Annotated in this window: 42 protein-coding genes (1 of these 42 running past the window's edge); 11 read left to right on the top strand and 31 right to left on the bottom strand. The window is 69.5% G+C overall.

Annotated features, from left to right (window positions below; genetic code table 11):
- A protein-coding gene (metH, locus tag CW348_RS13285) for a methionine synthase (RefSeq protein ID WP_104612826.1) crosses the window boundary here: on the bottom strand, positions 1–3,170 show its 5' portion. 307 nt of this gene lie to the left of the window's left edge; only the first 3,170 of its 3,477 coding nucleotides appear in the window; its start codon is at positions 3,168–3,170; the stop codon falls past the left edge of the window.
- Between the two features lie 344 nt (positions 3,171–3,514).
- On the opposite strand from metH, the gene CW348_RS13280 reads away from it, so the two are divergent.
- Positions 3,515–4,360 carry a PAC2 family protein gene (locus CW348_RS13280; RefSeq protein WP_011292250.1) on the top strand — a complete coding sequence of 282 codons (846 nt, stop codon included), beginning with the start codon at positions 3,515–3,517 and terminating at the stop codon, positions 4,358–4,360.
- Positions 4,361–4,427: 67 nt separating this feature from the next.
- Here the strand turns inward: CW348_RS13280 and CW348_RS13275 are convergent, their stop codons facing one another.
- The 6 genes from CW348_RS13275 to CW348_RS13250 form a co-directional block, all read right to left on the bottom strand.
- Positions 4,428–4,847, bottom strand: a complete 420-nt coding sequence (locus CW348_RS13275; RefSeq protein WP_011292251.1) for an ABATE domain-containing protein — start codon at positions 4,845–4,847, stop codon at positions 4,428–4,430.
- Between the two features lie 1,688 nt (positions 4,848–6,535).
- Positions 6,536–7,642 (bottom strand): hypothetical protein, encoded by a 1,107-nt coding sequence (locus CW348_RS13270; RefSeq protein ID WP_016188847.1) that lies wholly within the window; start codon positions 7,640–7,642, stop codon positions 6,536–6,538.
- Between the two features lie 6 nt (positions 7,643–7,648).
- The gene (locus tag CW348_RS13265) at positions 7,649–9,409 is read right to left on the bottom strand and encodes an HSP90 family protein (protein WP_258076874.1); all 1,761 of its coding nucleotides are present in this window, start codon (positions 9,407–9,409) and stop codon (positions 7,649–7,651) included.
- A 189-nt stretch (positions 9,410–9,598) separates the two neighbouring features.
- Positions 9,599–10,837, bottom strand: coding sequence for a cysteine--1-D-myo-inosityl 2-amino-2-deoxy-alpha-D-glucopyranoside ligase (gene mshC / locus CW348_RS13260; protein WP_011292256.1), 1,239 nt, complete (start codon positions 10,835–10,837; stop codon positions 9,599–9,601).
- Positions 10,838–10,900: 63 nt separating this feature from the next.
- A complete protein-coding gene (locus CW348_RS13255) occupies positions 10,901–11,095 on the bottom strand; it encodes a hypothetical protein (RefSeq protein ID WP_016188850.1) in 195 nt (64 codons plus the stop codon).
- 102 nt (positions 11,096–11,197) lie between these two features.
- The gene (locus tag CW348_RS13250; RefSeq protein ID WP_061783705.1) at positions 11,198–12,019 is read right to left on the bottom strand and encodes an NRDE family protein; all 822 of its coding nucleotides are present in this window, start codon (positions 12,017–12,019) and stop codon (positions 11,198–11,200) included.
- Positions 12,020–12,154: 135 nt separating this feature from the next.
- Between CW348_RS13250 and CW348_RS13245 the strand changes: the two genes are divergently transcribed.
- A complete protein-coding gene (locus CW348_RS13245) occupies positions 12,155–14,578 on the top strand; it encodes an HAD-IC family P-type ATPase (protein ID WP_104612825.1) in 2,424 nt (807 codons plus the stop codon).
- Between the two features lie 14 nt (positions 14,579–14,592).
- Here CW348_RS13245 and CW348_RS13240 read toward each other — a convergent pair whose 3' ends face one another.
- The 4 genes from CW348_RS13240 to CW348_RS13225 form a co-directional block, all read right to left on the bottom strand.
- Positions 14,593–15,342, bottom strand: a complete 750-nt coding sequence (locus CW348_RS13240; RefSeq protein WP_061783709.1) for an SCO1664 family protein — start codon at positions 15,340–15,342, stop codon at positions 14,593–14,595.
- Between the two features lie 27 nt (positions 15,343–15,369).
- Positions 15,370–15,936, bottom strand: coding sequence for a DUF3090 domain-containing protein (locus tag CW348_RS13235; RefSeq protein WP_011292260.1), 567 nt, complete (start codon positions 15,934–15,936; stop codon positions 15,370–15,372).
- A gap of 62 nt (positions 15,937–15,998) precedes the next feature.
- Complete coding sequence (locus CW348_RS13230; RefSeq protein ID WP_011292261.1) at positions 15,999–16,700, bottom strand: histidine phosphatase family protein; 702 nt, start codon at positions 16,698–16,700, stop codon at positions 15,999–16,001.
- 10 nt (positions 16,701–16,710) lie between these two features.
- The gene (locus CW348_RS13225; RefSeq protein ID WP_011292262.1) at positions 16,711–17,589 is read right to left on the bottom strand and encodes an undecaprenyl-diphosphate phosphatase; all 879 of its coding nucleotides are present in this window, start codon (positions 17,587–17,589) and stop codon (positions 16,711–16,713) included.
- Between the two features lie 161 nt (positions 17,590–17,750).
- Between CW348_RS13225 and CW348_RS13220 the strand changes: the two genes are divergently transcribed.
- Positions 17,751–18,707, top strand: a complete 957-nt coding sequence (locus CW348_RS13220; protein WP_011292263.1) for an aldo/keto reductase — start codon at positions 17,751–17,753, stop codon at positions 18,705–18,707.
- A gap of 111 nt (positions 18,708–18,818) precedes the next feature.
- The gene (locus tag CW348_RS13215) at positions 18,819–20,564 is read left to right on the top strand and encodes an AAA family ATPase (protein ID WP_104612824.1); all 1,746 of its coding nucleotides are present in this window, start codon (positions 18,819–18,821) and stop codon (positions 20,562–20,564) included.
- 74 nt (positions 20,565–20,638) lie between these two features.
- On the opposite strand, the gene CW348_RS13210 is transcribed toward CW348_RS13215, so the two are convergent.
- From CW348_RS13210 to CW348_RS13185, 6 genes are all read right to left on the bottom strand, one after another.
- Positions 20,639–21,391: an SDR family NAD(P)-dependent oxidoreductase gene (locus CW348_RS13210; protein WP_011292265.1), complete on the bottom strand. Its 753-nt coding sequence runs from the start codon at positions 21,389–21,391 to the stop codon at positions 20,639–20,641.
- A gap of 74 nt (positions 21,392–21,465) precedes the next feature.
- Positions 21,466–22,230 (bottom strand): enoyl-ACP reductase FabI, encoded by a 765-nt coding sequence (fabI, locus tag CW348_RS13205; protein ID WP_011292266.1) that lies wholly within the window; start codon positions 22,228–22,230, stop codon positions 21,466–21,468.
- Between the two features lie 41 nt (positions 22,231–22,271).
- Positions 22,272–22,976 carry a 3-oxoacyl-[acyl-carrier-protein] reductase gene (gene fabG / locus CW348_RS13200; protein ID WP_011292267.1) on the bottom strand — a complete coding sequence of 235 codons (705 nt, stop codon included), beginning with the start codon at positions 22,974–22,976 and terminating at the stop codon, positions 22,272–22,274.
- A 172-nt stretch (positions 22,977–23,148) separates the two neighbouring features.
- Entirely contained in the window at positions 23,149–24,168 is a 1,020-nt protein-coding gene (locus CW348_RS13195) for a phosphotransferase family protein (protein WP_011292268.1), read from the bottom strand.
- 609 nt (positions 24,169–24,777) lie between these two features.
- A complete protein-coding gene (locus tag CW348_RS13190) occupies positions 24,778–25,425 on the bottom strand; it encodes a response regulator transcription factor (protein WP_011292269.1) in 648 nt (215 codons plus the stop codon).
- Complete coding sequence (locus tag CW348_RS13185; RefSeq protein WP_011292270.1) at positions 25,422–26,672, bottom strand: sensor histidine kinase; 1,251 nt, start codon at positions 26,670–26,672, stop codon at positions 25,422–25,424. Before CW348_RS13185 ends, CW348_RS13190 begins: the two co-directional genes overlap by 4 nt.
- A gap of 231 nt (positions 26,673–26,903) precedes the next feature.
- On the opposite strand from CW348_RS13185, the gene CW348_RS13180 reads away from it, so the two are divergent.
- The 3 genes from CW348_RS13180 to CW348_RS13170 all read left to right on the top strand — a co-directional run bounded on the left by CW348_RS13180 (position 26,904) and on the right by CW348_RS13170 (position 30,741).
- Positions 26,904–27,662 (top strand): ABC transporter ATP-binding protein, encoded by a 759-nt coding sequence (locus CW348_RS13180; RefSeq protein ID WP_011292271.1) that lies wholly within the window; start codon positions 26,904–26,906, stop codon positions 27,660–27,662.
- A 3-nt stretch (positions 27,663–27,665) separates the two neighbouring features.
- Positions 27,666–30,191, top strand: coding sequence for an ABC transporter permease (locus tag CW348_RS13175; RefSeq protein ID WP_011292272.1), 2,526 nt, complete (start codon positions 27,666–27,668; stop codon positions 30,189–30,191).
- Positions 30,192–30,339: 148 nt separating this feature from the next.
- Positions 30,340–30,741: a hypothetical protein gene (locus tag CW348_RS13170; protein ID WP_011292273.1), complete on the top strand. Its 402-nt coding sequence runs from the start codon at positions 30,340–30,342 to the stop codon at positions 30,739–30,741.
- Between the two features lie 21 nt (positions 30,742–30,762).
- On the opposite strand, the gene CW348_RS13165 is transcribed toward CW348_RS13170, so the two are convergent.
- From CW348_RS13165 to CW348_RS13145, 5 genes are all read right to left on the bottom strand, one after another.
- Positions 30,763–31,539, bottom strand: a complete 777-nt coding sequence (locus CW348_RS13165) for a polyprenol monophosphomannose synthase (RefSeq protein ID WP_287463899.1) — start codon at positions 31,537–31,539, stop codon at positions 30,763–30,765.
- An 81-nt stretch (positions 31,540–31,620) separates the two neighbouring features.
- Entirely contained in the window at positions 31,621–32,415 is a 795-nt protein-coding gene (locus tag CW348_RS13160) for a DeoR/GlpR family DNA-binding transcription regulator (RefSeq protein ID WP_011292275.1), read from the bottom strand.
- A 62-nt stretch (positions 32,416–32,477) separates the two neighbouring features.
- Positions 32,478–32,657, bottom strand: coding sequence for a hypothetical protein (locus CW348_RS13155; RefSeq protein WP_011292276.1), 180 nt, complete (start codon positions 32,655–32,657; stop codon positions 32,478–32,480).
- A 125-nt stretch (positions 32,658–32,782) separates the two neighbouring features.
- Positions 32,783–34,036 (bottom strand): MFS transporter, encoded by a 1,254-nt coding sequence (locus tag CW348_RS13150; RefSeq protein ID WP_011292277.1) that lies wholly within the window; start codon positions 34,034–34,036, stop codon positions 32,783–32,785.
- 136 nt (positions 34,037–34,172) lie between these two features.
- Positions 34,173–34,931 (bottom strand): DeoR/GlpR family DNA-binding transcription regulator, encoded by a 759-nt coding sequence (locus tag CW348_RS13145; RefSeq protein WP_038043852.1) that lies wholly within the window; start codon positions 34,929–34,931, stop codon positions 34,173–34,175.
- 131 nt (positions 34,932–35,062) lie between these two features.
- Between CW348_RS13145 and CW348_RS13140 the strand changes: the two genes are divergently transcribed.
- From CW348_RS13140 to CW348_RS13125, 4 genes are all read left to right on the top strand, one after another.
- Positions 35,063–35,839 carry a 4'-phosphopantetheinyl transferase superfamily protein gene (locus tag CW348_RS13140; RefSeq protein WP_227480887.1) on the top strand — a complete coding sequence of 259 codons (777 nt, stop codon included), beginning with the start codon at positions 35,063–35,065 and terminating at the stop codon, positions 35,837–35,839.
- Positions 35,840–35,982: 143 nt separating this feature from the next.
- Positions 35,983–38,043, top strand: coding sequence for a prolyl oligopeptidase family serine peptidase (locus CW348_RS13135; RefSeq protein WP_016188861.1), 2,061 nt, complete (start codon positions 35,983–35,985; stop codon positions 38,041–38,043).
- Between the two features lie 197 nt (positions 38,044–38,240).
- Positions 38,241–39,428, top strand: a complete 1,188-nt coding sequence (locus CW348_RS13130; RefSeq protein ID WP_011292281.1) for a JmjC domain-containing protein — start codon at positions 38,241–38,243, stop codon at positions 39,426–39,428.
- 131 nt (positions 39,429–39,559) lie between these two features.
- Positions 39,560–40,426: a (2Fe-2S)-binding protein gene (locus CW348_RS13125; RefSeq protein ID WP_104612823.1), complete on the top strand. Its 867-nt coding sequence runs from the start codon at positions 39,560–39,562 to the stop codon at positions 40,424–40,426.
- 337 nt (positions 40,427–40,763) lie between these two features.
- Here CW348_RS13125 and CW348_RS13120 read toward each other — a convergent pair whose 3' ends face one another.
- The 9 genes from CW348_RS13120 to CW348_RS13080 form a co-directional block, all read right to left on the bottom strand.
- Positions 40,764–41,057, bottom strand: coding sequence for a hypothetical protein (locus CW348_RS13120; protein WP_011292283.1), 294 nt, complete (start codon positions 41,055–41,057; stop codon positions 40,764–40,766).
- A 144-nt stretch (positions 41,058–41,201) separates the two neighbouring features.
- Positions 41,202–42,023, bottom strand: coding sequence for a siderophore-interacting protein (locus CW348_RS13115; RefSeq protein WP_011292284.1), 822 nt, complete (start codon positions 42,021–42,023; stop codon positions 41,202–41,204).
- Between the two features lie 9 nt (positions 42,024–42,032).
- Positions 42,033–43,364 carry an enterobactin transporter EntS gene (gene entS / locus CW348_RS13110; protein ID WP_038043854.1) on the bottom strand — a complete coding sequence of 444 codons (1,332 nt, stop codon included), beginning with the start codon at positions 43,362–43,364 and terminating at the stop codon, positions 42,033–42,035.
- A gap of 91 nt (positions 43,365–43,455) precedes the next feature.
- Positions 43,456–43,869: an aspartate 1-decarboxylase gene (gene panD, locus CW348_RS13105; protein ID WP_011292286.1), complete on the bottom strand. Its 414-nt coding sequence runs from the start codon at positions 43,867–43,869 to the stop codon at positions 43,456–43,458.
- A gap of 170 nt (positions 43,870–44,039) precedes the next feature.
- The gene (locus CW348_RS13100; RefSeq protein ID WP_011292287.1) at positions 44,040–44,264 is read right to left on the bottom strand and encodes an MbtH family protein; all 225 of its coding nucleotides are present in this window, start codon (positions 44,262–44,264) and stop codon (positions 44,040–44,042) included.
- Positions 44,265–44,325: 61 nt separating this feature from the next.
- A complete protein-coding gene (locus CW348_RS13095) occupies positions 44,326–45,300 on the bottom strand; it encodes an ABC transporter substrate-binding protein (RefSeq protein WP_016188863.1) in 975 nt (324 codons plus the stop codon).
- A gap of 114 nt (positions 45,301–45,414) precedes the next feature.
- Entirely contained in the window at positions 45,415–49,449 is a 4,035-nt protein-coding gene (locus tag CW348_RS13090) for an amino acid adenylation domain-containing protein (RefSeq protein WP_104612822.1), read from the bottom strand.
- Between the two features lie 24 nt (positions 49,450–49,473).
- On the bottom strand, positions 49,474–52,698 hold the full coding sequence (locus tag CW348_RS13085) for a non-ribosomal peptide synthetase (protein ID WP_011292290.1): 3,225 nt from the start codon (positions 52,696–52,698) through the stop codon (positions 49,474–49,476).
- Positions 52,695–57,620, bottom strand: coding sequence for a non-ribosomal peptide synthetase (locus tag CW348_RS13080; protein ID WP_287463888.1), 4,926 nt, complete (start codon positions 57,618–57,620; stop codon positions 52,695–52,697). Before CW348_RS13080 ends, CW348_RS13085 begins: the two co-directional genes overlap by 4 nt.
- Between the last annotated feature and the right edge of the window lie 51 nt (positions 57,621–57,671).

The raw sequence follows: 57,671 nt of genomic DNA, 5'->3' as shown, positions 1-57,671 counted from the left end.
AGCCCGTGGAGCTCCAAGTAGTCCCGGTACGCGTTCTTCTCGAACAGCTCCGCGGTCGCCTTGCTGATCGTCGAACCGACGGTGACGACCTGGAACGCCACCGTGTCCAGTTCCCCGGACTCCTTGGGGCGGAAGAAGTCAGCCAGGCACAGGTGCCGGTCGCGGCGCTGCCGCGGGAACGTGAACCGGGTCAGCTCGTTTTCGTCCTCACCGAGGACGACCAGGTCGTTGCCTTCGCTGTAGCAGCGGTAGTAGCCGTAGACGACCGCCGGCTCCAGCCACCCCTCGGTCTGGATCCGGTCCAGCCACATGCGCAGCCGCGGCCGCCCCTCCGTCTCCACCAGCTCCTCGTAGGTGGGGCCGTCGCCGCGGGAGCCGCGCAGCCCCCACTGGCCCATGAACGTGGCGCGCTCATCCAGGAAAGCCGCGTAGTCGGCGAGCGGAATCCCCTTGCAGATGCGGTCCCCCCAGAACGGCGGGGTCGGCACCGGGTTGTCGGTGGCCACGTCGCTGCGCGTCGGCATCTTCTCCGGCTCGGTGACGGTAAGCTGTGCGCCCCGCTTCACCCGGCGGGTGCGCAGCGGCGGCAGCGTAGCCCCCTTCACCCCGCGTTTGACCGCCATGATGGCGTCCATGAGCTTCAAGCCTTCAAAAGCGTCGCGGGCATAGCGCACCTCGCCTTTGAAAATCTCGGCGAGGTCCTGTTCCACATAGGAGCGGGTCAACGCGGCACCGCCCAGCAGGACCGGGTAGCGGTCAGCGACCCCGCGGGCGTTCATCTCCTCCAGGTTCTCCCGCATCACCACCGTGGACTTCACCAGCAGGCCGGACATGCCGATCACGTCGGCGCGGTGCCGCTCGGCCGCCTCCAGAATCGCGGAGATGGGCTGCTTGATCCCCAGGTTGATGACCTCGTAGCCGTTGTTGGACAGGATGATGTCCACAAGGTTCTTGCCGATGTCGTGGACGTCGCCCTTGACCGTGGCCAGCACGATCCGCCCCTTGCCGAGGTCGCCGTCCACCTTCTCCATGTGCGGCTCCAGATAGGCCACGGCGGCCTTCATCACCTCGGCCGACTTCAGCACGAACGGGAGCTGCATCTGCCCGGAGCCGAACAGGTCGCCGACGGTCTTCATCCCCGCCAGCAGCGTGGTGTTGATGATGTCCAGCGCGGACCGCTGGGTGAGCGCTTCGTCCAGGTCCGCTTCCATGCCGGCGGCTTCCCCGTCGACGATACGGCGCTCCAGGCGCTCCCACAGCGGCAGCGCGGCCAGCTCTTCCTCGCGCGAGGCGCGCATCGCCTGCGCGTCCACTCCTTCGAAAAGCTGCAGGAAGCGTTGCAGCGGGTCGTAGTCATCGGTGCGGCGGTCGTAGATCATGTCCAACGCCACCTGCCGCTGCTCCTCGGGGATGCGGTTGATCGGCAGGATCTTGGAGGCGTGCACGATCGCGGAGTCCAAGCCGGCCTGGACGCACTCGTGGAGGAACACCGAGTTGAGCACAATGCGGGCAGCCGGGTTGAGCCCGAAGGAGACGTTGGACACGCCCAGCGTGGTCTGCACGTCCGGGTGGCGCCGCTTCAGTTCACGGATCGCCTCGATGGTTTCCAGAGCGTCGCGCCGCGACTCCTCCTGTCCGGTGGCGATCGTGAAGGTCAGGCAGTCCACGATGATGTCGTGCTTGCGGATGCCGTACTCGGTGGTGAGCTGCCGGATGAGCCGCTCGGCGACCTCCACTTTCCGTTCCGCGGTCCGCGCCTGCCCCTGCTCGTCGATGGTCAGCGCCATGAGGGCCGCCCCGTGCTCCACCGCCAGCGCGGCGACCTTGGCGAACCGGGAGTCAGGGCCGTCGCCGTCCTCGTAGTTGACCGAGTTGAGCACGGCGCGCCCGCCCAGCATCTCCAGTCCAGCTTCCAGTACCGCTACTTCGGTGGAGTCCAGTACGAGCGGCAGCGTGGAGGCGGTGGCCAGCCGGGAAGCCAGCTCCCGCATATCGCGCACCCCGTCGCGTCCCACATAGTCGACGCACAGGTCGAGCATGTGCGCGCCGTCGCGGATCTGCTGGCGGGCGATCTCCACACAGTCGTCGTAGCGTTCCGCGAGCATGGCTTCGCGGAACGCCTTGGAGCCGTTGGCGTTGGTGCGTTCCCCGATCGCCAGGTAGCTGGTGTCCTGGCGGAACGGGACGCTCTGGTAGATAGAGGCGGCGGCGGGTTCGACGTGCGGTTTGCGGTCCGGCACGCCGCGTCCCTGCACCCGCTCCACCACTTGGGCGAGGTGCTCAGGGGTGGTGCCGCAGCAGCCGCCCACCAGGGCCAGGCCAAACTCGCGGATGAACGTGTCGTGTGCTTCGGTGAGCTCATGCGGCTGCAGCGGGTAGACGGCCCCGTCCGCCCCCAGCTCAGGCAGGCCCGCGTTCGGCATGCAGGAGAGGGGGATGCGGGAGTGGTGGGAGAGGTAGCGCAGGTGCTCGCTCATCTCTGCTGGACCGGTAGCGCAGTTGAGGCCGATCATGTCGACCCCTAGCGGTTCCAGCGAGGTCAGTGCCGCACCGATCTCGGAGCCCACCAGCATGGTCCCCGTGGTTTCAATCGTCACCTGGACGATGATCGGCGTGTCGGTACCCGCGGCCTTGCGGGCCCGCCGTGCCCCCACGATCGCGGCTTTCGCCTGCAGCAAGTCCTGGCAGGTTTCGATCACGATCGCGTCGACACCGCCGTCAATGAGCCCGCGTGCGCACTGTTCGTAGTGGTCGCGCAGCACAGCGTACGGGGCGTGGCCAAGGGTGGGCAGCTTCGTCCCGGGCCCCACAGAGCCGAGGACGTAGCGGACGTGATCGGCAGTGGTGTACGCGTCGGCGGCTTCGCGGGCCAGGCGGGCACCGGCTTCAGCCAGTTCGTAGGTGCGTTCCGCGATGCCGTATTCGCCGAGGTTTCCGAAGTTCGCGCCGAACGTGTTGGTTTCGACACAGTCGACGCCGGCCTGCAGGTAGGCCTCGTGGATCTCCCGGACCACGTCGGGCCGGGTGATGTTGAGGACCTCGTTACACCCCTCGTGTCCCTCGAAGTCGTCCATGCTCAGGTCGTATGTCTGAAGCATCGTTCCCATCGCCCCGTCGGCGACGAGGACGCGGGAACCGAGGACTTCACGGAAGGAGAGTCGAGCGCTCATAGACCGACCTTTGGCTTCGCTGTTGACGGACGTACGGCCCGCTGAGCGGGCCGCGAGGACGGTTGGGCAGCCCCGTGGGACGCTACTGCCTACGCCACCCCCCGGGTGCTTTGACGATAGCGCACCGTGGTTGTGCCTTTTCGTCGGACAATTACGGACCGCGGAACTCAGGGTGTGGCACGCTCCACAACGTCGACAAACCTGGAATCCTGGGCAGCGATTCGGCGTTTTGTTCGGTTTCGCCTCTACGGCGCAGTCCTGTTTGAACATATGGTGGACACAACAGCGGTGCGGATCGATAGTGATCCGGTACCCATGACCCCGATGATTGAAGGAGGCGGCCTGTGCCTGAGCTCGACAGCGTCTCGGAGCTGGTCGAGCCCGTGATGGTGGCCGCGTTCGAGGGCTGGAATGACGCCGGTGAGGCGGCCAGCGCCGTGATCGACCACCTGACCGATGTCTGGGGGGCTACCGAGCTGGTCTCCCTGGACTCTGAGGAGTACTACGACTTCCAGGTCACCCGGCCTCAGGTCACCGCAGTCAACGGTGCCCACCAGGGAATCCACTGGCCCGGGGTGAAAGTGCTGCTGACCCGTTCTCCCGAAGGGCGAGACGTGGTCCTGGTGCGAGGTGACGAGCCCAGCATGCGTTGGCGTGGGTTTGCCAGCGACCTGTTGTCGATCGCCCGGGAGTTGGGTGTGCGACGCGTGGTCCTCTTGGGCGCGCTGCTCGCCGACGTACCGCACACGCGACCCGTACCGGTCACGGGCATGTTCTCCCACCCCGAACTAGCCACCTCAGCGAGTCTGGAGCCGGCCACCTACGAGGGACCAACCGGAATTGTCGGCGTGCTGCACGACATTTTCAGCGCTGCCGGTCTGGAAACGATCTCCCTGTGGGCGGCGGTCCCCCACTATGTGTCCCAGCCGCCCAGCCCTAAGGCGACGCTGGCGTTGGTCCGCCGGGTGGAGGACACCTTGGATTTGACGGTCCGGCTGGGGGAACTGCCGGAGAACGCCCGGGCCTGGGAGCGCGGGGTGGACGAGCTCGCCGCCCAGGACACCGATATCGCGGACTATGTGCGCAGCCTCGAGGAGGCCAAAGACGCGGCGGAACTCCCCGAAGCCTCCGGGGAGGCTATTGCCCGTGAATTCGAACGTTACTTGCGGCGACGGCGCGGCGGATCCTAGCCGCTGCGGTACAGCTGCCGGTGGCCCGTCCCGGCCGGGGCGGGCCACCGGCGTGTCTGTGTGCGGTTCAGTCCACGCTGATCCGTCGCCATTCTCCGGTGGCGAGGACCGCGGCCCAGGCACCGGCGATCCGGGCCAGGCCCCGGCGGACCTCGTCGACCACGGCGGGGGCCAGCGGAGACAGCGCTGCCTCGCCGGGGTTGATCCGTACCGTGACCCGCAAGCCGTCCAATACCCGCTGGGCGCGGGCGATCGCTTCGGCGTCGGCGCTCTCCCCTGCCGCTGCCCGCAGTTGGGCGCGCAGCCCGTCGCGCAGGGCGAGCGCTTCGTCGAAGTCGGCAAGGGTGATCGGAATGGCGCTCTCCGGGATCAGCCGGTGGTCACGCAGGAACCGGGCGAGATCTGCCCGGCCGGCCAAAGAGTCACCGGTGGTGACGAAGTCGCGGATGAGCGTGGCCGCGGCGCTCAGAGTCTCGGGGGTTGCCATTGCTCCATCACATCACGGATTGACACCAAGCGTTGACGTTTCCGCTGACTTCACCCTTTTGTGGACGGACCGTTTTCCCGCCCCCGCACCCTACCGCGCGTCTTCTGCTTCGTCGGCGGCTTCCCGCATTCTCGCCAGGAATTTCAGGTATTCGGCTGCCCTCTGTTCGTCGACTTCGCGAAACAGGGCGTACGCCTTTTCGGCTTCGGCCACCGCTGCGGTGAGCAAGCCCTCAGCCGCCATGATGCGGGCCTTACTGTGGTGCAGTAAGCCACGCTGGTTTTTCAGGTGCTCGGCAGGGATGCGCAGTTCGGGGTGGGCCTCCGCCCGTTTCAGCCACTGCTCGGCCTGCTGGTGGGCGGTGTGCGCGTCCGCAACCCGGTGGGCGAGGAGCAGCGCGACCGCCCGGCAGTAGTGCTGCTCGTAGACCTGGTACGGCTCGTCGAGTTCCTCCCACAGCACGGCGGTGGCGGCGTGGCGTTCGGCTGCCTCCGCGTGGCGGCCCATCCGGCTCAGCACGCGGGCAGCTTCCACGTGGAGGACCGCGGTCTGCGCCGGGTCGTCCTCCATAGCGATGATCTCGTCCCAGCGGGCCAGGGCGTCCTCCAGTTCCCCGAGTTCACCAAGGGAGCGGGCGAGGATTTCCCGCACTGCTTTGCGGTCGACGGAAACGAGATGCTGTTCTGCTGCCAGGATCTCCTCAGCGGCTTCCGCAGCCTCGAAGTAGCGTTCGATGGCGTGGTAGGCGCGGGCCAGCAGCACCTTGGCGTGCGCGGCCATCGGAGCGATCCCGAGCGCGGTGGCCTGGGCGACTGCTTCCGCCAAGACAACCGCGGCCTGCTCGTACTCCTGGTCTTCGCACAGCCACTGGCCGCGGGTGAGCAGCACACTGGTCTCCGCTCCGGGAGGAAGGTCGGGGATCAGGTGGGCTTCGGCTTCCTCTAGCGCCTGCCAGGCAGCGTCCCACGCGTCCTGGCCGCTCGCGCGCAGCAACTGGGCGTGGCGGCATGCGGCCTCGACGACCAGGCGCGGGCTTCCGCTGTCCCGGGCTTCTCTCCTGGCCTGGGCGAGCAGGGCCTCCTGTTCGGGGAACGGGGCGTGTGTTGCGGCACTGATGGTGGCGAGGAGCAGCAGCACCTGGGCCCGCGCGGTCGCGTCAGCGTCGGGGTAGCCGCTCTCTTCCAGCAGCTTTCGGGCGTGGGCAAGCTCACCGCGGAACATCAGGTGCGCGGCGAGCCGGATGCGGGCGCCCACCCGCTGGGTGGGGGTGCCGTGCTCGTCCAGGTAGGCGACCGCCTGCTGCAGGAGGGCCAGCCCTTCAGTCCTGTTCCCGTCCTCGGCCAGGGACTGGCCGAGCAGGCTGAGGACCCGGTGCCGGTCGGCGTCGAGCTGTGCGGCAGCGTAGTGGTCGGCAGCGGCCCGGTAGTGCTCGACGGCTGCTGCGTGGTCCCCGTCCATGTCGTGGAACCATCCTTCGGCTTCCGCGCGTCGGCCCCGGGCCCAGGACGGCAGTTCGACGCCGACGGTGAGCTCGTCGAAACGGCGCCAGGCAGCCCGGGCCTGTTCCTTGCGCCAGGTGCGGCGCCACTGCTCAGCCTGGTCGAGGAGGTCCTGCCAGGTGTCGGCGAGCGGTTCAGGCAGCGGCTCCGGTGAGGCTGCGGCGGGGCGGGGGCGTGGTGCGTACTCGGTCAGCGGGAGTTCCGCCACGACCGGTTCGGCGGCAAGGCGGTCGCGGATCCTCGTGCTCTGCGCGGTGGTGCCGTTGCGCGCGTCGAACCGGGCGGCGAGCGCCAAGGCGTGGTCCCGCATCTGGTCGCGCAGTTCGGTGACGCGGAGCTCCGCGGCGGGGCGGTCCTGGTGCGCGGGACGGCGCACGGTGAGGTCGCCGTGCCCGCATGCGGCGAGCCGGTCCAGCAGTAGCGCGGCAGAGGCCGCGAACTCCATGGCGTCCATCGGGCTGGGGGTGCGTCCAACGCGCCCAGGTGCCGTTCCAGGAGTTCCAGGCCCCGCGCGTGGTTCCCGGTTACGGCGCAGAAGAACAGGTGGGTGCCGAGGGAGAAGAGGTAGCGCGTCTCATAGCGTCGGTGCACCCGGTAGGTGCGGCGATGGGCGTCGACTGCCGCCTCGTAGCGGCCGGTGCGCAGGTAGGGCTCGATGAGGGCGCTCAGGATGCCTTGCGGCTGTTCGACACAGGTGAGTTCCCCGGAGAGTACCGGTTCAGCGATGGCGATCGCCTCCGCGTGGGCTCCCCGCCACGCCAGATGGAAGGCCATAGCCGTGGGGACGCAGCCCGCACAGTCGGAGCTTTCGTCCTGGGGGGCGGTGCGCCACCGTTCGAACTCGGCGTCCGCGGTCGCCACGTCGCCGATGTGGCGGGCCACCTGGCAGCGCAGGCCGTGGACGGGGTGCAGGCTGTAGCCGCTTTCCCGGTAGCGGCGCTCCATATCGTCGAGCAGCGCATAGGTGCGGTCGAGCGGGATCTCCGGAAAATCGGTCAGTGCGGCGATGATCCACTTGAACTGCCACAGCAGCCGGTGGTGCGCTTCGGGGCCGTAGCGGGCGGGGTCCGCGTCGAAGGCGGTGAGGCAGCGGGTGAAGGTTGTCATCGCCCGCGCCGGCTCGCCCCCGTACTTGTACGCCTCGGTGAGGGACATCCGCAGGTGGAACACGTCTTCTTCGGTGGCGCCGCCGCGGATGGCCAGATCCAGGGCTTTCTCCAGGCCGGTGGTGCGGGCCCTGCCGTAGGGCAGGGCTAGTGACTGCTGGGTGAGGGTGCGCCAGTTCAGCTCGGTCACTGCTCTCTACTCCTCGGATTCTGTGGGGGCAGCCCAGTCCAGCAATCCGAGGAACGACCGGTTGAGGACTGCGCTGTCGGCCGGGCGCAGCGGGTGGCGGCCCTGCAACAGGGCTTGGCCGTAGAGGGCCTGGACTGCCACGGTGATCAGGTCGGGGTCGGTGAGGGTGGTGATCCGCCGGGTCAGGGGGTTGGCATGGTTGAGCACGAGACGGTTCTGGTCGGCGGCGAGGGCGGGTTCGAGGGCGCCGAGCACGTCGGCCCAGAGCGGGTCGGCCTCGGCCCGGGATTCGGCGAGTTCTCTGCGGTGTTCCGCGGCCCGGCTGGTCAGGTACAGCGCGGGCAGGGAAGCGGGGGCGTAGCTGCGGAGCAGTACCGTGCAGCCGAGGGAGTCGAGGGCGCGTTCCGCGACGTGGAGGAAGTCGCGGAGCCGCAATTCGGTTTCTGACGGCAGCCTGCCGAAGCGGGTGGTGAGCTCGCCGGGGTCCAGTGGGCGGAGCAGAGCGGCGCCCTGCCGGTCGCTGAGGCGGGAGATGATCTCGGTGTCGTAGACGTAGCCCGCGTTGACGAGACCCACGCCTTGGGCGGCGGCGACCGCGGACAGGCTGCGGAACTCGTCGATGTCGGACGTGTAACGGACTTCGGAGTGGCGTCGGGTGAACTCTGCCAGGGGCATCGTTCCGGAACTGGTTTCGAAGTCCAGCCAGCGGTACACCAGGTCCAGCATGGTGTCGTCGTGCGCGGCCAGCGCTTTCACATCGACGTGGTGGAGCTGCAGGAAGCGGCGGAGCTCTTCCGGTCTGCTGTGGGCGAGGGTGAGCAGCCAGTCGCGGATCTGCTCCCCTAGTGTGTCGCAGACCTGTCCGAGCAGGTCGTCGTCGTAGAGGGCTTCGCGGTTGGCGGTGGGACGCAGTTCTTCGGCGTCGACGACGCAGCGCACAAAAAACGCCCACTCGGGCAGCAGGTCGGTGACGTTGTCGGCGAGCAGCATGCGTTTGAGGTAGACCCGGTGGGCGGCGCGCACCGTGGGGTTGGCCGCGTGCGGGAGCACGAACGCTACTCCCCGCAACCCGGCCGCGGCCGCTTCCAGGTCGATCACGTCCAGCGGCGCAAAACCGAACACTGTCTGGCAGTAGTCGGCGAGCGCGGCGCGGCGGCGCACCGGGGTCGGGTAGGTCCGGCGCCACGGCGGTTCCCCTTCCGTGACAAGGGTGTCCCCGACTCGGAGTTCCACGGGGAGGAATGCGCCGTAGTGGCGGGCGAGGTTCGCGACAGTGGAGGCGGCGAACCATTCCTCAGCGTCGCGGCGGGGCCGCAGGATGACGGTGGTGCCGACTTCGTTGCGTTCTTCTGCGGCTTCCTCGACCAGGTAGCGTCCGTCGGAGTAGCCGACCCAGCGGATCGTGGGGCCGCCGTGCATGGAGCGGGTCAGCACTTCGATCTCGTCGGCGACGAGGAATCCGGAGAGCAGCCCGATTCCGAACTGGCCGAGGAATTCGTGGCGGGCGTAGCCGAGCTCGTCGCGTTTGCTGGACCGGCCGATAGTGGCGAGGAGTTCGTGGATCTGCGGTTCGGTCAGGCCCACCCCGGTGTCGTGGACCCGCAGGCTGCCTTCACCGGTGTGTTCGGGGGTCTCGATGTGGATCCGGGCGGGGGCGTCCGGCTCTTCGGCGCGCCGCGCGGTCACGGCGTCGACACCGTTCTGCAGCAGTTCGCGCAGGTAGACGCGGGGACTGGAGTATAGGTGTCGACTGAGGAGATCGACCACCCCCGCAGGTCTACTTGGAACGCGCGTTCGGTCACGGTCCGCCCTTTCCAGCCGCTGGGGCGTTGTTCTCTCGTACAAAGACGAGCGAACTATAACGGTGCGCAACGACGTTTCGCGCTGTGCTTTCGGTTTCCTGCGGCTGGTGCGGGCGCCAACGGTGGGCCGGGACACTGTCCCGGCCCACCGGACTCAGCGGTCGAGGGCCACTCCGAGCAGGGTGTCGACGGTGGTGCGCATGAGCGCGGGCGCGTCCGGATCGTCTCCGCTGCCGCTCAGGGCTGCGTCCGCCCACTCGTCGACCGCGGCCAGCGCGGTGGCCGTGTCCAAGTCGTCGGCGAGGGCGCTGCGCACCCGGGCCAGGAGCGGCCGGGCGTCGGGGGCGTTCTCCACTGCGGCGGCGGCCCGCCAGCGCTCCAGCCGCTGCTCAGCGGTGCGCAAGTCGGCGTCGGTCCACTCCCAGGCCGTGCGGTAGTGGTGGGCCAGCAGGGCCAGGCGGATCGCCATCGGGTCAGTGCCCGCCTTGCGGAGCTGGGAGACGAACACCAGGTTGCCCCGCGACTTGGACATCTTCTCGCCGTCCAGGCCGACCATGGCCACGTGGAGGTAGTGGCGGGCCTGGGGGCGGCTGCCCGTGGCACAGCAGGCTTCGGCGGCTCCCATCTCGTGGTGCGGGAAGATCAGGTCGTCGCCGCCGCCGTTGAGGTCGAAGCCCATGCCGAGTTCGTGCACGGAGATCGCGCTGCACTCCACGTGCCAGCCGGGACGTCCGCGGCCCAGCGGAGTGTCCCAGGCGGGTTCGCCGGGGCGTTCCGCCCGCCACAGCAGCCAGTCCAGCGGGTCTTTCTTGCCCGCGCGACCCGGGTCGCCGCCGCGTTCGGCGAAGAGCTCCAGCATGGCGGTGCGGTCCAGCTGGGAGAGGCTACCGAAGCCGGGGGCGTCGGCAGCGGAGAAGTAGATGTCGCCGTCGACTTCATAGGTGACCCCTTGCGCGCGGAGGCGGGCCACGAAGTCGGCGATGAGGTCCATCGACTCGACGACTCCGAGGAAGGCGCGGGGCGGCAGGATACGCAGCGCCGCCATGTCCTCACGGAAGACTTGGATCTCCCGCGCGGCGAGCTCTTGCCAATCCTGTCCAGTGGCTGCGGCCCGCTCCAGCAGCGGGTCGTCGATGTCGGTGATGTTCTGCACGTAGTCGACCGTGTGTCCGGCATCCCGCCACACCCGGTTGACCAGGTCGAAGGTGAGGTAGGTGAAGGCGTGGCCTAGATGGGCGGCGTCGTAGGGGGTGATCCCGCAGACGTACATCCGCGCGGTGGCCCCCGGGGTGATGGTGCGGCGGGAGCCGGTGACGGTGTCGTGGACACTGAGCGGCCCGCCGTGGTCCGGCAGGGCGACGACTGTGGGCGCAGGCCAGGAACGCATGACCATGAGGTTATCTGCCGCCCCTAGCGGCCCGGTAGGCGGGACGGCTGCTTTCCCCGGTCTGCTTCCTCACGGCCTGGGCGGTCCGACAGCATCCTCCCGACGTGCGGACTGGGTGATGAACCGCATGCTCAGCGCGACCCCGATCAGGCACAGTCCTGCCAGTACCGGGTTGCCGTGTGCCCAGTGCCACAGCACCGCCCCTAGCGCCACCACGTACAGCAGCCAGTAGGCGGCGTTCTCCCATACCCACGGTTTGTCCACGGTGCACCTCACCTTCTCGGCCGCGGACGGCTCCGGCTGCCGTATTTCCGGTCAGGTCACTGTTACGGACGTATGCGACCGGAGTGAGGTTTACCGGTCGGCTTAGCGGATGAGCGACCAAGCTGCGGGATCGCCGGGGGTGTCGGTGAAGGCGTAGCGCAGCACGGTGGGGGTGAGGGCCAGCAGGGTGACCGAATTGGTGGCCCACACGCGGCCGTCCGGCAGTTCGAGCCGGGCGACCAGGGAGGTTCTGTCGTCCCCTCCCCCGCTTGCGGAGTGGGCGGTATCCGCAGCGGCTTCGTCTAGCAGGCGCACCCAGTCCCCCCAGATCTCGCGGATGTCCGACGAGGTGCGCAGCACGTCCTCGGACGGGGCAGGCCGGGTTGCAGCGAACCGTGGACCGTGCTGGGCGGCGCGCGGCGCGGTGGCGTCCAGCCCGGTGTTGACGACGACGGTCACGCCGGGCGCGAGTTTCTCCTCGGTCAGGTCGGAGCCGTCCCAGCTCACCAGGGCGGCTTGCTCGGGGTCGGCGATGACGAGGTGGAACGGGTCGAAGGCCCGCAGCTCGTCCCGGCCCAGGCCCAGGGTGCCCGTGGCGGCGGCCCGCAGCGGAAGCTCGCCCCGGCTGCGGCGGGTCACTCCCGGAGGCACGGTGGAGTCGAACACGGGCCGCCGTCCCGTAGCGGTGAGTTTCTCCACCCGCCCGTTGAGTATTGCGGCCACGCGCGGCGTTGCCGACTCAGGGGGTGCAACCGCCAGCCAGGTGCCGCCGGCCTGGGCGTCGCGACCACCGATGAGGTGCGGCCACTGCGGCCAGTGCTGTCCTGGCCGGTCAAACGGGCGGTCCACCATTTCGTCGCGGAGGGCGGCCAGCACAATCGGGACGGGAGCGGTGGGATCGAATCCCACAATGGCGGTACACATTGGGACTGCTCCTCAGTGTCACCGGGCAACGGGAGCGAACGCGCACCGTCAGCGTCTCCCGTAGGCTCTGGCTGCGCGCCGCGGCTCCGATTGTCGCAGCACGCTTTCTTCCAGTATGGGACGGGATGGTGGTCGATGGTCCAGCAGGACGGGCAGGCGGCGCTGCCGGAGGCTTCTGACGTCGGATTGACCTCTGCGCAGGCCGCGCAGCGGCTGGCTGCCGGACTAGGCAACGATGTTCCGGTGCGGGCCAGCCGCACCGTCGGGCAGATCATCCGGGCCAACGTCTTCACGCGGATCAACGCGATGGTGGCGGTGCTGTTCGGAGTGATCGCGGTCATCGGGCCGGTCCAAGACGGGCTGTTTGCCCTCGTCATCGTGATCAACACCCTGGTCGGCATCGTCCAGGAGCTGCGCGCGAAAAAGACCCTGGACTCGTTGGCGATCATCAATGCGGCCCGGCCGCGGGTGGTCCGCGACGGGGTAGCGGTGGAGGTGCGCCCCCAGGAGGTGGTGCTCGACGATGTGATCGAGCTGGGGTCCGGGGACCAGGCCGTGGTGGACGGGGTTGTGGTGTCCGCCTCCGGTCTGGAAGTGGACGAGTCGCTGCTGACCGGGGAAGCGGACCCGGTCCTCAAACAGCCCGGCGACCCGATCCTGTCAGGCAGTTTCGTTGTGGCGGGCAGCGGCCGGTTCCGGGCCACTCGGGTGGGCCGTGACGCATACGCGGCCCGGATCACGGAGGAGGCGTCCCGGTTCTCCCTGGTCCGTTCGGAGCTCCGCTCCGGGGTGGACCGGATCCTGCGGTTCATCACCTGGCTGCTGTTCCCTATCGGCGGTCTGCTGCTGTACAGCCAGTTGTTCTTGGATGCGCACGTCACCGCGGAAGTCTCGGCGGGCGGCACTATTTCCGGGCCGTTCGCGGATGCGTTGCGCGGCACGGTGGCCGCGCTGGTGTCGATGGTCCCGGAAGGGCTGGTGCTGCTGATCAGCATCGCTTTCGCGGTGGGGGTGATCCGGCTGGGACGGCGGCGCTGCCTGGTGCAGGAGCTGCCCGCGATCGAAGGGCTGGCCCGGGTGGACGTCGTCTGCACCGACAAGACCGGCACGCTCACCGAGGCGGGGATGCGGCTGGCGGAAGTACGGCCGTTGGACGCTGCCGCGGACGCGGACGCGTTGACCGAGGTGCTCGCCGCGCTTGCCGCGGCCGACCCGCACCCCAATCCGAGCATGGCCGCGATCCGCGACTCCTGCGGCACGCCCCCGGACTGGCCGGTGGCCGCGGTACGGCCGTTCTCCTCGGCACGCCGGTGGAGCGGGGCGAGTTTCACGACGCCGCAAGGGAAGCAGCATTGGGTGCTGGGTGCGCCTGAAGTGCTGGCGGACGCCGACTCGCCAGCGGTGGCGGCCGCTGCCCGGACGGCGGCGCAGGGCCTGCGAGTGCTGCTGCTGGGACGGGCCGCCGCAGCCGTAGACGGCCCTCACCAGGTGACCCCGATGGCCCTGGTCGTGCTCGAGCAGCGGGTGCGGCCCGACTCGGCGCCGACCCTCGACTACTTCGCCCGCCAGGATGTGGCGGTCAAAGTGGTCTCCGGGGACAACGCGGCCTCCGTGGCCGCGGTCGCCCACACTCTGGGGTTGCCCGGCGCAGACCAGCCGGTGGACGCCCGCGACCTCGCCCCGCAGGACGCAGATTTCGCGGAGAAGGTGGAGAAAGCGACCGTGTTCGGCCGGGTGTCCCCGGAGCAGAAGCGGTCCATGGTGGCGGCGCTCCAGCAGCATGGCCACACCGTGGCCATGACCGGGGACGGGGTCAACGACGTGCTCGCGCTCAAAGAAGCCGACATCGGGGTAGCCATGGGGTCGGGGAGTCCCGCGGCTCGGTCGGTCGCGCAGATCGTGCTGCTGGACGACCGGTTTGCGACCCTGCCGCACGTGGTCGCGGAAGGGCGGCGGGTGATCGGGAACATTGAACGGGTCGCCAACCTGTTCCTCACCAAAACCGTGTATTCGATGACGATGGCGACCGTGGTGAGCCTGCTGGCGGTCGCCTACCCGTTCTTCCCCCGCCACGCCACGCTCATCAACGCCGTCACGTTCGGAATCCCCTCGTTCTTCCTCGCGCTGGCGCCCACCACGGAGCGGGCCCGGCCGGGGTTTGTGGCGCGAACGCTGCGGCTGGCCGTGCCCGCAGGGCTCGTCAGTGGACTCGCCGCGATGACCACCTACTTCCTGGTGTTGGACGGGGCGGACACTCCCACGCTGGCCGACCGTACGGCGGTACTGATCACGCTGTGTGCCACCACGCTGTGGGTGCTGCTGCTCGTGGCCCGCCCTTATGTGTGGTGGAAGGCGGTGCTGGTCGCTGCCATGGTGGGGCTGCTGCTGGCAGCGCTGCTCACCCCCGTGGGGCAGGCGTTCTTCGCGTTGGATATGAGCGACCCCGCTGCGGTGGGCACCGCGTTGGCGGTGGCGGGGGTAGCGGCCGCGATCATCACCGTGATCCGCGTCGTGGACGCCCGGTGGCTCTCCCGGGAACGGGACACCCGGGATTCCTGAGCGTGCGGTCGGGATCAGATCGGCGGCCAGGGCAGCGCAGGCCAGTCCTCGGGAGGGTAGGGGTGGATGCGGTGCTCGCAGAGCACTTCGACGCGGCGCAGTGTCGCATACCGTTCCTGCGGGGTCAGGTGGCGGGCGAGGACACGGGCCACGTCGCTGCCCGGGTCCTGGAGCATCGCCCGAAGCGCGTCAAGCCGTACCACGGCCGGTTCGGGCAGCGGCTGCCCCGCCCACTGCCACAGCACGGTGCGCAGCTTGTACTCCGCGGAGAACGACACTCCGTGATCACAGCCGTAGAGGTGGCCGTCCGGGGTGGGCAGCAGGTGGCCGATCTTCCGGTCAGAGTTGTTGATGACCGCGTCGAAGACCGCCATCAGCCGCAGTTGGGGGTTGGTGCTGTCCCGGGCGAGCGCGACCAGGTCCACGCTGGTGTCCGCAGCGATCCACAACTGCACCATGCCGGGGCCGTGCGGGGCGTCCTCCCGGTAGACGGTGGGCGGGACGAGGTTCCAGCCCAATGCTTGGGACACCGCGTGCGCGGAGACCTCGCGTCCAGCGAGTGTGCCGTCCGGGAAGTCCCACAGCGGCCGCTCCCCCGCCACCGGTTTGTACACGCACGCCGCTGTCCGGCTACCGTCGGTCACCTCGCAGTACAGGGTGGTGTTGGAGGCTCCGGTAAGCCTGCCCAGCACGGTGAGACGCCCGTAGCGCAGCAGAGTGAGGTCCTCGTCGTCGGTGGGGCGGCCGTGCGGTGCCGCGGTCATGGAACTCCGTTTCGAGGGGACAACCAGCTACATGATGTGCACGGGACGGTAGCCATTCTGGCGCGGGCAGATGTGCCCGCCGGGGTCGAGGGGGTTGCCGCACAAGGGGCAGTTGGGGCGGCCCGCTGCGACCACGCGCCGCGCACGCTCCGCAAAAGCCCGGGCTTCCGCGGGGGTGAGGTGGACGCGCAGAACATCGTAGGGCACGTCGTCGGCGAACGCTTGTACTCGGGGGGATTCCCCGCTTTCGTCGGGTCCACGGAGCTGCTGGGCTTCCACGATGACCCGGCGGGTCTGCGCGTCCCAGGCGAGGGCCAGGGTGCCGACCCGGAACTCTTCCTCGATGGGGCGTTGCAGCGGGTCGTTGTCGCTTTCCGCAACCTCGTGCAGGTCGGGTGCGTCCCCGAACCGCCGGCGCACCTCCTCCAGGAGTTCCCCAACGCGTTCCGCCAGCGCAGCCACCTGTGCTTTTTCCAAGACGACGCTGGTGATACGACCGCCTTCCACCGCTTGGAGAAAGAAGGTGCGTTCCCCGGGCGGACCGACGGTGCCGACGACGAACCGGTCCGGGGAGTCGTACTGGTACAGGGGCATCGACGGGGACTCCGTGGCTGGGTCTGGGTTTGTGCTTGGTGGGCTTGACTCTTCCTTTTCTATCAGGCTTCTCCTGCCCCGCCACCGACGACGGCGTCCCCCGTGGCGTCCTCGGGGGGCCGCAGCCCTGCCGTGCCGCCTCCCACGTCGTTGATCCGGAGCACGAACGGGCGCAGCCTGGTGTAGCGGACCGCGCTCAGCGAGCACGGGTCGATCTGGATGCGCTGGAACTGGTCGAGGTGCAGGCCGAGCGCGTCAGCCAGAATCGCTTTGATCACATCCCCGTGGCTGCACACCAGGTAGACGGGCGTGTCGTGCTGGGCGAGCAGCCGCGTGTTGTAGTCGTGCACGGCCGAGACCGCGCGGTGCGCGGTCTCGGCGAGGCTTTCTCCTCCGGGGAAGCGCGCGGCACTGGGGTAGGCCTGGACGACCGGCCACAGGTCGTCCTTGGCAAGCTCGGTGAGGGGGCGTCCGGTCCACTCTCCGTAGCGACACTCTCCGAACCGCTCGTCCACGGTGACGGGCACGCCGACCGTGTCGGCGACCGCTTGTGCGGTTTCCACGCAGCGTTCCAGCGGGCTGCTGACAATGGCGTCCACGCGGAGGGACGCCAGCCGCTGCGCGAGCGCCGCTGCCTGGGCCCGGCCCCGCTCGTCCAAGTGGATGCCGGGCGTCCATCCTGCCAGTGTCTTCCCGGTGGCCGCGGTCAGACCGTGCCGCACCAGCAGGAGGGTCACGGCCGCGGTCCTGGATGAGTTCGCCATGCCCCGTACCCTAGTGAGTCGCTTCGGCTGCGGTCACCGAAGCCGCGCTGCCTTCGAACTCCGCTCCGGATTCGGGGGTCAGCACGCCGAAGCTGACCAGGGCGAGGATGAGGATGCCCAAGGCGATCCGGTAGTAGACGAACGGCATGAAGCTGTTGGTGGAGATGAACCGCATGAACCAGGCGATCACCGCGTAGCCGACAGCGAACGCCACCAGGGTGCCGACGATCGTGGCGCCCACGCCCGCGTACTCGTTGCCGCCGATGTCCTTGAGCTTGTAGAGCCCGGACGCGAACACGGCGGGCATGGCGAGCAGGAAGGCGTAGCGGGCGGCGGCTTCCCGTTTGAAACCCATGAGCATGCCACCGGTGACAGTGGCACCGGACCGGGAGACGCCGGGGATCAGCGCGAGCATCTGGAACAGCCCGTAGATGAGGCCGCGCTGGGCGTTGAGGTCGGTCAGTTCCCGGTGCTTGCGGGAGTAGCGGTCCACCATCCCCAGCAGGACGCCGAAGACGATCAGGGTGAGCGCGGTCAGCCGCAGGTCCCGGAAGGGCGCGCTGATCTGCTCTTCGAACAGCAGGCCCGCCACCCCGATGGGGATGCTGCCGATGATGACGTACCAGCCCATGCGCGCATCGATGTGTCGGCGCAGCTCCTTGTTGCCCAGGGAACGGAACCACGTCGCCAGGATGTTCCCCACGTCTTTGCGGAAGTAGATCAGCACGGCGAGCTCGGTGCCGATCTGGCTGACCGCGGTGAACGCCGCGCCGGGGTCTGGCCAGCCGGAGAAGGCCGCGACGATACGCAGGTGGCCGCTGGAGGAGATCGGCAGGAACTCGGTTAATCCTTGGACCAGCCCAAGGATGATGGCCTCGATGATGGACACGGCGGATTCGGCTCCTGGTCACAGAAGGGCGACATGATGGGGGGCGTGATGAGGACCGCACCGCGCAGTGCGGAAAGACCCGGGAAGCTTAGCGCGCACCGGGCGTCCACGTGTGGAAGAGCGGTATCGCTCGACTGTCGTGAGACGGTACTCTCCGCGCCATGGAACAGCGACATCTGGGCAGATCGGGCCTGTGGGTCTCCACCATCGCCCTAGGCACGATGACCTGGGGCGAGGATACCGAGGAGGGTGAGGCGGCCGACCTGCTCGCGACGTTTGTGGACGCGGGCGGCACACTCATCGACACCGCCGACATCTACCAAGGCGGGCAGGGAGAACGCATCCTCGGACGGTTGCTGCCCACCGTGGTTCGTCGGGACGACGTGATCATAGCGACCAAAGCGGGGCACTGTCTGGATCGTCGGCGTCCCAGCAACACTTCGCGGCGGCATCTGCTGGCCGCTTTGGAAGCGTCCCTGCGGCGGTTGCAGACCGATTACGTGGACTTATGGCAGCTCCATGTGTACGACCCCACCACGCCGCTGGAGGAAACTCTCGCAGCGGTGGACTCCGCGGTGGCGTCCGGGAAGGCGCGCTATGTGGGGGTGGGGCAGGTGACAGGCTGGCAGTTGGCGCGCTACGCCACCTGGCAGCAGGCGACGCTGGCGTCAGGCAGTTCCCCGATCGTGGCGGTGGGCACCGAGTATTCGCTGCTGAACCGGGAATGCGAGCGGGAGCTGCTGCCGGCCGCCAGAGCCTGCGGAGTGGGAATTCTCGCATGGTCGCCGCTGGGGCGCGGTGTGTTGACCGGCAAGTACCGTACCGGGGTGCCCCGCGATTCGCGGGGCGCGAGCGCGCACATGGCGTCGTTTGTGGAACCCTACTTGGATGAGCAGGGCCGCCGTATCGTGGAGTCGGTGTACACGGCCGCGCAAGGACTGGGCGTGCCCCCGTTGGGGGTGGCGTTGCGTTGGGTGCTCAGCCAGCCGGGGGTGGCTGCGGCGTGCGTGGGGCCGCGCACGGTCGCCCAGTTGTCGGAGATCCTGGCCGCGGAGAACGTGGTGCTGCCCCGGGAGATCAGCGAGGCGCTCGCTGACGCGTCGGCTGCCGCGGTGTGACCGCGGGCCGCGGCTTTGGTTGCGGCGCCGTGAAGCGGAGCGCGCGCCCCACTAAGCTCACGGGGGTGGCTTTCCGCCCGTGTCCGGTCTGAGCCTGTGAGGTTCCCTACCGTGGTCGATCCCTCCCCTGCTGTCCTGGACGATGCTGTTGCGCGGACGCGTGAGGCGCTCACCCGCATGGGGGCGCCTGACCGGCTGGCGGCCCCGCTGGTGGCCGTGCTCGGCCCGGACGCTGCCGCGCGGCTCACCGCTGACCCGTGGCAGTTGCTGGAACTCTCGTCGGTCACCCCTCGCCAAGCGGATTTCTGTGCGCGCACGCTGCTCGGCGCCGCGGCCCGTCCCGACGATCCGCGGCGGGTGCGTGCCCTCGTGGTCCGCCTGGTGCGGCGCGCTGCCCGGGAAGGGCATACCGCGGTCGAGTACGCCCGGGTCGCGCGGGCGCTGCGCAGCCTGGGGGTGACGGCGCCGGACGCGGCAGGGCAGGCGGCCGCTGAGGACGACCGGGTGCGACTCATCGAGGACATGCCGGAGGAGGGGGACGACAGCGAGTTCGACGGTGACCTGCCGGAGCCTCCCGCCCCCGACCGGTTCCTCGCGTTGGCGTCCCTGGGGGAAGCCGAACAGCGGCTGGCCCGGGAGCTGGTCCGGTTGACCGCGAGCGAGCCGATCATGGACTCGGCGACCGCGGCGGAGACCGTGCAAGCGGCGGCGGAGAAGGCAGGCCACGACCCCGCACCCGAGCTGGTGGCCGCCCTAGTCACGGTGGCGTTGCGCGGCGTCACTGTGGTGATGGCCGGGCCTGCGGCGCAGGAGGCGCGGCTGGCGACGATCCGCTATGCCGCGGCGATCGCCGTGGAGAGCCAGACAGGGATGGCACTGCTTACCCCCCAGGCGAGCGGGGCGGCCGCTCTCAACCGGGTGCTGGCCGAGGAAGGGATACGGGCACGCACGGTGGCCGCGGCCTTGGACGATCACGCTCTTGCCGAGTGCGGCCTGGTCGTGGTCGACCGGGCCACGGCACTGGACACGGAGACGTTCGCGGCCCTGGCTGCGGCCTGCCCCGGGCACGCGCACTTGGTGCTTCTGGCTGATCCCGCACAGCTGCCTTCGGCGGGGCCCGGGCAGGTGGTAGCCGATCTGATCGCTTCGCGGACTGTGGCGGTGGCTGCCCTGCCGGACGATGCCCGGCCGACGGCGCAGGCGGCGCTGACCGCTGAGGTCGGCGCGGGTCGGCTGCCGGAGCGGGTGGATGCTCCCGGGCACGAGGTGGTGGTCGTGCCGACCGGGTCGGCGGAGGAGGCCGTGCACCGCACCCTGCAGCTGGTGACGGATTCCATTCCCCGTACGTTCGGTGTAGACCTCGCCCAGGTGCAGGTGGTCACGGCGGCTCCCGACGGTCCGGCCGGTGCTGCCGAGCTCAACGCGGTGTGCAAGGCCCGGTTCAACCCTGGTCCGGGTCTGGTGGGGGGCCTGGATGTGGGCGACCGGGTGCTGTTGGCGGGCCGCGGCCACGGATATGCGCCCGGGGACACGGGTGTGCTGCGCGGGCAGAGCGGGGCCAGCAGCATCGTCGAGCTGGCTGACGGCTCCACGGTCACGGTGACCCAGGCGGCCCATCTGCGCCCGGGGTGGGTGGTGCCGCTGGCGGCCGCACTGGGTGGCACGTGGCCTGCCGTGGTCGTGGTGTTCACCCCGGATGCGGCGCTGTCGCGTCCAGCGGTGCGCACCGCGCTGGCTTTGGGGGAACGGCACGTGTCGATCGTCAACGCGGCCGGGGACGCGCTTGCGAAGGCGGTGCGCGGTGTTCCTGACGTCTCCCGGGCAACCCGGCTGGTGCGGCTCCTCCGCGAGGGGTGAGGCTGTGGGGACTTCCGGGCGCTTGAGGACGCTTCGGGCGTCTGGAGTTGAACCGGTGCAGGCCGCTGGCCGGTTTAGAGGCGGTCCAGGAAACCGCCGTCGACCACCAGGTTGGCGCCGGTGATGAAGCTCGCGGCCGGGCTGGCGAGGAACGCGACCGCCCGGGCGACTTCCTCGGGGCGGCCGAGCCGACCGAACGGGATGCGGGCCCGCACACTCGCGTAGTAGTCGGGGTCGGTGTCCCGCCGCCGGGCCCAGCTGCCGCCTTCGAACTCGATGGGGCCGGGAGAGACGATGTTGACCCGCACGCCCCGGGGTGCCAGCGCCCGGGCCAAGGCGGTGGCGTGGTGGTTGAGGGCTGCTTTGACCGCGCCGTAGGGCTTGGGACCGGACGGTGCGGTGACGTGCAGCGCAGAAGTGCTGGAGATGAGGATGACTGCGCCGCCGCGTTGGGAGGAGGCGAGGTGTTCTTGTGCTTGGTCGGTGAGGACCGTGAACGGCAGGATGTCGGTGCGCAGGGCTCCTTCCCATCCCACGGCGCCGCCGCCGGAGACGTTGGAGACGACCACGTCGAGGCCGCCGAGTTCGGCTGCTGCCTCGTCGACGAACGCGCGCAGCGCCGGGGCGTCGGCGACGTCCACTTCCCGGGCCATGACGATCGCGCCGGTCTCGCGCAACTGTCGTGCCGCGACTTCCAGCGGTGCCCGGGTGCGGGCGCAGATCGCCAGGTTGGCGCCTTCTTCAGCGAAGACTTGAGCGATCGCCCGGCCGATCCCCCGGCTTGCTCCGGTGACCAGCACCGCGGCACCACGCAGTCCCAGCTCCATGCCCGTCTCCTCTCGTCCGTGCCCGTACGTCGGCTCCCGGGACGCGACTACCCGGGAGCCGACCGTTCACCGGATCATGCGCCGGTGGAGTGGAATCCTCCGTCGACGTGCACGATCTCCCCGGTTGTGGCGGGGAACCAGTCCGACAGCAGGGCCACGACCGCGCGGGCCGCGGGTTCCGGGTCGGTGATGTCCCAGCCCAGCGGGGCGCGCTTCGGCCATTCCGCGGCCAGCTCCTCGAAGCCGGGGATGCTGCGGGCTGCCATGGTGTTCAGCGGCCCGGCCGAGACCAGGTTGACCCGGATCTTCTGCTCACCGAGGTAGCGGGCAAGGTAGCGGGCGGTGGAGGCCAGTCCGGCCTTGGCCACGCCCATCCAGTCGTAGATGGGGTAGGAGACGCTGTTGTCGAAGTCCAGCGCCACCACCGAGCCGCCGTTCTTCATCAGCGGCAGCAGCGCGGTCGTGAGGGATTTGAGGGAGAACGTGGACGTGTGGAGCGCGGTAGCGACGTGCTCCCAGCGGGTGTTGAGGAAGTTGCCGCCGAGCGCCTCCTGCGGGGTGTAGCCGATGGAGTGGACGATGCCGTCGAGCCCGTCGACGTGCTCGGCGACCCGGTCGGCGAGGGTGTCGAGGTGCTCGTCGTTGGTGACGTCCAGTTCGAGAACCGGCGGGGGTTCGGGCAGCCGCTTAGCGATCCGCTCCACGAGAGTGAGCCGACCGTATCCCGTGAGGACCACGGTGGCCCCCTGCTCCTGGCACAGCCGTGCCACGTGGAAGGCGATGGAGGAGTCGGTCAGGACGCCTGTGACCAGGATGCGTTTGCCTTCGAGAATTCCCATGCGTTGTCTCGTTCCTTGACGGGTGGCTGGTGTGGACAGAGTCAGTGGCCCATGCCGAGGCCGCCGTCGACGGGGATGACCGCACCCGTGATGTAGCCGGCGTCCTCGCTGGCGAGGAACCGCACGGCTTTCGCCACGTCGGCGGTGGTGCCGTACCGGCCCAGCGGCACGTTCTTCTTGATCTCCTCCTGGCGTTTCTCGGGCAGCGCCGCGGTCATGTCGGTCTCGATGTAGCCGGGGGCGACCACGTTGACGGTGATGTTGCGGGACCCGAGTTCCCGGGCGAGCGAGCGGGCGAAGCCCACGAGCCCGGCCTTGGATGCGGCGTAGTTCGCCTGTCCCGGCGACCCGGCCAGGCCGACCACGGAGGAGATGAGGATGATGCGGCCACTGCGTTTACGCATCATGCCGCGCACTGCGCGCTTGGCCACCCGGAACGCGCCGGTCAGGTTGGTGTCGAGCACCGCGTTGAAGTCTTCTTCGCTCATGAGGGCCAGCAACTGGTCCTTGTTGATGCCCGCGTTGGCGACCAGGACCTCGACCGGGCCGTGGGCCTCCTCCACCTGCTTGAAAGCGGCGTCCACCTGGGCGCTGTCGGTGATGTCGCATTGGACCCCGAACAGTCCTTCCGGGGGCTGCCCGGTGCGGTAGGTCACCGCGACGTCGTCGCCCGCTTCCTTGAGCTCCCTGGCGATGGCCAGACCGATTCCGCGGCTGCCACCGGTGACCAGAACCGAGCGAGACATGACGGCACCTCCGAAACCCTGCCAGGCAGAAACAACAGACGTGTGTGGAACGCACAGCAGAGTATCCACCTACCGCCGGGTAGCCCCAACCCGGTGCGCGGCGGACCGGGTTGGGCGGGGTGCAGCCGAGGAGTTGTGCCGCGGCTGCCCGGGGCCTGCTGCGCGGCGGGCCTCAGGCGGAGAGACGGGCGAGGCCGCCTTCGACGAGGACTGGCACGACCTGGCCGATGTATTCGAAGTTGCTGCCGACGGTCTTGCCTTGGACGTAGCGGTAGTGGATGCCTTCCAGGATGACGGCGAGTTTGAAGAACGCTAGGCCGGTGTACCAGTCGAGCCGGGAGATGTCGCGGCCGGAGCGTTCCGCGTAGCGGGCGATGAGCTCGTCGGTGGTGGGGAAGCCGGGGGCCCGGTGCACGTCGCTGGGCCCGGGGGTGGCGAGGATCTCGTCGCTGAAGTAGACGAGCATGAGCCCGAGGTCGGTGAGCGGGTCGCCGAGGGTGGACATCTCCCAGTCCAGGACGGCGGTGATCCGGTCGTCGGTGTCGACGAGCACGTTGTCCAGCCGGTAGTCGCCGTGCACGATGGCGGCTGCCCCCGACTCCGGCACGGTGTCGGCGAGGCGGGCACGCAGCTCGTCGATGCCGGGCAGGTCGCGGCTGCGGGAGGCGTCGAGTTGTTTGCCCCAGCGGCGGACCTGGCGTTCGAGGAAACCGTGCGGGCGGCCGAAGTCGGCGAGTCCGACGGCCGCGGGGTCCACCGAGTGCAGGGCGGCGAGGGTGTCGATCAGCCGCAGCGCGATGTCGCGGGTGCGGTGCGGACCTCTGCTGGCGAGCTGGTCTGCCCGGCGGAGCGGGGTGCCCGGCACGAACTCCATGATGTAGAAGCGGGCGCCGATGACGGAGGTGTCTTCGCAGAGCGCGACTACAGCGGGGACGGGAACGTCGGTGTCGGCGAGCGCAGAGATGACCCGGTATTCGCGGGCCATGTCGTGCGCGGTGGGCAGGACGTGGCCGAGCGGGGGGCGGCGCACAACCCACCGTGTGGTGCCGTCGGTGACGGAGTAGGTGAGGTTGGAGCGTCCCCCTTCGATGAGTTCCCCGGTCAACGGACCGGTGACCAGACCGGGCCGCACCTCGTCGAGGTAGGCGTGCAGCCGCTGCAAGTCCAGCCCAGGCGGGTTCTCCACACTCATCGCCACTCCTCTACCAATTGACCGACTGGCCGGTATCTCACTGGGCAACAGGAATATACCCTGAGCGCTCTTACCGGAGAGACCACGGGACTCCAGGAACATACCGTCCAGTCAGTCTGGTATTTTCGGGGTGGTGCGCGGAGCTGTTCCCACCAGGCTTCCTCCCCGCCGCCATCCAGCCGAGTCCCCCTTGCTGCGCCGCCCTCTCCGCGCCCCTGGACGCATTGTTTCCGCGGCTCACCCACCCCGTGCGGCTAGCACGGAAAAGCCAACCGCCGCCCTCGGTCACCCCGAGCACGAATCCACGCGAAAATCCCGCAACAATCGCGCTGAAATACTCCGCCGCTATCGGAAAGAAAAAGATTTCCGGCACGCGACACCGGGCCGGGATCTCCCATTCCGCGTAGCGGGAACCTCCAGGGAGCAATCCGCGTCTTCCCCGGAAAAGACCGGGACCCTCTCTTTGGCGCAGCGGGCCTTGAAAGAATCCGCCCGGTTTTCTTACGAGACGGGCCTTCCCGTTTCTTCGCAGTGTTTTAGCCGCTGCAGTGGACAGGGCTCATAAAGGCGGGACTCACGTCCCGCACGCACCGCTACCGGCCGCTGCCCTCACACCAGCCCGGCGTCGTGGGCGAGAATCGCGATCTGCACCCGGTTGTTCTTCTCCAGCTTGGTCAGAATACGGCTGACATGGGCTTTGACCGTGGCCTCGCGCATGCCGAGCTCTGCCGCGATCTCCGCGTTGGACAACCCGCGGGCCACACCGACCAGCACTGCGCGCTCCCGTTCGCTCAACACTTCCAACCGCCGGGCCGCCTCCGCGGCACTGTTCCCGCTAGGAGCCGCGAACCGCTCCAGCATGCGCTTGGTGACACTGGGCGCGAGCATCGCGTTACCCTCGTACACGGTGCGCACCGCAGTGATCAGGTCCCGCGGCGGAGTGTCCTTGAGCAGGAACCCCACGGCTTTGGCCCGCAACCCGCGGTGCACGTACTCGTCCAAGTCGAACGTGGTGAGCAGCACCACTTTGGGCGCGTTGGGGAGTTCCGCGAGATGCGCGGCAGCGGTCAGCCCGTCCATGCCCGGCATGCGGATGTCCAGCAGCACCACATCGGGCTGCAACTTCCGCGCCAAGGCCACGGCCTCGGCACCGTCCGCGGCCTCCCCCACGACCTCCAGGTCAGGCGCGGACTCCAGGATCATCCGCAGTCCGGAACGTACCAGTTGCTCGTCGTCGACCACGAGAACCGAGATCACGAGATCTCCTCTGCAGGACGGGGAGTTTCGGTGGGAGCCGCGGGGATGATAGCGCGCACCCACCACCCGCCGTCTGCAAGTGGACCCGCCACAAAAGTTCCCCCGACGAGAGCCAGCCGCTCCCGCAGGCCGATCAGGCCGTACCCGCTGTCAGGCACGGGATTGGCGACCTTCACCGTGGCAGGGCCGTTGACAACGGTAACGGTCAGCGCGGTCCTCCCGTAGTCGATCCGGACGTCGATCTCCGCCCCCGGGGCGTGCTTGACCGCATTGGTGAGCGCTTCCTGCACCACCCGGTATGCGGTGCGTTCCACTTGGGCGTTCAACGGGCGCGGAGTTCCCGTCGTGGTGAGGTCGACGTTGGCCCCGGCAGCGCACGCGGCGTCGATCAGGCTGCCCACATCGTCCAAAACCGGCTGGGGGGCGGTAGGCGCCGCCTCCCCGTTCCGCAGCACGCCGAGGATCTCCCGGAGTTCGCTGAGCGCTTCCCGGCCGGTCGTGCGGATCAGTTCCGCGATCTCAGCGGTACGCTCATCCGGCGCGGAGACTTCCAGACCGCCCGCGTGCAGCACCATGAGGCTCACCCGGTGGGCGACGACGTCGTGCATCTCCCGGGCGATCCGGGTGCGTTCCGCAGCGATCGCGGTCTCCGCGCGCAGATGCTGCTCCCGTTCCAACCGTTCGGCGCGCTCCCGCAAGTTCTCCACGAGCTGCCGGCGCGTCCCCACCCACATACCGAAAAAGAGAGGGAGCAGGATGAACGTGACTCCCAGCGGGATGATGAGGAACGGCTCCCACATGGTGTAGACGAACGCCAGCGCCGCGCTGTGGGCGGCCGCCCACAGCGCGAGCGGGCGCCACCGGTTGGTGAACCACGCCGCATAGCTGTACAGCGCGACAGGCGCTGCCCAGACGTTCCCGAACAGCACGATCAGCAGCAGGCTCGACGCCAGCAGCAGTTCGGGGCGGCGGCGGCGGACCAGGATGGCTGCTGCGACCAGGCAGGGGATGACCAGGATGAGCTGGGCACCCACGAGCATCGCGGCGACCGGGGAGACCTCATAGAGCTGGCTCGGCAGGTAACCCAGACCCCACTCCCCGCGTTCGCTAGCGACGACGGAGATAGCCATCCCCCCGACGATCAGAGGGAAGAAAAATATCGCGTAGCCGACATCGGCCAGCGTGAAGCGGTGCTGCTTGCCCCACTGCCACGCCGCGTACACCCGTTCGCCCCACCGCCGTGTCATACCTGAGAGTCTAAAAGCCTGGTTAACAGGGCTTCTTCCCCCTGAAGACGGGATTCCCGGATCGACGAAAGTTGGTGGTGCCGTTCTTCGAAAGTCGGTTTCCCGCCGTTTCTCCCCTTTCTTTCGGGGACGCAGGAATCGCCTGCGCGGCGGAGATTCTCGGGGAGTGCGCGGATTTAGCGTCGAGGTATCTGACGTTGTTCTGTTCCATCTCGACGAGGGAGAACCACCGTGCCTACACCCCCCGCACCTTCGGGGACCGCGGAGCCCCACGCTGTTGTCGTCCAAGGACTGACCAAGGTCTATCCGACCGGGGGAGAACCGGTCCGTGCCTTGGACGGGGTGGACGTGTCCTTCGCACGAGGCGCGTTCACCGCGATCATGGGGCCCTCCGGTTCCGGGAAATCCACGCTCATGCACTGCATGGCCGGGCTGGACACGCCCACGTCCGGTTCGGTGCGCCTCGGGGCAACGGAACTGACCGCTTTGAGCGACAAGCAGCTGACGCTGCTGCGGCGCGACCGGATCGGTTTCGTCTTCCAGTCGTTCAACCTGCTGCCGATGCTCACTGCGCGGCAGAACATCCTGCTCCCCTCCCAGATCTCCAAGCGCAAAGTCGACCCGGAGCGGTTCCGCCACATCGTGGAGGTCACCGGCCTCGCCGACCGGTTGGAGCACCTGCCCGCCAAACTGTCGGGCGGCCAGCAGCAGCGGGTGGCGGTGGCCCGGGCCCTCGTGGGCTCCCCTGAAGTGCTCTACGCCGACGAGCCCACCGGCAACCTCGACTCCCGTTCCGGCGCGGAAGTGCTGTCCTTCCTCCGCGACTCGGTCCGCGAACTAGGGCAGACCATCGTGATGGTCACCCACGACCCGATCGCCGCCTCCTACGCCGACCGGGTGGTGTTCCTGCGGGACGGCCGGGTGGTCGACGACGTCACCCACCCCACCCCGCAGCTCATCCTCGACCGGCTCGCTGGACTGGAGGGCTGACCCGTGCTGCGCACTACACTGGCTGGGCTGCGTTTCGCGTGGCGGCGGCTGATAGCCACCTCTCTCGCCATCATCCTGGGTGTCGTCTTCGTCACCGGCACCCTCGTCTTCGGCGACTCCCTGCACCGCAGTTTCACGGTGCAGGCAATGGGCTCCATGGACCGGGTCGACGTCATCGCCCTCGCCACGGGAACTTCGGCCGACGAAGACGAGCCACCGCTGCTGGACGAGTCGGCGTTGCGCCGCGTCCGCGAGCTTCCCGAAGTCGCTGCAGCTACGGGAGCCGTCATCGGATCCGCGCCGCTGCTGGACGAGCAAGGGCGCGCCCTGGGCACGGTTCCCACGGTGGGCATCTCTGTGGGGGGCGACGTCCCGCGTTACGACGCGGTTGAAGGACGCCTCCCCAGCACCGCAAACGAAGTGGCGCTCGCCACAGCCACCGCGGCGAGCAGCGGTTTCGAGGTAGGCGACACGGTCACCGTGCTCGACCCGGAAGGCACCAAACACGACTTCACAGTGACCGGGGTGATCGACTTCGGACCGGAGACCTCGATCAGCTACCGGGGCGCGGTCGCCTTCACCCTCGACACCGCCCAGCGGATGACCGGAGTTACTGGATACCGGGAGATCTACGTGCGTGCCGCCGAAGGGGTGCCCGCGGATCAAGCGGAATCCGCGGTGGCCGACGCCCTAGGCGCGGACGCTGACGTGTACACCGGCCGCGAGTACGGGGAGAAACTGGCGAGCACAGCGGGAGTCCAGGCGAGAATCTTCACCACGGCACTGCTGCTGTTCGCGGCCGTTTCGGTGTTCGTTGCCGCGCTGGTGATCCACAACACGTTCACGATCCTGGTGGCCCAACGGCAGCGGGAACTGGCGCTGCTGCGCTGCGTGGGCGCCACCCGCGGCCAGGTCTTCCGCGCTGTCCTGGTGGAAGCGCTCGTGGTGGGGATGGCTGCCTCCGCGGTCGGGGTCGTCGCGGGGATCGGGCTCGGTTGGGGCGCATTCGCCCTCGGAGAGCGCTTCATCACCGATTCGACGACGTCGAGCCCGCTGGTCATCACCGCTGTCCCGATTGTGGTGGGCCTGCTCGTCGGGGTGCTGTCCAGTGTGGCATCCGCGCTGCACCCCGCGGTGCGCGCCACCCGCGTCCCCCCGCTGGCTGCCCTGCGGAGCAGTGCGCTGACCGAGGAGCAGAACCGGCGTGTCGGCTGGCTGCGGGCCGTTACCGGCTCGCTGTTCCTCCTCGGCTCGGCAGCGCTGCTGACGGTGGCGCTGCGCTTGGAGCCGAACCAGATCGCCATGATCCTGGTGGTGGCCTCAGGCCTGGTGTGCTTCGTCGGCGTGGCAGTGTGGGCGCCGTTGATCGTGCGTGGTGTTATCACCGTCCTGGGCTGGCTGGTACGGCGTTTCGGGGTGCCTGCGTCGCTAGCCGTAGACAATGCGCTGCGGGCGCCGCGGAGGGCAGCGGCCGCGATGATCGCGTTGACGGTCGGCACCACCCTGATCACCGGCTACTCGGTGGTCAACGCTTCGATGCTCGACACGCTGGAGACCCGCCTCGATGAGCAGTTCCCCGTCGACTACATGATGGTCACCCAGCTCGACCCGGACCAGGCAGGCCAGTACCAGGAGCTGCCCGCTGAAGTCGTGGCGGAGCTGCGGTCCTCTCCGGCGATCTCCACCGTGGTCACCCAGCGCACCGAACAGGACGACAACAACACGCCGGTGACGGCCTTCCCGCACGCGAAGCTCGGCACGGACATCGGGGAAGCACAGGAAGGGGACCTGGCTGACGTGGTCCCGGGAACGGCTGCGATCTCGGAGAACCTCGCCCAGAAGCACGAGGTCGGCATCGGGGACTCGCTGTCCTTGCACACCGAGCACGGCGACCTGTCCCCCACGGTGGTGGCCATCCTGCCTGCCGGCGGCGGAATTCTCGGTGTGCTCGTCTCCGTCGACGACTTCGAGCGGCTCTTCCCGGACGTGCCGGACTCCCAGGCCTACATCACGGCTGCCGCGGACGCCTCCCCCAAGGAAGTGACCGACGCGGTCAACGCGGCGATCGCTGACTACCCGCAAGTGCAGGTCGCCAACGTCTCCCAGATGAAGCTGGAGTTCGAAGAACTCCTCAACTCCGTGTTCCTCGTCATCCTCGCCTTGCTGGGGCTGGCGGTCATCATCGCGGTGTTCGGGGTCGCCAACACGCTGGCGCTGTCCGTGCTGGAGCGGAGCCGCGAGTCGGCGCTGCTGCGCGCGCTGGGGCTGACTCGGCCGCAGTTGCGTCGCATGCTCGCCGTGGAGGCAGTGCTGCTCTCCGTGACGGGCGGTGCGCTGGGGATCGCCCTGGGCCTGCTGTTCGGGTGGGCCGCGGGGAAAGTCACCCTCATGGGCTTGATCTTCACGGTCCCTGTCGCGGAGATCGCTGGCCTGGTGGCGGTGGCGGTCGTGGCTGGCCTGCTTGCCGCGGTGCTTCCCGCGCACCGCGCCTCCCGGGTCTCGGTCACCGAGCAGTTGGCTGCCCAGTAGCCGCTGTCGTGGGCGTGCCCCGGCGCCCTGCCAGGGTGCCGGGGCGCCGCGCTGCTGTCCTGCGGTGGCGGCTCGCTGCGCGCTTTTCCGGCCTCTCTGGGGCTCCCTGATCTAGATTTGCCTGGTGGGGAGGATGCGGGGAGGGTGGATGAGGAGGTTTCAAGTCCGGGCGCACCGCCGCGGTGCGGGCTGGGAACTCCACATTGAAGGGGTGGGGGCAGCGACGGCAGCGAAGGTGACCCAGGCTGAAGCGGTGGCGCGCGAGTCGATCGCCGCTGCGCTGGGGGTCCCGGACGACTCGTTTGCCGTGGACGTCGTGGTCTGCCTCGCCCCGGAGATCGAGGCGATGATCCGGCAGGCGCGGGAGGCTGCCCGCCAGGCAGCACAGGCGCAGCAGGAAGCAGCGCGGCAGGCCCGCGCGGTCGTCGCCCGGCTTCACAGGGAGGGGTTGAACGGCCGGGAGATCGCCTACTGTCTGGGGGTCACGCCGCAGCGGGTGTCGCAACTGCTGGGCGGTGTGGGGCGGCAGAAGGCCGCCAAGCCTTTCTGACCGTGCCCGGCGCGGCCTGGTTCAGGTGCGGTGCCGGGAGCGGGCCCGCTCGTGGCGGAGCAGGAGGAAAGGACGCAGCGCTGACTCGACCTGGACTGCCAGGTCCATTTTGCTGTGGCCTTCAGCGCGGTCCTCGAAGTGGATGGGGATCTCCACGATCTTCTGGCCGCGGCGGTAGGCGCGGAAGTGCATTTCCACTTGGAAGCTGTAGCCGCTGCTGTGGATGCTGGGCAGGTCGATGGCTTCGAGCGCGCTGCGCCGCCACACTTTGAACCCGGACGTGATGTCGCGGAGCGGCATCGCCAGGATCGCCTTGACGTAGGCGTTGGCCCAGGTGCTGAGCAGGCGGCGGCGCAGTCCCCACTCCTGCGACAGGCTGCCGCCCGCCACGTACCGGCTGCCGATGACCACTCCCGCATTGGTGGACAGCATGGTGCCCAGCAGTTGCGGAAGGTAGAACGGCGGGTGGGAGAGGTCGGCGTCCATCTGGGCGACGAACTCTGCGCCGTCGGCGAGGGCGCGGGTCATGCCCGCCACGTAGGCCCGGCCGAGCCCGTCCTTAGCGGTGCGGTGCACGACCGTGATCCGCCCCGGATACGCGGCAGCAAGCTTGTCGGCGAGCTCACCGGTGCCGTCCGGTGAGTTGTCGTCCACAACGACGAGACGCAGCTCCGGCAAGGGGAGCGCCAAAACCTGTTCGACGAGGACCGGCAGGTTCTCCGCCTCGTTGTAGGTGGGGACGACGACACTCAGCCGAGAGCGGGACCACGGTTCGGGGAGTGTGACCGCAACAGGCATGGCAACGAGCCTCCAACTATCGGACTCGGCTCAGCGTAGCGGCTTTCTCTTGCCTGCGGGTAGCAGCGCTGGGACGTACCGCTACCGGCCCCGGTCGGGGTCGGGCACCGCCACATGCACGGTGGTTCCCATGTCTTCGAAGGTCAGCAGTACTTCCGGGTCGGCGTTGCTGTCGGTCACCAGGTGTTCAATGGACTCGGGGGCGACGGTCTGCACCATGGTGTCGGTCCCCAGCCGGGTGTGGTCGACCAGCACGATCACTTCTTCGGCGCAGGCAGCGAGTGCCTGGTCCACTCCGGCGATCGCCGCGTTCGAGGTGCTCACCCCCCGCTCCGCGGTGACCCCGTGTCCGGTGAGGAAAGCGCGGCGCACCCGCAGCCCTTCCAACGCCTGTTCGGCGGCCCCGCCGACGAGCGCCAGGTCAGCGCCGCGCAGGATTCCCCCGGTGACGACTACTTCTACTTCAGGAGCGTCTGCCAGGATCTGGGCGTTGCGCAGCGAGTTCGTCACCACGGTCAGGCCGCGGCGGCGGACCAGTTCGGCGGCCAGTGCCGCGGTCGCCTCGCCCGGGCCGAGGACGATCGCGTCTCCTTCCGCGACCAGGGTTGCGGCGGTGCGGGCGATCGCCACCAGTTCCGGGGTGGTGGTCTGCTCCTGGCTGCGCCGACCCTGGTAGCCGGGAAGAGAGGCGCCTCCCCTGCGGCGGTCCAATACTCCTTGGGCTTCCAGGACCCGGACGTCCCGGCGGACTGTCACCTCGGAGACCTGGAGTTCATGGGCCAGGTCGCGGAGGGCCATCGTGCCGTGGGCGCGCAACAGTTCCACGATGAGTTCCCGGCGCCGGGCGGCGAACGCGGGCCGGTCCTGCACCGTCATCTTTCCACCCCTCACTCCCCTCAGACCCGATGCGGGTTGAGGATGATCATAGGGGGCATTCATCAGCAAAAACGGACCCCGTGGGCGCGCAGGGTCTGTTCTATCGCCTCATCGTCCGCGTAGTCGGCGGGGTGCACTGCGCTCTCCGGGACCTCCCCCAGTGTCAGGGCAAGGATAAACAGGATGACGAAGACGACGAAACCAGCGAGAGCGCCGATGCCGAGCAGGATCAGCGGTGACATGCCGACCTTCCTCTCACGACCTCAGCGGACGCATTCCCCCTTTATCCGGTTCTTACACGCGTCGTGGGCGAGGTCAGCAGAAGATAGCGCGGGGGACAGGACGGACTGCCTGATCCCCCGCGAGGTCATGCCGTAGCGTCCACGGAAGCGTTGCGCGTGGCGACTGCTCCGCGCAGCGCGGGCGCCACGACGGCGATCCCCAGGCACAGCACGGCTGGGACCACCAGCGCCATAGCGATGTCGATGGTGTGCGCGACCGCGCCGATCGCGACCGGGCCGCTCAACAGGCCCACTTGGCCCATGCCGGAGACGAAGCTGAGGTTGCGGCCCGCGCGCCGCGGGTCGTACTCCACGGCCGCACCGAACACGTGCGGGATGATGCAGGACAGTCCGGCACCCATGAGAGCGAACCCGGCGATCCCGGTCCCTGCCCACGGGGTGGCCAGGATCAGGGTCAGTCCTGCGGTGGCCACCAGCGCGCCGCCGCGCACGATCGCCACTGCGCCCAGGGTGGCGGTGAGCCGGTCGCCGACCAGGCGGCCCGCCGCCATGAGGGCGGAGAATGCGGAGAAGCCGAGGGCGGCTACGGCCCCGGACGCGCCCCGTGCGTCGTGCAGGTAGACCGCGGCCCAGTCGGTGACGGAGCCTTCGGCGAGCATGCAGCAGAACGCTGCCACCCCGAACAGGACGATCCGCCACGGTATCCCCCGTTGCGGTCGCGGTGGGGCTGGGGTGGGGCGGGTAGCGGCCACGGTGTCCACGTCGCGGCCCCGCAGCAGCCACGGGCGCACCCCAAGGGCGAGCCCTGCCATGGCCAGCGCCACGGCAGCGAAGGTGAGCGGCGCGGCCACGTCGAAGTAGGCGGTGGCGCCGCCCACGGCTGCTCCGGTGAAGCCGCCGATGGAGAAAGCGGCGTGGAAGGAGGCCATGATGGGGCGTCCGTAGCGCCGCTCTACCCGGGCCGCGTGCACGTTCATCGGCACGCCCAGGAGTCCGCTGCCGAGCCCGACCGCGACCAGTGCGGTGAACAGGTAGGGCAGGGAGTTGGCGAATCCTGGGCCGATGAGGGTGAGGGAGGCAAGCAGCGCTGCGGGCGGCATCACTGCGCCGCTGCCGTAGCGGTCCACCATGCGCCCGGCCAGTTGCATGGCGGCCAGCGAGCCGACCGCCATACCGAGCAGGGCCAGGCTCAGCTCGCCGTCGTTGAGGCCGGCGCGCTGCTTGACCTCGGGGATACGGGATGCCCAGACCGCGATGATCATGCCCGCGATGAAGAAGTGGGCGACCACGGCGATGCGGGCGCGACGGAGCCGGGAGGTTCGCTCCCGGAGCAGCTTGACGGAAACGGGCAGACGGAATTCGTGCTGGTTCTCAGCCACGGCTCACCAATCCGATGGGGGGTAGCAGGGACAGCCTGGACCGCAGGGTCGCGGCGATCGCAGGCGGGACGGTGGACTGCGGCGGACGACCGCCGCGGGGACCGGCGGGACCCTGTAGGGACCGGTGTCCGGTCAGTCAGACGCGGTGGACCGCCACTCCGGCGGCCCGGATCTCGGTGACGCTGTCGTCGGACGCACCAGTGTCGGTGACCAGCACGTCAAAGTCGCTGACGGGGCCGACATGGCCCATGGTCACCTGGCCGATCTTGGTGGAGTCGGCGGCCAGGACGACCTGCTGCGCCGACCGCATCGCAGCCCGTTTGATGGCGACGTCGGCCAGGTCGTAGGCGGTGACCCCGTCGGCCAAGGAGAGCCCGCAACAGCTCAGTACAGCAGTGTCGAAGCGGACCGCGGCCAAAGAGGCCTCGGTCAGCGGACCGGTCATGGCCAGTTCTCCGGAACGCACTTCTCCCCCGGGCATGAGGAGCCGGACCGTGGTGCTCTCGCTGAGCACCGCTGCCGCTTGCAGCGACAGCGGCATCACGGTGACGTGCCGTTCTGCGAGAGCACGGGCGACCTCCACGACGGTGGTGCCCCGGTCCAAGAGGACCGCCTGCCCGTCGCTGATGAGTTCGCCCACGGCCTGGCCGATGCGCTTCTTCGCGTCGACGGCCATGCGCTCCCGGATGGCGTAGGGCGGTTCCTGGCCACGTGGTAGGAGGCTGACTGCACCCCCGTGCACGCGCCGCAGGACGCCCTTATCCGCCAGGTGGTCCAGGTCACGGCGGATGGTCATCTCCGAATGGCCGGTGAGTTCGGCAAGTTCGGCAACGCTCACCTCCCCTTCAGCCCGGAGGCGAGCCACGATGAGGTCCATCCGCTCTGCACTGTCCACGACTCAATTCAAACACAGAACTTGTTCGTTTTCGCCTTATTAGGCGATTTTTTGTGTGTGAACTATCAGCCTTTGTGAGTGATTGGTGGCACAGTGCGCTCTGGTCCGGTCTCGTAGGCCACAATGGGGAGGTGTCTGCCACGTCTCCCTCCCACCATTGCGACGTGTGGTGGGCCTCCCCTGCGCTCGCCTCCCCTGAGCTGCTCGGCCTGCTCGACGAAACCGAACGGGCCCGCCACTCCCGCTTCCGCCGTTCCGACGACCGGGACCGCTACGCGGTGGCGCACGCCCTCGCGCGCCTCCTCTGCGCCCACGCAGCCGGATGCGACCCCCGCGAGGTGGTCTTCCACCGCCGCTGCGGCCACTGCACCCGGCCTGAACCGCACGGCAAACCGCATCCGGGCGGTCCGGCGGCCGGCTGGGAGATCTCGATCACCCACTCGGGCGACCGGGTCGGTGTGGCCCTCACCCGTGGCCTCCCCGTCGGGCTGGATGTGGAGGGCATCACCGACCGCGATCTGGACGGGCTCGCCTCCTACGCACTGACCGCGCGGGAGCACGCCGCGTGGCGTGCCCTCGACGCCGCCGACCGTGCTGCGGGCTTCTTCACCTACTGGGCGCGCAAGGAGGCGCTCCTCAAAGCCACCGGCCAAGGCCTGGCCGGGGGGTTGACCTCGGTGGAGGTCAGTCCACCCGATGCGGCTGCAGCCCTGCTGGCCTGGCACGGGCCGGAAGCCCCCACTCAGGTGTGGCTGTGCGACCTGGACGCCGGGGCCGACTACCGCGCCGCGCTGGCCGTGGTCTCCGCCCGCCCGGTCACGGTGGCCGTCCACGACGCCTCTGTTTTGTTAAACCAATCACGGCAGATGTTCGATTCGGGGTCTGCGCTTCTGCCAAACCCCCGGTAAGACCGGTCCCAGCGGGACTCGGCCCCGCGGCTGCCCCGTGTCCCGGCGGGGTCAAACATGGCGGAAGGGTCACATTCCTGTGCTGGTCAGGTAAGCCGTTCCTGCCTTGACCCGCTTTCAGCGGTGTTGATGTATTTCAAAGCGTGCCCAGCAACCCGCCGCGTCTCTTGTCGCCTGCTGCTGTCCCTGACCCCTACCGCTGGCTGGAGGACGACGACTCGCCGCGCTGCCTCCGCTGGCTCGCCGCCCGAGACGCCGAGTTCCAGTCAGCTCTCCCGACTTGGCCCCTGCGCGACGCACTCGCCGCGGAGATCCGCCACCTGGTCGCCACCACCCAGTGGTCTCCGCCCCTGCGGCGCGGCGGTCTGCTGTTCGCCACCCGGCGCGACGGCGGCGACGAGCATCCTCGCCTCGTCGTCATCGAACCTTCGGGCCGCGAACGCGTCCTGTTCGACCCGACCGTCGGCGACCCGGACGGCACCACCACCCTCGACGCCTGGGAGCCCAGCCCGGACGGCACCCTGGTCGCAGTCCAGACGTCGCACGGCGGGACCGAACGCGGGGAACTGCACGTCCTGTCCGTCGCCACCGGCAGGCCCGTCGAACCTCCGATTCCCGGGGTCCGCTACGCCCACGTGGCGTGGCTGCCCGCCTCCTACGGACCGGCGTTCTACTTCGTGCGCCGCGACAGCGCTAACGGGCGGCGCGGTGTGTGGCTGCACCGGGTAGGCCGCAAGGAGGACACGCTGGTCCACCCGTGCCAAGCGGCACGCACCGTGCCCGGCGTGCGACTCCACCGCGACCGGTGGCTCGTCGTCACCGAAAGCCACGGCACCGGGCACCGCAACGACCTGTGGCTGGCCGACTTGGCCGCGAGCCCGCCCGAAGCTCCCGTGCTGCGGCCGGTGCACGTGGGCCGCGACGTGGAATCGGAGGCCACGATAGGCCCAGACGGCCTGCTGTACCTGCGCACCACCTGGCATGCCCCGCTGCGCCGGATCTGTGTGGCCGACCCGGCCGCCCCCGCCCCGGAACACTGGCGGGAAGTGGTCCCCGAGGCCCCGGACGCCCTCCTCGACGGGTTCGCGGTGGCGGGCCGTGCCGACGCCGTCGACGTGGTGTACACCCGCACCCGGCTCGGCATCAGCGAACTGCGCGTCCACACCCCCGGCAGCGCCCGCGCCGACTGGGTGGTCCCCCTGCCCGGGGAAGGCATGGTCGCCCAGGTAACCGCGGACACCAGCGGGGAGGTGTACTTCTGCTACGCCGACGTGGCCACCCCGTTGACGGTGTTCACGCTCGGGGCGGACGGCGTCCCCGTCCCTTGGCCACCGCACGCGGCCTCCCTGCCCCCGCGCACCCCGATCGAACGGCGCAGCCTGTCGTACCTGTCCTTCGACGGGGTCCGGGTGCCCCTCACGATCTTTGCGCTTCCCGGCACCCCGCCGGGCCCCACCATCCTGCACGCCTACGGCGGATTCGGCCGCCCTCGACAGTTCGGGTTCTCCGCCACCGTGCTGGCCTGGCTGCGCCATGGCGGCCGCTACGCCGTGGCACACGTGCGCGGCGGCGGCGACTTCGGCCGCACCTGGCACCTCGCCGGTGCTGGACGGCACAAAGTACGCGCGGTCCGCGACCTGGTCGCCGCCGCGGACTTCCTTGTCGCCCGGGGAGAGTGCCGCCGCGACGAACTGTGCCTTTCCGGCGGCTCCGCCGGCGGTCTGCTCGTGCTGGCCGCGATCGCCCGCCGCCCGGACCTGTGCGCCGCAGTCATCGCGTTGGCCCCGCTCGCGGACATGATCCGCTTCCCGCAGCTCGGCTTGGGCGCGATGTGGAGCCGCGAATTCGGCAGCGTCACCGACCCCGAGGATTTCGCGGCACTACTCGACTACTCCCCCTACCACCGGGTGCTCCGCACTCCGCCCGCCGCGTATCCGGCGGTGCTCCTCACCGGTTTCCACGGCGACACCCGCACCGGCCCTGCCCATCCCCGGAAGATGTGCGCGGCCCTCCAAGAACGGACGCGCGGCCCGCGTCCCATCCTGCTGCGCTACGAGCACGGGGTGGGCCACGGGCCGCGCGCGGTCAGCCGCGCGGTCGAACTCGCGGCCGACGCCCATGCGTTCGCGGCCGCGCAGACAGGGCTGTCCCCGACCCGCCGGCCCTCGGCGGGCGCGGCCCTCAGCACGCAGCAAGGGAGGTGAAGAGATCCATGGACGACGCCCTCTTCGAAGTCGAGGTCGAGGACCTGCCGGAAGTCACGTCGCGTGATGTCACCGCTGGTCAGGACAGCGACGGTACGGACGGTAGCTCCGACTTCATCTGATCCGCGCGCCGCCGAGGCCCTGTGCCTCGGCGGCTTTCCCCTCTCCACGCCCTCTTCGACTTTGGAAAGGATCCGATGACTGACCGACTGTTCACTGAGACGCTGCTTGCCGCGGTGGGCGAAGACCTGCTGCGCACTCGGCTGTCGGAGGAGTTCATCCGCGTCGACCTGGGCGCAGAGACCGTGGCGCCGCTCCTCACTTTCGACGCGCTCAGCGAACTGCTCAGCACCCACCAGTTGGAGCCGCCCCGGCTGCGGCTGCATCGCGCCGGCGCACCGGTCCCCCTCGACAACTACACCGAGGTCGGTGAGGCTTCGGGGGTGCAGCGCCGTCTGGTGCGGCCGGAAGCGCTCTACGCACAGTTGCGGCAGGGCGCGAGCCTGGTGCTTGACGGTATCGACCGGATCCATCCGCCGATCCGCGCGGCCGCCGACGACCTGATGCGTCTCGTGCACGAACGGGTCCAGGTCAACCTGTACTTGATCTGGGGGGACTCCCACGGGTTCAACACCCACTGGGACGACCACGACACGTTCATCGTGCAGGTGGCGGGCACCAAGCACTGGCAGGTCCACGGCCAGGGCACCCGCCCGTATCCGATGAAAGAAGACATCGACCACTCCCACCAGCCTCCTGAGGGCACGGTGTGGGAGGGGACCGTCCGTGCCGGGGAGGTCCTGCACGTCCCGCGCGGCTGGTGGCACACGGTGACCGGAACCGGGGACGTCAGCATGCACTTGACGTTCGGGTTCACCCGGGCTACCGGGGTGGACTGGGCGCGGTGGCTGGTGGACCGGCTCTACGAGGTCGAGTTCGCACGCCGGGACCTGCCCCGGTTCGCCACCCCGGAGGAGCGGCGCAAGCACCAGCACGAACTGCTCCGTCACCTGATGGACCTGGCAGAACAGCACGGCCTCGACGAGTTCCTCACCGACCGCGACTCCCGTTTCCCGCGCCGCCAGTCCTTCTCCTTGCCGTGGGCGGTGGACGGTGCCACGCCGCAGCCGGACACTGTGGTGGAGTTCACGCCGATTCTGCCGTCGGCGCTCCGCGACGAGGGGCAGAAAGTCGCGCTGACGGTGGCGGGCCGCCGCTACACGTTCGCGAAAGCCGCGCAGCCGCTCCTGGAAGTCCTGGTCGATGCGCGTGTCCTGACTGTCGCGGAGCTCGCAGAGCGTGCCGGGGCGGAGGTGGAGACGGCGGCCGCGCTGGCGCGGGTACTCGTCCAGCACCACCTCGTACTTTTGCGGAGTACGTCCTGACCTGCGGAATGTGCCGGTAGCCAGAATTGCCTTCCCAAGTTAATTTAGGCTAGCCTTAGTTCCGCGTCAGCGCTGCGCGTTTTGTTGCGCTATCTCCATTAACGTGCCACGCGGAAAGGCTTCTCCGGCACATGACCCGTCAGTGTCACCCGCTTGCGACCGTAGTCGACGCTTGTGCGCCTCTCCGGTTCGCTCCGCTGCCGGACCTGCGCCTCCGGTCGTTCACCCGGTCCGGAGACCAGGGTGACGCCGGGCAGTGGTGCCGTGCCGACTTGTTGGCCGCGAAAAACGCCTTCGCACCGGTCTACGACGGGTTCGTCGCGGCCACTCGGCCCGGCCACCGGCTGCCCGCCGCCACCCACTTCCTGCGCGCAGTGTTCCGGGAACCGATCTTCCTTGTCGCGGCGGGACTGTACCTGACCGGCCGTGCCCCGCTCCTGGACGCCAGCCACCTGTGGTTTCCGGTCCGCGCCGACCGCACCCTCGGCACTCCGATGCTCACGGGGTTGAAAGTGGCTGTGACCGCCGACGACCGCTTCGCCGGCCACCCGGAAACGGTCACCTTCCCCGGCAGCGACGACGTGGTCCGCGCCGCAGCGCACGCGATGGTCGCCGCGTTCACCCCGGTGATTGACGCCCTGTCCGCGCACACCCGGGTGGGGAAGCGGACCCTGTGGGGCTGGGTGCTGGACACTGCGCACTTTTACATGCTCAACCCGGCGCGTTTCCTCGGCCGCGACGCACAGGCAGCATGGGCGCTGGCCAACCGGTTGGCCGATGCTCTCCTCGAGGCCGGGGCGGTGACACGGGCCCGTCCCCGCCTGTTCCCGTTCTGCGACAACCATCCGCGTGGCACCTGGGCGGTCCGGGGCACGTGCTGCTTCGACTACAAGGGCGACCCCGAGCACGGCTACTGCACGACCTGCCCGCACAAGTGCGACAACGAGCGCCGCAACGAGCTTCAGGAGTGGCTGCGCAACCCCGCGCTGGCCCCCTAGCGGCTTCCGGCGGCCCTGCCCTCGGGGTTTTCGGGAGTGCTCACCTTGTGCCCGGGCGCAGAGCCGCCGGCACGGCCCTGCGCCGGCAGCACGGGTCGCGGGGACACGAAGCCTTGGCTCCGCGGCCCGTTCCGCTCCACGGGGCACGCCGCCAGTTGCGCACCCCTGATCAGGAAAGCTTCTGACCTCTTTTCTCTGCACTGGCCGGTGTTGCGCCTGGTTCCGGGGCCCGGCGCAGGGCTCTGGCCGCGCACACCGGCCCGCCCCTGCGGGTGCGCCCTTCGCCCTCTCAGGCGTTGCCCCAGCGGCCTGGGACCAGACCGCGGTCCCGGCAGGCTTACGACCCGGTGCGGCGCTGCGGTTGACGGCGGCCGTACCGCCATTTCAGGTACTTGCCTTCACGTTCCACGCGGCGCATCTCGGTGTAGAGCTCGTCTGGATCCGACGCGGAGACCACCTGCCCGCCCTCAGGCAGAGGCCAGCACGCAAACGCCCAGTAGCGGCGAGTGTAAGGGCCCCAGATCACGACCCAGGCCCCCTGCTTCTGCCATTCGATGTGCGCGGCGACTTCCCGACGCTCAGGATCGTAGAACTCCCCTGGTGCACGACCCGTTCCAGCACGTTTGCCCAACCGGACGTTTCCCTTCGCACGCTTGACGGAGGCCGCTGCCTCCGTCAAGCGTCACACGGTTGCCGCCCAGAGGAAAGACCACTACCGGAAATCGTCGCGGAATCGGTTTATTTCCTCCATATAGCCGCGCACTTCAGTCCTTGACTACTCGTCGTCATCGTCCGCGGCGTGGTGGTCGAGATTGGACACGCCGCGCCGCCAGTAGCCGTCGACTTCGAAGTCGCGGCCGCGCACCAGGCCCCGTTCCTTGAGCAGCCGACGGATGGGTTTGAGGGCGTCAGCCTCCCCGCCAGCCCAGACGAACACGCGGCCCTTGGGGAATTCGGTCTGCTCCAGCGCACGCAGCAGCAGGTCGGTGGTGCCCGGGGCGGCGCCGTTGCGGTGCAGCCAGGTGATCTCGGCGCCCTCCGGTGCGTCCAGTTCCTGCTCCTCTGCGGCGTCAGCGACCTCGAAGAACGCGGTGACCGAGGCGTCACGCGGCAGTTCCTCGATGCGGCGTGCCGCGGCAGGCAGCGCGGTCTCATCGGCGAGCAGCACGTAGTGGTCGGCCTCGGGGTAGTAGACAGTGCCGCGCGGACCGAGCACGCCGAGACGGTCACCCGGCTGGGCGGTGGCCGCCCAGCGCCCGCCAGGACCGTTGTCGTGGACGACGAAGTCGATGGTGAGGAGTCCCGCTTTCGCGTCGAAACGGCGGACCGTGTAGTCGCGGTAGATGACGCCGGGAGCCCGGAAGTTGAGGCAGCGGTCGTCTTCGACGACAGGGAGCACATGCTCTCCCGTCTCAGGGTTGGGGAACCACAGTTTGACGTGGTCGGCGAAGTTGTCGCTGCGCAGTCCAGCGATGTCGCTGCCGCCGAGGTCGACGCGGACCATCCGGGGGGTGATTCTCCGGACGTTGACGACCTCGAGCAGTCGGGACTTCAGCGGGTACATCTCGACGGTGCGTTCCGTCACGGTTGCGGTCATGGCACTCCTCTACTCGGTTGGTGCGGGAGCAGCCCCCCGTGGCCGCTCCTGGCGGGGTTGGTGGCCGGCGACCGGTTCGTTCGCGGAATCGCCGGAGTCGTCGGAAACGACCAGTACTTGGGCAGTGCGCAAACGGGGGAAGACGAGGGCGAGCGCGGCGACTGACAGCACGGTGAGGACACCCCCCGCGGCGATGGTGGCGGCCACGCCGAGCAGCGGGGCCAGGGCGCCCAGGGCAAGCGCCCCCGCGGAGTCGCCGACCGTGGCCTGAGCAGTCCATAGGCTGTTGACCCGGCCGCGCAGGTCGGCAGGCGTATGGGACTGCACGAGGGCGTACCGGAGGATCTCTTCACTGACCTGGGCGTAGCCCAGGAGGACGAGGAAAGCGAACGCTATCGGGAGCGCCGGGCTGAGCCCGAGGCCGAGTACGGCGAGGCCGCAGAGCCCGACCGCGCCGATCAGCACCGTGCCGGTACGGCGGAGGTGGCCGGTCCAGCCGCTGGTGAGGGAGCCGAGCAGTGCGCCCAGCGCCGGAGCGGTGTAGAGCAGGCCGACCGTGGCGGGGCCGCCCCCCAGCACGGTGTCGGTGAACTCGTTGATGAGCACCTGGGGGGAGGCGAACAGGAGCTGCGCGAAGCCGAGGAGCAGCAGCGGGCCGACGACCCGGTGGTGGAGCGCGAAGCGGGTCCCGGTGCGGACCGACTGCAGCACCGATTCCCTTTGGCGGTCGCCGTCCGGTTCGAGGCGCGGCAGCCGCCAGACGAGGACCGTGGTCACCAGCGACAGTGCTGCGGTGAGTGCGTAGTTGCCGCCGATTCCGGCAGCGGCGATGAGGGCCCCGCCCAGAGCGGGGGCCAGGACCGCCCCGAGTTCCCCGTTGAGGGCGAGGAGCGCTCCGGCTGCGGGCAGCTTGTCGCGGGGGACGAACCCGGGAGCCGCCGCCTGCAGCGCGACCGCGCTGAAGGAGCCGAAGAACCCGATGAACAGGGCCGAGGCGTGGATGACCCACAGCAGGGGTTGGTCGAAGAGGAAGCTGTTGGCCGCGAGCACGGTGTAGCCCACCACCGCGGAGGCGCGACCGACGACGATGAGGCGGCGCCGGTCGCCCCGGTCCGCGAGGACCCCGCCGACGAGGGTTCCACCCAGCACGGAGACAGCGTTGGCGGTGTGGACCGTGGCGACGAGGAACGACGAACCGGTGAGCTGGTAGACCTGGGTGGGCAGGGCGACCGCGGCGAATCCCAGTCCGAAGATCGAGACGATCCTGGCGACGAAGACGATGCGGAATTCCCGGCTGATGCGCAGCGGGGTGACGTCGATCATCAGTCGGGTGAGTTTCACGGCGTCCTCACGGATCGGCGACAACAACCCCACGGGTTGTTACTTAGGCAAGGCATACCTTAACACCACCGAGCCGTGTCGCCGCGCACTTTTAGGGGAGAAGCGCCCCCGATTTCTGGTCGCTTCCGGGGACCGGCTCAGCCAGGTCGTCGCCCAGGGCGACGATGCGGTTGTTGGCGTCCACGTGCACCACGTGGGGCCGGTGGGTGGCACGCTCAGCCTCGGTGAGCTGCACATACGAAATGATGATCACCAGGTCTCCCGGCGCTACGAGGCGGGCGGCGGCCCCGTTGATTCCGATGACACCGCTGCCGCGCTCCCCGGTCAGCACGTAGGTGACCAACCGGTGCCCGTTCGTGATGTTGACCACGTGGACCTGTTCGCCGTCGACGAGGTTGGCCGCGTCCATCAGATCGGCGTCGATGGTGATGGAACCGACGTAGTGCAGGTCCGCGTGGGTGACCGTGGCCCGGTGGATCTTTCCGTTGAGCATGGTGCGCAGCACCGTAGACCTCCCTTTGCGGTCGTCGGGTCTGTCCCCGGGCGGGTTGTTCGCCCGAGTGATCCGTTGTCGACGCCCAGGGTAGGCGGATCGCCTCCCGAACCGTGACAGCGGGCTCCTGGTGGGGCGCGCGGCGCTTGGCCGCGCGCCGGGCTGCCGACCGCACGCGGGGCTCACCCCGCCGTGCTGTGCGCCTCCATCGCCTCACGGAGGCTGCGCGGACGCAGGTCGGTCCAGTGGGTGTTGATGTAGTCCAGGGCTGCGGCGCGGGACGTCGGCCCGAAGACGGTACGCCACCCTTGGGGAACCTCAGCGAACTCGGGCCACAGGGAGTACTGGTCTTCGTCGTTGACCAGGACCAGGAAGACTCCTTCATCGTCGTCGAACGGGTTGGTCATCGGTGGTGCTCCTTCCTCGGGGAGGCGGTGCCCGCCGAGGTCCGGCGGGCACCGGAGGGGGTCATAGGCCCTTGAGGACCTCTTCGATCTGGTCGAGGACGATGTTGGCTTGGGCGTAGGTGCGGGCCGCGCTGTAGCGCAGGGGGTGGACCTGGCCGGCTTCCACCGCGGGCAGGCTCTGCCACAGCTTCTGCTCGAGCAGCGCCTCGGTGAACGGGTCGGGGTTCTCCTGGGCGTCGGTCTCGTAGAAGATGACGTCAGCGTCGGAGAGTTCGTCGATCTCCTCGTAGGAGTAGAAGGCAGCGAAGTTCTCCCCCGCCGGCTGCTGCGCCTTGCTCTGCTTCGCACCGAGCGTGTGGAGGATCTCCCCGCCCCAGGCGTTGGTGTTGACCACGGCGAATTCGCCGTCCACGCCGAAGACCAGCGCGAAGGTGGTGTCGGCCAACTGGTCGGCGTAGGCGGTGGAGATCTCCTCGACCCGCTCTTCGAAGCGCTGCTGTTCGGCTTCGGCCCGCTCCCCGTCGCCGACGACCCGCGACAGTTCGAGCGTCATGTTGCGCAGCCCGGAGCCCGCACCGTCGAAGTCGAAGAAGACGGTGGGGGCGATCTTCTCGAGGTCTTCGCGGATGCCGACGTACTCGTCGTGGCTCTCCACGCGGACCCCGCCGATGATCAGGTCGGGCTGGGCCTCCGCGATGGCCTCCATGTTGATCTCCAGGCTCGCCGACTGCACGACCGGGTAGGTGGAGAGCTGCTCGAATTCTTCAGCGGTGTAGAGGGTGGCTACTGGTTCGATCACACCGACAGGCTCGATCCCGGCTTCCAGCACGACCTCGGTGCCGAATTCCAGGGCGACGATGCGTTGCGGGTCAGCGGGGATCTCGACGGTCCCGTAGTCCGTTTCGACGGTGACCGTGTCGCCCTGTGCGGGGGTGTCCGCTGCCTCCTGCGCATCACCGCAGGCGGTCAGGGTGAGGCTGAGGGCGAGGGCGCCTGCGCCGAGGACAAGTCCGCTTCGGGGGGCTTTCTGCTGCACTCTTGATCGCTTTCTTCGTGTCGGTGGCCAGTGTCCTACAACCACGATTAAGTTAGGCAAGCCTTGCCTAAGTGAACGGTAGAGGGTGGTGGAGGGCTTTCCCAACCCCATCGGCTAGCTGTGTCCGGATCGTGATGTTGGGGGAAGCGGGCGGTGACTGGCCGCGGCCTCGGCCCGCCGCACCCCCTCAGCGAGGAGCGGGCCGATCACCGCCAGCGCCGCCGGTCCGACCAGGTCGTTGTGTCCGCAGTCGACTTCGTGGTCGACCACCTCGCCGGTGACGTACCGGCGCCACAGGTGCGCACCGATCCCGCTGTGCGGGTCACGGTCCGCCGCGGCCGTGAAGAAATGCAGGTCGCCGTCGTAGACGCGGTAGCGCGCCCGGTACATGACTTCCATGGTGAACGCGCGGGCCCGCACCACCCGGTCGATGACCTCCGCGTCGAACCCCGCCCACACTCCCCCGCTGTCACGCAGGAACTCCACCACCTGCTCGCGCCGGTACGGCTTGGTCAGCCAGCTCGGCAGTTCCCGTTGAGAGCTCGACAGCAGGAACTCGAGCGCCTCCTGTTCCGCTTCCTCAGTAGTCGGGACTCCCCCGGCCGCCAGCACTTCGGGGGTATCCGTGGGATAGGTGTCAAGCAGTGCCAGGAACGGCACCTGCTCCCCTTCGGCTTGCAGACGGGTCGCCAAAGCGTGCGCGACCTGGCCCCCGAACGACCAGCCCACCAGGTAGTAGGGGCCGCGGGGCTGCACCCGGCGGACGTGCCGGGCATACAGGTCGACCAGTTCCTCCATGGAGCCGGGGACCTGCTCGCCGCGCAATCCGGGAAACTGGACGCCGATCAGAGGGTGCTCACGGTCCACGAACGGCGCCAGCGCAGCATAGGACCAGGCGAACCCGCTCGCCGGGTGGAAGCAGAACAGTGGAGGCTTCCGCCCGCCTTCGCGGAGGCGCAGCACAGTAGCCAACAGGTCGTCGCGGCGCCCGGTGTCCACGTATTCGCGGAGCTGGGCGACCGTGGGAGCCGCCAACAGGGTGCCCACCCCCACGCGCACCCCCACGTGCTTGCGGAGACGCGCGGCCAGGCGCATCGCCAACAGTGAATGCCCGCCCAGCTCGTAGAAGTCGTCGTCGATACTGACCTGGTCGACGTTGAGGACCGCGGCGACATGCTCGCACAGGGCGCGCTCCAACTCGTCGCGCGGGGCGCGTCCGCCGCGTTCCGGGAGCGCAGGCGCGGGCAGTGCGGCACGGTCGAGCTTGCCGTTGACCGTCAGCGGCAGCCGGTCGAGCTCCACCAGGTGGGCGGGGACCATCGCCGCCGGCACCAGGTCCGCTAGGGTGCGGCGCAGCGCTGCCGGGTCGATGCGCGCCCCCGCGGCAGGCACCACATAGCCGACCAGTTGCGCCCGTCCAGGAGTGTCCTCCCGGACAACCACCGCGGCCTGCGCCACCTCCGGCTGCTCCTCCAGCACGGCGGTGATCTCCGCGGGTTCGACGCGCACCCCGCGGATTTTCACCTGGTCGTCGACCCGGCCCAGGTAGTCGAGGTGGCCGTCCGGCCGCCACCGCACCAGGTCCCCGGTGCGGTACATGCGGGACCCCGGCGGCCCGAACGGGTTGGCGACGAACCGCTCCGCGGTCAGATCAGCCCGGCCGATATAGCCGCGGGCCAGTCCGACGCCGGACACGTACAACTCGCCGGGGGTGCCGGGCGGGACCGGGCGCAGCGCAGAATCCAGGACGTACACCTGGGTGTTAGCGATCGGTCCGCCAACCGTGGGGGTCGCACTGTCTGCGGTGCCGCCGCCGAGCGTGTTGATGGTGTACTCGGTCGGCCCGTACAGGTTGTAGCCGAGGACCCCCTCCGCACCGCGCAATGCCTGCCACACCGTGTCGCTGACCGCTTCCCCGCCAAGCAGCACCAGGGACGGCCGGTACTGGTCCGGGTCGAGCAGTCCGTCCTCGATGAGCTGCCCGCAGTAGGAGGGGGTGACGTTGATGACGTCGATCGAGTGGCGGCGGCAGTAGTCGACGAGCCGGTCCGAGTCGCGGCGCAGCTCCTCGTCGAGCAGGTGGACTTCGTGGCCGTCCACCAGCCACAGCAGCTCCTCCCACGACATGTCGAAGGAGAACGACACCGTGTGCGCGATGCGCAGCACCCGGCCGCCGAGGGAGTCCACCACCGGGCCGAAAATCGTCTCACGGTGGTTGACCAGCATGTTCACCAGGCCGCGGCCCGTGATCTGCACGCCTTTGGGCCGCCCGGTGGACCCGGAGGTGAAGATCGTGTAGGCGAGGTGGTCGCCGCGCAGCGGACGCGGCCGGTCCGCGTCGGTGGGGTCGGTGTCCGCCATCCGGGCCAGCTCGTCCCGGATGGCGGGATCGTCGAGGAGGAGCAGCGGCCCGCTGTCGGCGGGAAGGTGGCCCCGGGCAGCCGTGGTGGTAACGGTGAGCGCCGGAGCGGCGTCGGCAAGCATCACGCGGAGCCGCCCCGCCGGATACTCCAAATCCAGCGGCACATAAGCGCCGCCCGCTTTGAGCACCGCGAACAGGGTGACCACCCAGTCACTGGAGCGGGGCAGCGCGATCGCCACCGGGGTTTCCGGGCCCACGCCGCGGGCGAGCAGCAGCCGGGCAAGCCGGTTGGCGCGCGCGTTGAGCTCCGCGAACGTCAGCGTCGCGTCGCGGGCGACCAGCGCGGTGCGGTGCGGCCAGGCCCGCGCCGACTGCTCAAACAGGTCCATCAGACTCTGCTCGGGAAGGTCGCGTGCGGTGTCGCCGTGCGCTGCCGCAAGCGCGGCGCGTTCCCGGTCAGACAGCACTTCCAGGGCGGCCACCGGCTGGCCGGGTACCGCGGTGACCTGCTCCAACAGCCGCAGGAACCGGTCGACCAGGGCGTGGGCGGTCCCCGAGTCGACGAGGTCGCCGCGGTAGGCGAGGCTGAGCCGGAACTCCTCCCCCGGCTGGGCGACGAACGTCAGCGGATAGTGGGTGGCGTCGAAGCCGGTAACCGACTCCAAGCCGGTGGCTTCTCGGATGCGCTGGTAGCCCTCGTCGTCGTAGGGCAGGTTGCGCAGCACGTAGAGGGTGTCGAAGAGGCGGCGGCCGCCGAGCGCGCGCTGGATGTCGGCCAGCCCCACGTAGTGGTACGGCAGCAGGTCGGCCTGTTCCGCTTGGACGCGGTGGAGCAGCGCCGCCACAGACTCGCCGGGGCGGATCCGCACCCGCACCGGAACCGTGTTGAAGAACACGCCGACGATCGACTCCACCCCGTCGATCTCGGGTGGGCGGCCAGAGACGGTACTGCCGAAGACGATGTCGTCCGCGCCGGTGTGGCTGCGCAGCACCAGGCTCCACACGGTCATCACCACGGTGTTGACCGTGACCCCGATCCGGCGTGCCAGCGCAGTGAGCCGGTCCAGGAGAGGCCGGGCGACCACCGTGTCCACGGTGTGCGGCATGACCGTCCCGGATGTGCCGTCCTCGGCGGGGGCGACCAGGGTGCCTTCGGTGAGGTCGCCGAGAGCGTGCCGCCACGCGTTGAGCGCGGCCGCCTGGTCCTGGCGGCGCAACCACACCAGGTAGTCCCGGTAGGGGCGGGACGGCGGCAGCACGGAAGCGTCACCGCCGTTGCGGTACACCTCCATCAGTTCGGCGTTGTACAGCTCACCGGACCAGCCGTCCATGACGATGTGGTGGAAGGTGAGCACAAGCACGTCCCGCTCCCCCGGCAGACGCACGAGGACGTGGCGGACCAGCGGGGGCCGGGTCAAGTCGAACCGGCGTTCCCGCTGCTCCACGCGGATCCGCTCCAGGCGGCGCTGGGCTTCGGCGGCATCCAGGTGGGACAGGTCGACTTCCCGCCAGGCGGCGCGGAGCTGCCGGGGAATGAACTGGACGGGGCGTTCCACGCCCTCGTACCAGATTCCGGCGCGCAGCGCCGGGTGGCGGCGCAGCAGGGCGTCCGCGGCGGCCCGCAGCGCGGCCGCGTCGACCCGGCGGGAGAACGTGAAAATGTTCTGGACGGTGTAGACGTCGAGCTGCCACTCGTCGACGGTGGCGTGGTAGAGCAGCCCTTCTTGGAGGGGGGTGAGCGGGAGGACCTCGTGGATCTCCCGGGAACCCGCGGCTGCGGTGGTCATGGTGGTACTCCTCAACGGTCGGGCCTAGTCCTGTTCGCGCCACGTCTGGGCGAGTTCAGCGAACTCGTCGGGGGTGATGAGGTCGGAGAAGTCGTCCTCCTCCGGCGTCTCCTCCGAGGCGGGAGGTTCAGCTTCGGACGGTGGGGTCGTGGGGACGGCGTCGGCGAGCCGCTCCGGGGTGCGGTAGGTGAACACGTCGCGCACGGTGAGGTGGATTCCTTCGCGGACGAGCCGGCCGACGAGCCGCAGTGAAGAGACGCTGTCCCCACCGAGTGCGAAGAAGTCCGCGTCCGCGCTGACCTCGGCCATCCCCAGCACCTCGGCGAACGCCGCGCACAGGGCGTGCTCGAGGGGGGTGCGGGGGGCGCGCCTGGAGACGGGGCCCGGGTCAGGGTCGGGCAGCGCGTCCCGGCGGAGTTTGCCGTTCACGGTGAGCGGCAGCGCGTCCACCACCACGAACGCGGCGGGCACCCATGCCGCGGGCAGGCGGTCGGCAAGCCCGCGGCGGACCTCGTCCACGTCAGGCGGGGAGCCGTCGGGGACGAGGTAGCCGACCAGGCGGAGCCCGCCGGCAGGGGCAGGGCGGGCGGCGACCGCGGCGTCCGCAACCCCGGGCTGAGCGCGGAGCACCGCCTCCACTTCACCGGGCTCCACGCGCACCCCGTTGATCTTCACTTGGTCGTCGACCCGGCCGAGGTATTCCACGGCCCCATCAGCGCGGCGGCGCACCAGGTCACCGGTGCGGTAGAGGCGGGAGCCGGGCGGGCCGAACGGGTTGGCGACGAACCGGGACGCGGTCATGCCGGGGCGGCCGACATAGCCGCGCGCGAGCTGCACCCCGCCCAGGTACAGTTCGCCGACGGCCCCGGTCGGCAAAGGCCGCAGGGACGAGTCGAGGACGTACAGTTCCGTGTTCCACACGGGACGGCCGATCGGCACCGGGTCGCGGACCGGCTCCGTGCCCGCCCCGCACACCGGGTGGGAGGTCACGTCGACGGCGGCTTCGGTGGGACCGTACAGGTTGTCCAGGCGCGCCTGGGGCAGGGTGCGCGCCCAAGCGCGGGCCAGGTCGGCGTCGAGCGCTTCCCCGCTCACGATGACCTGCCGCAGCGCGGTAGCGCGGCGGGCCGTGGGCTCGTTGAGGAAGACGCGCAGCAGGGACGGCACGAAATGGCAGACCGTCACCTTGTGCTCGGCGAACAAAGCGGCCAGGTAGGCGGGGTCGCGGTGGCCGCCTGGGCGGGCCACGACCAGGGTGGCTCCGGTGATCAGCGGCCAGAAGAACTCCCACACCGACACGTCGAAGCCGACAGGGGTTTTCTGGGCGACCCGGTCCTCGGGGGTGAGCCGGTAGGTGTGCTGCATCCACTGCAACCGGTTGGCGATCGCCCGGTGCGCGACCCCCACGCCCTTAGGCTCGCCGGTGGATCCGGACGTGAAGATGGTGTAGGCGAGCTGGTCGGGGTGGACGTCCCGGGTCGGCAGCGGCTCGAGTCCGGCCAGGCGGTCCCGGGTCGCAGCGTCGTCCACCACGACAGTGCCGGGCAGCCGGTCACCGAGGCGCGGCAGGGCCCCCTGGCAGGTGACGACGGTGCCGGCGCGGGCCCGCTCCACCATGGCAGCCAGCCGGGCCGGGGGATGGTCCACGTCCAGCGGCAGGTAGGCGGCCCCCGCACGCAGCACGCCCAGCAGCGCGATGACCAGGTCCGCGGAGCGGGGCAGCGCCACCGCCACCACGTCCCCTGGGGCTACGCCGCGTTCCGCGAGCAGCGCGGCGAGCCGTCCCGCCCGGTCGTGCACTTCACGGTAGGTGAGCCGGATGCCGTCGGCGATGAGCGCCACCCGGTCGGCGTGGGTGTGCGCGGCCGCGTCCACGAGCGCGGTGAGAGTGTGCTCGGCGAGCGGGTGCCTCGTGGCGTTGTGCGCGGCGAGCGCAGCCCGCTCCGCGTCGCCGAGCAGGTCGAATGCGCACAGCGGCCGCTCGCTGTCGTCCACCAGCTGGGTGAGGACGCGGACAACGAGGTCGAGGACGGCCTCGGCGTCCGCGGCGGAGAACTGGTCGGGGTCGTAGTCGACGCAGAGGGTGATGTCCTCTTCGGGAAGCACCACCAGCACCAGCGGGTAGTGGGTGGCGTCGCGCACTGTGACGCCGGTGACGCGCATGCCCGCGTGGTCGGCGGCGTGCCGGGAACGGTCGACCGGGAAGTTCTCCACCACAAGGAGGGTGTCGAAGAGGGTTGCCGTGCCGGCGGCACGCTGCACCGCGCTGAGCCCGAGGGCATGGTGGTCGACCAGGGCTGCCTGCTCGGTGTGGATCCGCCGTAGGAGGGCCGCGGCTGTTTCGGCTACCCCCAGCCGGACCCGTACCGGAAGCGTGTTGGTGAACAGTCCGATCATCGCCTCGGAGCCAGGCACGTCAGGGGTGCGTCCGGAGACAGGTTGACCGAAGACCACGTCGGTGCTCCCGGTGCGCGTGGCCAGGGCGATCGCCCACGCGGCTTGGAACACGGTGTTGGGGGTGACCCGGTGGGCTCGGGCCGCGTCCCGCAGCCTGGCGCCGAGCGCTGCGGGAAGCACCCGGGTCGTCCGGCGGGGCGGCCGAGCCGTCCCGGAACGTCCCGGAGCGACCAGGCACGGTCCCGGCAGGTCCGCGAGCGCGGTGCGCCACGCATCCGCCGCGGCATCCCGGTCCAAGCGGGCCAGCCAGGCCAGGTAGTCCCGGTAGGAGGGGGCGGGCGGCAGCGCGGCGGTGTCGCCGTCCGCCGCGTACAGCGTGCACAGTTCGGTGATGAGCAGTGGGAGCGACCAGCCGTCCAGCAGGATGTGGTGGGCGGTCACGACGAGGACGTGCTCGGTGTAGCCGCGGACGAGAAGGAATCGGAGGAGCGGCGGCGCGGCCAGGTCGAACCGGTGGGCGAGTTCGCGTTCCGCGAGCGGCTCCGCGGCGGCCGCGGGGTCCCCCTCGGCCCGGGTCTCCTCCCACGCCACGTCGACGTCGGCGGGCACGAACTGGACAGGCTGGTCCAGGCCTTCGTGGGCGAATCCGGCACGCAGGTTGGGGTAGCGCTGCAGGAGTGCGCGGGCGGCACGCCGCAGCCGGGCGGTATCGATCCGGCCGTGCAGGGCCACCCGGCACTGCAGGGCGTAGACGTCCCCGTCGGCTCCGGTCAGCGCGTGGTGGAAGAGCAGCCCTTCTTGGAGGGGGCCAAGGGGGAGCACCTCGCTGATTCCGCTGGGTCGCTGAGTCAACGCCGTTTCCTCCACAGTGATTCGAGCTGGGCGAGCTGGTTGGCGTCGAGGGAGACCAGCGGTTCCTCCGGTGCGGGGGCGGCAGGTCCCTCCTCGGTGACGGGCTGGGCGACCGCGGCGAGGTCAGCGACCACGGGGTGGCGGAAGACGTGGCGGGCGCTGATCTCCCATCCGGCACTGCGGGCCCTGTGGACGAGGCGCAGGGTGAGGACGCTGTCGCCGCCGAGCGCGAAGAAGTCGGCGTCGGCTCCCACCTTGTCCAAGCCGAGGACTTCGGCGTAGACGGCGCACAGCGCGGCCTCCGCCTCGGTTGCGGGTTCGCGGACCGGCGCGGCGTTGTCGGCCGTGGGCGTGGGGTCGGGGAGGGCTTTGCGGTCGATCTTGCCGTTGGCGGTCAGCGGGAACTCGTCCACCACCACGAACGCCGACGGCACCATGTAGGCGGGCAGGGTCTCAGCGAGTGCGGTCCGCAACTCCCTGGGGGTGACCAGGCGTTCGGCTACCACATAACCGACGAGCCGCTGGTGGTTTCCGCTGTCGTTACGGGCCACCACCACTGCTTGGGAGATCCCGTCGATACGGGCGAGCGCGGTTTCGATCTCCCCGAGTTCGACGCGAAAACCGCGGATCTTGACCTGAAAGTCGGCACGACCCAGGAAATCCAACCGCCCATCCGATCGCCACCGCACCACATCCCCCGTGCGATACATGCGAGACCCGGGCGGACCATACGGATCAGCAACAAACCGCTGCGCAGTCAAATCGAACCGGCCGTGGTAGCCCCACGCCACCCCCTCACCAGCGATATACAGCTCCCCCGCCACACCTGGCGGCACCAGACGCAACCCCGCATCCAGCACATACACCCGCGTATTCGCCATCGGCACGCCAATGGTGACGGGGGCGCCGCTGCGTACCCGGTCGGCGGTCGACCAGATCGTCGTCTCCGTCGGCCCATACACGTTGTGGACGACGGCTGCCCGGCTGGCGAGCACGTCCGCCAGCGGTACGGGCAGCGCCTCGCCTCCCACGAGGATCCGCAACCCGTTGAGCACGTCCGGATCCTCGTCGGCGAGCATCTGCCACAGCGTGGGGGTGGCCTGCATGATCGTGGGCTGGCTGGCGCGCATGACCGCGGCGAGTTCCCGCGGATCGCGCACCGTGGCGGCGTCCACGAGGGTGATCGTCGCTCCGGCGAGGAGCGGCAGGTACAGCTCCAACGCGGAAATGTCGAAACTCACCGTGGTCACCGCAAGCCAAGAATCCTGCGGCCCCATAGGCACCCGCTCAGCCATATCGGTGAGGAAGTTCGCCAGATTACGGTGCGACACCACCACACCCTTAGGCCGCCCCGTCGACCCAGACGTGTACAAGATGTACGCCGCCCCATCCGGGCCGTCCCAGGCCGGTGCCGGAGTGTCGGGGGCAGCGGGTGCTGTATCGTCGAGGAGGATTCGGCCCACTCCCGCGGGTACTGCCGCCTCGAGTCCGCGAGTGGTGACCACGGTGACGGCGCCCGAGTCGGTGAGCATGAAGGCGAGACGCTCCGCCGGGAAATCCGGATCCAACGGCACATAGACCGCACCAACACGCTGCACAGCCAACAGCGCAGCCACCAGCTCCGGAACCCGCGGCAGCAACACCGCCACCACCTGACCAGGCCGCACCCCACCCGCAACCAGCAGACCAGCCAGTCGCTCCACCTCAGCATCCAACCGGGCATACGACCACACGGCCCCACCACAGCGCACCGCCACCGCCCCCGGCACACGCCGCGCCCACTCAGCCACCGCCCGATCCGGACGCACCGCCGTCACCGGCCGCCCCGTCGCATTCCACTCAGACACCAACCGGCGACGTTCTGCCCCCGACACCACCTCCACCCCAGCAACCGGACGACACGGGTCCGCGCAGGCGTGCTCCAACACGGTGCGGAGGCGCGCCACCAGCTGTTCCGCGCTGTCATGGTCGAACAGGTCGGCCGCATAGTTGAGGGCGATGTGGGCTCCGCCGTGCCCGTCCTCGATAAACGCGAACTCCAAGTCGAATTTGGCGGTGTCCAGCGGGACTTCAACGAGCCGGGTGGCCGCGCCGAACAGGCGGTCCACATCCGAAGGGCGACGCTGGTAGGAGACCATCGTCTGGAACAGCGGGTGGCGGCTGACCGCCCGGGGCGGTTTCACCGTGTCGACTACCGCGTCGAACGGCGCGTCGGCGCGGGCGAACGCTTCCAGGTCGACGGCACGGACCCGGTCCAGCAGGTCGGCGAAAGTAGGGTTGCCGGACAGGTTCACGCGCAACACCAGCGTGTTGAGGAAGAAGCCGACAGTGTCGTGGACGGCTTCGTCGGCGCGGTCGGCGACCGGGCTGCCCAACGGGATGTCGTCGCCGGCGCCCAGACGGTGCAAGAGCACGGCGACAGCGGCCTGGACCACCATGAAGACGGTGACGCCGTGCTGGGCGGCGAGGCGGCGCACAGCTTCGACCAGTTCAGGGGGGAGTTCGGCACGCGCTAGGCCGCCGCGGTGGCTTGCTGTCGCCGGCCGGGGCCGGTCGGTGGGCAGGTCCAGTTCGTCGGGCAGGTCCTGCAGGGCGTGCTGCCAGTAGTCGAGTTGGCGGCGCAGCGGACTGGCGGGGTCGGTGGCCTCGCCCAACCAGTCGTGCAGCGTGGCCGCGTAGTCGCTGTACTGGGCGGGCAGCGGCTCCCAGTCGGGGGCGCGTCCCGCGGCCCGCGCCCGGTAGGCGGTGTCCAGGTCGCGCAACAGCGGCGCGAAAGACCACTCGTCTGCGGCAATGTGGTGGCAGACGAGGAGCAGCACACAGCCGTCGACCTGTTCCCCGGTGATCATGCGGACTCGCAGGGGGATCTGGGTGGCGAGGTCGAAGGGCTGGGCGGTGAGTTCGGCGAGCAGGTCCGCCACCGGCCCTGCGGCCTGAACTTCCGCGACGTCGACCGCGGCGTCCTCGGGGGCGAGGAGAACCGGGTCGGGGCCGTCGTCGCTGCTGCGTACGAGGGTGCGCAGCACCTCGTGGCGGGCCACGAGGTCGCGGACTGCGGCGCGGAGAACATCGAGGTCGAGCCGGTCGGAGACGTGGACGGCGAGCGGCACGTTGTAGGCGCCGCGGGTCTGGTAGACCTGCTCGATGAGCCAGAGCCGCCGCTGGAAGTGGGAGAGGACAGGTGGGGCGTCTGGGCCGCGGCGGGTCACGGCGGGCCGCCGTCCGGTCTGTGTGGTGAGGCGGGCGGCAAGCGCGGCCGGGGTAGGTGCTTCGAACAGGTCGCGGACCCCGACGTCGACGCCGAGGAGGGCGCGGAGCCGGGCGACGACACGCAGTGAGAGCAGGGAGTGGCCGCCGAGCGCGAAGAAGTCAGCGTCCGCGGTGACGTCGGACCGGTCGAGGACAGCCGCGAAGACCTGGCAGACGATCTCCTCGTAGGCGGTGACCGGGTCCCGTCCGGCCGGGCCGTCCCCTGCTGCGGGCGCGGGGTCGGGGAGGGCTTTGCGGTCGATCTTGCCGTTGGCGGTCAGCGGGAACTCGTCCACCACCACGAACGCCGACGGCACCATGTAGGCGGGCAGGGTCTCAGCGAGTGCGGTCCGCAACTCCCTGGGGGTGACCAGGCGTTCGGCTACCACATAACCGACGAGCCGCTGGTGGTTTCCGCTGTCGTTACGGGCCACCACCACTGCTTGGGAGATCCCGTCGATACGGGCGAGCGCGGTTTCGATCTCCCCGAGTTCGACGCGAAAACCGCGGATCTTGACCTGAAAGTCGGCACGACCCAGGAAATCCAACCGCCCATCCGATCGCCACCGCACCACATCCCCCGTGCGATACATGCGAGACCCGGGCGGACCATACGGATCAGCAACAAACCGCTGCGCAGTCAAATCGAACCGGCCGTGGTAGCCCCACGCCACCCCCTCACCAGCGATATACAGCTCCCCCGCCACACCTGGCGGCACCAGACGCAACCCCGCATCCAGCACATACACCCGCGTATTCGCCATCGGCACGCCAATGGTGACGGGGGCGCCGCTGCGTACCCGGTCGGCGGTCGACCAGATCGTCGTCTCCGTCGGCCCATACACGTTGTGGACGACGGCTGCCCGGCTGGCGAGCACGTCCGCCAGCGGTACGGGCAGCGCCTCGCCTCCCACGAGGATCCGCAACCCGTTGAGCACGTCCGGATCCTCGTCGGCGAGCATCTGCCACAGCGTGGGGGTGGCCTGCATGATCGTGGGCTGGCTGGCGCGCATGACCGCGGCGAGTTCCCGCGGATCGCGCACCGTGGCGGCGTCCACGAGGGTGATCGTCGCTCCGGCGAGGAGCGGCAGGTACAGCTCCAACGCGGAAATGTCGAAACTCACCGTGGTCACCGCAAGCCAAGAATCCTGCGGCCCCATAGGCACCCGCTCAGCCATATCGGTGAGGAAGTTCGCCAGATTACGGTGCGACACCACCACACCCTTAGGCCGCCCCGTCGACCCAGACGTGTACAAGATGTACGCCGCCCCATCCGGGCCGTCCCAGGCCGGTGCCGGAGTGTCGGGGGCAGCGGGTGCTGTATCGTCGAGGAGGATTCGGCCCACTCCCGCGGGTACTGCCGCCTCGAGTCCGCGAGTGGTGACCACGGTGACGGCGCCCGAGTCGGTGAGCATGAAGGCGAGACGCTCCGCCGGGAAATCCGGATCCAACGGCACATAGACCGCACCAACACGCTGCACAGCCAACAGCGCAGCCACCAGCTCCGGAACCCGCGGCAGCAACACCGCCACCACCTGACCAGGCCGCACCCCACCCGCAACCAGCAGACCAGCCAGTCGCTCCACCTCAGCATCCAACCGGGCATACGACCACACGGCCCCACCACAGCGCACCGCCACCGCCCCCGGCACACGCCGCGCCCACTCAGCCACCGCCCGATCCGGACGCACCGCCGTCACCGGCCGCCCCGTCGCATTCCACTC

This window comes from Thermobifida sp. (assembly GCF_017577275.1).
GTDB lineage: Bacteria > Actinomycetota > Actinomycetes > Streptosporangiales > Streptosporangiaceae > Thermobifida > Thermobifida fusca.
Note: the sequence above shows the minus strand (reverse complement) of the source record. Positions and strands in the feature narration are given on the sequence as shown.

Excerpts from the sequence above, each read along its gene's own strand:
- CW348_RS13275 (WP_011292251.1), bottom strand. The coding sequence starts at position 4,847 with ATGGCAACCCCCGAGACTCTGAGCGCCGCGGCCACGCTCATCCGCGAC.
- mshC (WP_011292256.1), bottom strand. The coding sequence starts at position 10,837 with ATGGTCATGCGTTCCTGGCCTGCGCCCACAGTCGTCGCCCTGCCGGAC.
- CW348_RS13250 (WP_061783705.1), bottom strand. The coding sequence starts at position 12,019 with ATGTGTACCGCCATTGTGGGATTCGATCCCACCGCTCCCGTCCCGATT.
- CW348_RS13245 (WP_104612825.1), top strand. The coding sequence starts at position 12,155 with ATGGTCCAGCAGGACGGGCAGGCGGCGCTGCCGGAGGCTTCTGACGTC.
- CW348_RS13240 (WP_061783709.1), bottom strand. The coding sequence starts at position 15,342 with ATGACCGCGGCACCGCACGGCCGCCCCACCGACGACGAGGACCTCACT.
- CW348_RS13235 (WP_011292260.1), bottom strand. The coding sequence starts at position 15,936 with ATGCCCCTGTACCAGTACGACTCCCCGGACCGGTTCGTCGTCGGCACC.
- CW348_RS13230 (WP_011292261.1), bottom strand. The coding sequence starts at position 16,700 with ATGGCGAACTCATCCAGGACCGCGGCCGTGACCCTCCTGCTGGTGCGG.
- CW348_RS13220 (WP_011292263.1), top strand. The coding sequence starts at position 17,751 with ATGGAACAGCGACATCTGGGCAGATCGGGCCTGTGGGTCTCCACCATC.
- CW348_RS13210 (WP_011292265.1), bottom strand. The coding sequence starts at position 21,391 with ATGGAGCTGGGACTGCGTGGTGCCGCGGTGCTGGTCACCGGAGCAAGC.
- fabI (WP_011292266.1), bottom strand. The coding sequence starts at position 22,230 with ATGGGAATTCTCGAAGGCAAACGCATCCTGGTCACAGGCGTCCTGACC.
- fabG (WP_011292267.1), bottom strand. The coding sequence starts at position 22,976 with ATGTCTCGCTCGGTTCTGGTCACCGGTGGCAGCCGCGGAATCGGTCTG.
- CW348_RS13195 (WP_011292268.1), bottom strand. The coding sequence starts at position 24,168 with ATGAGTGTGGAGAACCCGCCTGGGCTGGACTTGCAGCGGCTGCACGCC.
- CW348_RS13185 (WP_011292270.1), bottom strand. The coding sequence starts at position 26,672 with ATGACACGGCGGTGGGGCGAACGGGTGTACGCGGCGTGGCAGTGGGGC.
- CW348_RS13170 (WP_011292273.1), top strand. The coding sequence starts at position 30,340 with ATGAGGAGGTTTCAAGTCCGGGCGCACCGCCGCGGTGCGGGCTGGGAA.
- CW348_RS13165 (WP_287463899.1), bottom strand. The coding sequence starts at position 31,539 with ATGCCTGTTGCGGTCACACTCCCCGAACCGTGGTCCCGCTCTCGGCTG.
- CW348_RS13160 (WP_011292275.1), bottom strand. The coding sequence starts at position 32,415 with ATGACGGTGCAGGACCGGCCCGCGTTCGCCGCCCGGCGCCGGGAACTC.
- CW348_RS13155 (WP_011292276.1), bottom strand. The coding sequence starts at position 32,657 with ATGTCACCGCTGATCCTGCTCGGCATCGGCGCTCTCGCTGGTTTCGTC.
- CW348_RS13130 (WP_011292281.1), top strand. The coding sequence starts at position 38,241 with ATGACTGACCGACTGTTCACTGAGACGCTGCTTGCCGCGGTGGGCGAA.
- CW348_RS13125 (WP_104612823.1), top strand. The coding sequence starts at position 39,560 with ATGACCCGTCAGTGTCACCCGCTTGCGACCGTAGTCGACGCTTGTGCG.
- CW348_RS13115 (WP_011292284.1), bottom strand. The coding sequence starts at position 42,023 with ATGACCGCAACCGTGACGGAACGCACCGTCGAGATGTACCCGCTGAAG.
- CW348_RS13100 (WP_011292287.1), bottom strand. The coding sequence starts at position 44,264 with ATGACCAACCCGTTCGACGACGATGAAGGAGTCTTCCTGGTCCTGGTC.
- CW348_RS13090 (WP_104612822.1), bottom strand. The coding sequence starts at position 49,449 with ATGACCACCGCAGCCGCGGGTTCCCGGGAGATCCACGAGGTCCTCCCG.